This window comes from Cellulomonas sp. PhB143 (assembly GCF_003752595.1).
Classification (GTDB): domain Bacteria; phylum Actinomycetota; class Actinomycetes; order Actinomycetales; family Cellulomonadaceae; genus Paraoerskovia.
In genome coordinates this window covers 1-56,582 of sequence record NZ_RKIJ01000016.1, presented here as the reverse complement: position 1 = coordinate 56,582, position 56,582 = coordinate 1, and the positions used below count along the sequence as shown (strand labels likewise).

Genomic DNA, 56,582 nt, shown 5'->3' with positions numbered 1-56,582 from the left:
GTGTTCAGCCGCAAGCCCATCTTCGGCTACAAGACCCTCATCTACGCGACGATCGCGATCGCGGCGCTCTCGGTGACCGTGTGGGCCCACCACATGTACGTCACCGGCGCGGTCCTGCTGCCGTTCTTCGCGTTCATGACGATGCTGATCGCCATCCCGACCGGTGTGAAGTTCTTCAACTGGATCGGCACGATGTGGCGCGGGAAGCTGACGTTCGAGACCCCCATGCTGTGGAGCATCGGGTTCCTCGTGACGTTCCTCTTCGGTGGCCTGACCGGGGTCATCCTCTCCAGCCCGGCGCTGGACTTCCACCTCTCCGACTCGTACTTCGTGGTCGCCCACTTCCACTACGTCGTCTTCGGCACCGTGGTGTTCGCGATGTTCGCGGGCTTCTACTTCTGGTGGCCCAAGTTCACCGGGCGCATGCTCAACGAGCGCCTGGGCAAGATCCACTTCTGGATGCTCTTCGTCGGGTTCCACACGACGTTCCTGGTGCAGCACTGGCTGGGTGTCGAGGGCATGCCGCGGCGGTACGCCGACTACGGCGCGGACGAGGGCTTCACCTGGGAGAACCAGCTCTCGACGGTCGGGGCGTTCCTGCTCGCCGCGTCCACGCTGCCCTTCTTCTGGAACGTCTACACGACCTGGCGCAACGCGCCGAAGGTCACGGTCGACGACCCGTGGGGGTACGGCCGCTCGCTCGAGTGGGCCACGTCCTGCCCGCCGCCCCGGCACAACTTCGTCTCGCTGCCCCGGATCCGCTCCGAGTCGCCGGCGTTCGACCTGCACCACCCGGAGGTCGCCGCCATGGACCACGCGGTCACCGACCCGAACATCCTGGACCAGATCTACGGCGAGGCCGACCGGCGCGGGGAGAAGGACGTCGTCCTCGACCGTGTCATGGGCGAGTCGAGCCCGGAGTCGCGGTCCTCGAGCACGGTCGTGATCGAGGACCCGGCAGACCCGCCGCGCCGCGCCGGTGAGAGCGACGAGGAGGAGAGCAAGTGAAGACCGAGTACCGACTCTTCCTGGGCCTGGGACCGTTCTTCGTCCTGGTGGCCCTCGTCTACGGCTTCTGGACGGACTTCCACGAGCCGGTCGGGGCGATCGGCCTGGTGCTCACGGGTGCGCTGGTGGCCATGATCGGCTCCTACCTCGCCCTGACGGCGCGTCGCATCGACGACCGGCCCGAGGACGACCCGGAGGGGCTGATCGAGGAGGGCGCCGGCGACCAGGGCGTGTACGCCCCGTGGAGCTGGTGGCCGCTGGCGATCGGCTTCTCTGCCGCGATCAGCTTCGCCTCTCTCGCCATCGGCTGGTGGCTGCTGTACATCGGTGTGGCCGTCGGGGTCGTTGCCCTCGTCGGGTGGGTCTTCGAGTTCTCCCGCGGGCAGCACGCGCACTGAGGCACGACCCGCGTCATGACGCGGGGCACGACGAGCGGCTGAGGGCTGGCACCAGGACGACATCGGTGCCGGCCCTCAGCCGATCATGCAGCAGGCGGGCGGGCATGGTGTCCCGGGGGCGCCGCACCCGGGTGCTGCGCCCCCGGCCGGCGTCGGGACGCCAGAGGGCCCGGCACCGTACGGTGCCGGGCCCTCTGGCGTCGGCGCGTCCGGGAGGTGATCTCCACCCCCGGGGACGGGCTCAGGACGTCACGGGACGATGAGGCCCGCGGTCTGCGTCTGCGCGCGGGCGAGGCGAGCCTCGGCGTCCGCCCAGTTCACGACGTTCCACCACGCGGCGAAGTAGTCCGCCTTCACGTTCTGGTAGTCGAGGTAGTAGGCGTGCTCCCAGCAGTCGAGGAGCACGATCGGGACGAGCCCCAGGGAGATGTTGCCCTGCTGGTCGTAGAGCTGGACGATGATGAGCTTCTGGCCGATGGAGTCCCAGGCGAGGATGGCCCAGCCCGAGCCCTGCACGCCGGTGGCGACCGCGGTGAAGTGCTTCTTGAACGCGTCGAACGAGCCGAAGTGCTCGTCGATCGCCGTCCCGATCTGACCGGTCGGCTCGCCGCCGCTCTCGGGGGAGAGGTTGGTCCAGAACGCGGAGTGGTTCGTGTGCCCGCCGAGGTGGAACGCGAGGTTCTTCTCGTGCATGTTCACCGACGCGAGGTCACCGGACTCCCGCGCCTCCTCGAGCTTCTCCAGCGCAGTGTTCGCACCGGTCACGTAGGCCTGGTGGTGCTTGTCGTGGTGCAGCTCCATGATGCGGCCCGAGATGTGGGGCTCCAGGGCGCCGTAGTCGTAGCCCAGGTCGGGGAGAGTGTAGACAGCCATGCTGTTCCTCCTTTGTCCGGCCGGTGCGTGCACCGGCGTGTGCGTCACGCCGCGAGCGGGAGGCCCGCTGCGCCGTGCGGTATATGGCGATGGCCCGCGAGAGATGGACGCTCCCGGCCTGGGGCCGGGGCAACGTCTCTCTCGCGGGCCATCGTTCTACTGTGGGGGATGAGTCGCCGGCTCGCGCGCCGTCAGTGCGTGCTCCCGGAGCCGATCTCCTCGCGGCCCGCCGCGGCACCGATCTCGTCGTGCGCGCCGTGCGAGTGCGCCGCCTCGAGCTCGGCGGGGGTCACAGGCTCGACCCGGTCCTCGTAGAAGAAGCGCGAGAGGCGCGCCATGCGGCGGTCCTGCTTGTAGCCCTTGCGGCGCACACCGCGCGAGTCCGTGGCGGGCTCGACCTCGAGAGGACGGTGGGCGTCGTAGTTGACGCGCAGCCACCGCTCCTGGTCGTCGAGCGGTCGGTGGACCTCGATGTACTCGCCGTTGGCGAACCGGACGATGCGGCCGGTCTCGTGGCCGTGCAGGACGAGCTCACGGTCCTTGCGCTGCAGGCCGAGGCAGATCCGCTTGGTGACCCAGAACGCGAACCAGGGGCCCACGAAGATCAGGATGCGGAACGCCCAGGTGATCGCGTTGATGGACAGCGAGAAGTGCGTCGCGATGAGGTCGTTCGAGCCGGCGAGCGCCAGGATGATGAACGCGGTGAGGAACGCGACCCCGAGCGCGGTGCGCACCGGCACGTTGCGCGGACGGTCGAGCACGTGGTGCTCGCGCTTGTCCTTCGTCACCGCCGCCTCGACGAACGGGTAGACGAACAGGAACGTGAACAGGATGCCGGGCACGATGACTGCCGGGACCAGGATGTTCAGGCTCAACGTGTACCCACCGATGACCCACTCCGTGCCCTGGCCGGGCATGAGTCTCAGCGACCCCTCGAGGAACAGCATGTACCAGTCCGGCTGTGCGCCCGCCGAGACCGGGGACGGGTCGAACGGCCCGTAGTTCCACACGTTGTTGATCGCCATCGTGGCGCCCATGAGGGCGATGACGCCGAACACGATGAAGAAGAAGCCGCCGGCCTTCGCCGTGTACACCGGGAAGAGCGGGAAACCGACGACGTTGGTGTCCTTGCGGCCGCCGCCCGGGTACTGCGTGTGCTTGTGCAGCACCAGCATGAACAGGTGCACGCCGACGAGGGCGAGGATCAGCCCGGGGACGACGAAGATGTGCAGCGTGAAGAGCCTCGGGATGATGTCCTCGCCCGGGAACTCCCCGCCGAACACGAAGTACGACAGGTACGAGCCGATGATCGGGATCGACTTGATGACGCCGTCGGTGATGCGCAGGCCGTTGCCCGAGAGCACGTCGTCGGGGAGCGAGTAGCCCGTGAAGCCGGCGGCGAGGCCCAGGATCAGGAGCGTCGTGCCGACGAGCCAGTTGAGCTCGCGCGGCTTGCGGAAGGCGCCGGTGAAGAAGACGCGCATCATGTGCGTGACGATCGACGCCATGAACAGCAGCGCCGCCCAGTGGTGGATCTGGCGCATCAGCAGCCCGCCGCGCACCTCGAACGAGGTGCGCAGCGTCGAGCTGAACGCCTCGGACATGAGGACGCCGTCCATCGTGGCCGGCGGGCCGTCGTGCGTCACGAGCGTCATCGACGGGACGAAGAACATCGTGAGGAAGAAGCCCGAGAGGATCAGGACGATCAGCGAGTACAGCGCGATCTCACCGAGGAGGAACGACCAGTGGTCGGGGAAGGTCTTGCGCGCGAACTCCTTGACGGCCTTGCCCAGGCCGGTGCGCTGGTCGAGGTAGTCGGCGGTGCCTGCCGCGGCCCGCTCCGTCGTCGTGGTGCTCACTTGAGTCGCTCCCAGTAGCTCGGGCCGACGGGCTCGTGGAAGTCGCTCTGGGCGACCAGGTACCCGTCGTCGTCAACGGTGATGGGCAGCTGCGGGAGCGGCCGGTGCGCGGGGCCGAAGACGACCTTCGCGCCGTCAGCGACGTCGAACGTCGACTGGTGGCAGGGGCACAGGAGGTGGTGCGTCTGCTGCTCGTACAGGGCGACGGGGCAGCCGACGTGGGTGCAGATCTTCGAGTAGGCGACGATCCCGTCGTAGGACCAGCCCTTGCGGTCGTCGGCCTCGTGCAGGTCGCGCGGGTCCAACCGGATGAGGAGCACGACGGCCTTGGCCTTCTCGCTCAGCCACTCGCCCGAGGAACGCTCCTTCTCGGAGACGTCCGGGATGACGTGGAAGACCGATCCGATGGTCACGTCCGAGGCCTTGATCGGGCGCCCGGTCGGGTCCGTCGCGAGCCGCATGCCCTTCTCCCAGCGGGTGTGGCGCAGCTTGCTGACGTTCCAGTCCCCGCCGACGCTGCTGACGAGCGGCACGGCGATGGTCAGCGGGAAGAGCGCGAGCGCGGAGAGCGCGGCACCCTTGAGCATCCCGCGGCGAGCGATGCCCGAGTCGTCGACGCCCGCCTTGAGGCTCGCGACCGCGGCCTCGCGCACGTCGTCGGGGCTGCTCAGCTGGTGGCGCTCCTCGCTGACCTCGGTGTCGTTCATGATCGCCTTGGCCCAGTGCACGGCCGCGAGGCCGATGCCCAGCAGCGCGAACGCCATGCCGAGGCCCAGCGTCAGGGTCGACAGCCGCGTGCCGGAGGTGGTGCCGTCGGGGCGGAAGGCGAAGTAGGCGACGAGCGAGGCGATCGTCCCGATCACCGAGATCGCGAACAGGACGACGACCTGTCGCTCGGCCCGCTTGCTCGCGGCGGCGTCGACGTCGCCGCGACGGTGCTGGTGCTCGGGGATGCCGGGGTCGGCGAAGGTGTTCTGGTCCGCCGACGTCACGTCGGTCGAGTGCTGGTTCTCGCTCATGAGGACTTGGCTCCGATCCACACCGCGGCGCCGATGAGCAGGCCGAGACCGACGACCCAGGCCCACAGGCCCTCGCTCACCGGTCCGAGGGCACCGAGGGTCAGGCCTCCGGCGGATCCGTCGTGCTGCTCGGCGAGGTAGGCGATGATGTCGCGCTTCTCGTCGGGGGAGACGTTCGCGTCGTTGAACACGGGCATCGACTGCGGGCCGGTCAGCATGGCCTGGTAGATGTTGCGCGGGTCGACGTCGGTGAGAGCCGGGGCGAACTTGCCCTCGGACAGGGCACCGCCCGCTCCGACGGCGTTGTGGCACATCGCGCAGTTGGTCCGGAAGATCGCCGCGCCGGAGGCGGCGTCACCCTTGGCGGGGTCCACCTGGTCGGCAGTCGGGATCGCGGGGCCGGTGCCCAGCGAGGCGACGTACGCCGCGAGCTGGCTCGTCTGCTCGGCGTCGAACTGTGCCGGCTTCTCGATGGCCTGGGGGCCGTTCGCCGCCATGGGCATGCGCCCGGTCGAGACCTGGAAGTCGACTGCCGCCGCGCCGACACCGACGAGCGACGGGACCGTGTCGGAGCCCTCGGCGTTCGGCCCGTGGCAGGTTGCGCAGTTGGCCTGGAAGAGCTTCTTCCCGGTCTCGATGTCCTGCGTGCTGGCTGAGTCAGCACTGGCAGGGGAGGGAGCCAGGAGCGCGTACACGCCTCCGGTGACCAGCAGCGCCAGCAGGAGCAGCACGACCGGCGCGAACCGGTGGTGCCTGCGGGCGGCGAGTGCCTTCACGAATCGATCCTCGTCTCGCATCAGGGTTCGGTGGATGGGGGGACGACCTCGCGGTCGCGTGGCTGCGTCAGCGCAGGATGTAGATCACCATGAACAGCGCGATCCACACGACGTCGACGAAGTGCCAGTAGTAGGAGGTCACGATCCCGGTCGTGGCCTCGTGGTGGCCGAAGTTCTTCGCCGCGAAGGACCGGCCCAACAGGAAGAGGAAGGCGAGCAGACCGCCGATGACGTGCAGGCCGTGGAACCCGGTCGTCAGGAAGAACACGGAGCCGTAGGGGCTCGACGCGATCGTGAGGCCGTGCTCGACGAGGTCGGCGTACTCGAAGATCTGACCGCCGATGAAGAAGGCGCCCATGACGTACGTGAGGGAGATCCACTCGTTCATGCCCCAGCGCGCGAGGTTGAAGATCGACCCGGTACGCACCGGCTGGAAGCGCTCGGCCGCGGTGACGCCCGCCTGGCAGGTGAACGACGACGCCACGAGCACGAGGGTGTTGAGCGTCGCGTACGGGATGTTCAGGTGGTCGGCCTGGGCGGCCCACTCCTCCTGCGGCATCACCGAGCGGATCGTGAAGTACATGGCGAAGAGCCCGGCGAAGAACATGAGCTCGCTGGCGAGCCAGACGATGGTCCCGACCGATACGGGGTTCGGTCGGTTGACGCTCACGTTCTGATGGGCGTGGGGGGCAGCCGTTGCGGTCGTCACGAGAGTCAGTATGGCCGAAGTCCGACGGGTTTGGGACACCGAGCGTCGCGGTCAGGCGCGTCGAATCTCACAAAGTCTCCATATTCCCTCACTCGTCTCGTCACCTGCTGACGGATCAAAATCAACCGTCACCAAACGCGGCACTGCCGGTCGCGCCCCGCCTCGACGGGTGATCTCGGGGGCCGTCCGTGCCAAGATGCAGGCACGCGCGGGCGCCGGCAGCCGGCACGCGCGGACACGGTGGACCGACGGCGAACGAGAGCGATGGTGACGAGCACGATGGCCACGACTGATGCGGTCCCGGCACCCGGGCAGACATCGACCCGCTCCCTCGGGCCGCGCATCCTCCTCTACAGCGACGACGCGACGGTGCGTGCGCACGTGCGCACGTCCGTCGGCTCGCGGCTGCGGGCGCACGCGCCGGAGATCCGCTGGACGGAGGTCGCCACCGCCGACGAGGTCTACCGCCTCGCGGACGCGGGCGGCTGGGACCTGTTCGTGCTCGACGGGGAGGCCGACAAGGTCGGCGGCATGGGCGTCTCCCGGCAGCTGAAGAACGAGATCTACCGCTGCCCGCCGGTGCTGGTCCTGACCGGTCGCGCCCAGGACGGCTGGCTGGCGTCGTGGTCCCTCGCCGACGACGCGGTCCCGCGTCCGCTCGACCCGATCACCCTGCAGCGCGCTGTCGCCGCGCTCCTCGCCCGGTGAGCGCGGACGCGCGGGCCGTGGCGCGCCCGGTGCACCCGAGCGGCGCCCCGACGTGGCCGGAGGTCCTGACGACGCTCGTCGGGCGCCGGGACCTGCCCGGGGACGCGGCGCGGTGGGCGATGGACCAGGTCATGTCGGGGGACACGCCCACCGCCGTGATCGCCGGGTTCCTCGTCGCGCTCCGCGCGAAGGGCGAGAGCGTCGAGGAGCTCACCGCGCTCGCCGACAGCGTGCTCGCCCACGCGCGCCGGTTCTCCGTCGAGGGCCGCACGGTCGATCTCGTCGGGACCGGTGGCGACCGCGCCCACACGGTCAACATCTCGACCATGGCGGCGATCGTCGTCGCGGGGACCGGGCTGCGGGTGGTCAAGCACGGCAACCGGGCGGCGTCCTCCTCCTCGGGCTCCGCGGACGTGCTGGAGGCGCTCGGGATCCGCCTCGACCAGACGCCCGAGCGGGTGCGGCAGATCGTCGACGAGGCCGGGATCACCTTCTGCTTCGCCCAGGTGTTCCACCCGTCCTTCCGGCATGTCGGCGTGGCGCGCAAGGAGCTCGGCATCGCGACGGTCTTCAACTTCCTCGGGCCCCTGACGAACCCGGCCCAGCCGGGCGCGACCGCGGTGGGCTGCCCGGACCGGAGGATGGCGCCGCTCATGGCCGGGGTGTTCGCGGCCCGCGGGACGAACGCGCTGGTCTTCCGGGGCGACGACGGCCTCGACGAGCTCGCACCCACCGCGGCGAGCACGGTCTGGGAGGTGCGCGACGGGCACGTGAGCGAGCACCGGCTGGACGCCGTGGCCGACCTGGGCCTGGACCCCACCGACATCGGGAGCCTGCGCGGCGGCTCCGCGCTGGACAACGCGGCGGTCGCGCGCGCGGTCTTCGCGGGCGAGCCCGGCCCCGTCCGCCAGACGGTCGAGCTCAACGCCGCCGCGGCTCTCGTGGCCGACGGATCGCTCCCGGGGACCGCGCAGGGATCGTTGGTCGAGCGCCTGCGTGCGGGCATCGGCCACGCGGCCCGCAGCATCGACGGCGGCGCCGCCGCCGGGGCGCTGGCCGGATGGGCCGCCGTCTCCGGGTGAGCCGGCCGCCGCGTCAGGGCGGACCGTCCGTTCCCGTCCGCCGGGGAGGACCGTCAGTCGTCGAGCCCGAGGGCGAAGGCCTGCTCGAGGTCGACGTCCGAGTACTCGCGGAACGCGATGAGGGTCTCGGTGCGCACCACGCCCTCGACCTTGCTCAGGCGGTCGGCGATGACCTCCGCGAGCTGGTGGTGCTCCCGGACGCGGACCATCGCCACGAGATCCGCCTTGCCGGTCACCGAGTAGACCTCGCTCACGCCCTCGAGGTCGACGACCGCCGACGCGACCTCGGGGATGCGGTCCGGCACGGTGTCGATCAGGACGATGGCTGTGAGCACGGGTTCTCCTCGGTCGTGGCGCCGCGGTCCGGCGGGTCGCGGCCAATCTAACCGGCGATCGATTCCGTCGGCGACCAGGCCGCGGGGTGCGCCTCCGCGACGGTAACGCCGTCGGGGGCGGCAGCCGTGCCGGCAGCGCTGCCGACGACCGCAGGCAACGACGACCCCAGGTCGCGGTAGGCGCGCGCCGAGCGCACGGGGGAGGCCCACGTGCCGTCGATCTCGACGATGCGGGTACCCGGCGCCTCGAGCCAGCCGAGGACGAGGTCGGCCTCCTCGGGGTGGCAGGCCGGCGCGGGCGGGTGCGGCGCCGGGACGTCGTCGGCGGTCGCCCGCAGCGCGCGCACGAGCGGGAGCGGGTCGGCGCCCCGGGCGGCGACCGCCGTGGCCGCCAGCCGGGCGTGCTTGACGACGACGATCTCCCACCCGCCGTCCGCCGTCGGGCGGGCCGCGACGAGCTCGCGGCACCCGGCGAGGGGGCCGACGCCCTGGCTCCGGGACGCGCCGCGGAGCAGCGCGGTGAGCCGGCGCGTGGCGTCGCCGGCCTGCTCGAAGCGCTCCTCCGCGGAGAGCTGGGAGATGCGGCGGGCCAGGACACGGACGACGGCGGACGGGTCGCGCTCCATGGCCTCCCGGGCCGACGCGGCGGTCTGGGCGTACGGGTGAGGCTCCGGGCCGCCCGTCGTGCAGGGCGCCGAGCACCGACCCATCTCGGCGAGCGAGCAGGCTCGCGCCCCCTCGGGCGCCGTCGCCGGCAGGCGGCGCGTGCACTGCCGCAGCGGGACCGCCTCGCCGAGCGCGTCGACCGCGTCCTGCGCCGCCCGGCGTGACCCGTAGGGACCGATGTGGGACGTCCCGAGGTCCGGTCGCACGTCGCGGACGATCGACAGGCGCGGGAACGGCTCCCGCGTCAGGCGGACCCAGGTCATCCGTTCGGGGTTCTTCGAGCGCCGGTTGTACCGAGGCGCGTGCTGGGCGATCAGGCGCAGCTCGCGCACCTGGGCCTCCAGCGGGGTCGCGCACACGACGGCGGTCACGGAGCACGCGACGCCGACCATCTCCGTGATGCGCCGGCGGCGCTCGGCCGCGGTGAAGTAGCTGCGCACGCGCCGTCGGATCGACGTCGACGTGCCGACGTACAGGACCTCCTCGTCCGGGCCGACGAACAGGTAGACCCCGGGCGCGTCGGGCAGCCCGTCGGCCAGGTGCCGCTTGCGGCGGACCGCGGGCGGCACCGGGTCGGAGGCCGTGGCGAGGTCCTCGAGGTGAGTGATCCCCAGGGGGGCGAGCCGGTCGAGGAGCGCATGGAGGACGTCGACCGTGGCCCGGGCGTCCGACAGCGCGCGGTGGTCCGGGGTGACGGTCGCCCGGAACAGCGCGGCGAGGCTCGACAGCTTGTGGTTCGGCGCCTCGTCGCGCGTCACGACGCGGCGGGCGAGGCGCACGGTGTCGACGACGGGCGGTCGCGGCCACTCGTACCCGGCCCGCGCCGTGGCCGCCTTGAGGAAGCCGACGTCGAACGGGGCGTTGTGCGCGACGAGCACCGCTCCGCCGAGGAACTCGAGGAAGCTCGGCAGCACGGCCTCCACGCGCGGCGCCGTGGCGAGCATCGCGGTGCTGATGCCGGTGAGACGAGCGACGAACGCGGGGACGGTGACGCCCGGGTCCACGAGCGTCTGGAACTCGCCCAGGACCTCGCCGCCGCGGACCTTGACGGCGCCGATCTCCGTGATGCCGCACTCCGCGGCGGACGTCCCGGTGGTCTCGAGGTCCACGACGACGAAGGTGACGTCGCGCAGCGGGGTCCCCGTGTCGTCCAGGGTGGGCTGGACGTGCGCGGGGACCGCGGCGGTGGTGGTCGGCGTGGCACGCGGGAGCATGCCGCGCACGCTACGGACCGCTACCGACACACGGGCGTCAGCCGCGGTCCTCCCGCGGCGCGTAGAGCTTCTCGATCTCGGCGGCGTAGTCCTTGAGGACGACGTTGCGCTTGACCTTCAGCGAAGGGGTCAGGTAGTCGTTCTCGACCGTGAAGTCGGTGTCGAGCACGCTGTACTTGCGGATGGACTCGGCCCTCGAGACGGCCGCGTTGGCGCGCTCGACCGCCTCGTCGAGCGCGCGGCGCACGTCCGGGTCGTCGACGGCCTCGGCCACGCCGAGCGCCGGCTTGCCGTGCATCGAGCACCAGCCCGGCAGTCCCTCGGGGTCCAGCGTGACGAGCGCGGCGATGAAGGGCTTCTGGTCGCCGACGACGATGCACTGGCTGATGAGCGCGTGGGCGCGGAGCCGGTCCTCGAGGATCGCCGGGGCGACGTTCTTGCCGCCCGCCGTCACGATGATCTCCTTCTTGCGGCCCGTGATGGTGAGGTAGCCCTCGTCGTCGAGCGCGCCGAGGTCTCCGGAGCGGAACCACCCGTCCGAGAAGGCGTGCTCGGTCTCGGCGGGGTTGTTGTGATAGCCGGCGAAGACGTGGTGGCCCTTGACCAGGATCTCGCCGTCCGCGTCGATGCGGACCGCGCAGCCGGGCAGCTGCTTGCCCACGCTGCCGACGCGGATCGCCGTCGGGCGGTTCACCGACGTGGGCGCGGTGGTCTCCGTGAGGCCGTACCCCTCGAGGATCGTGACGCCGTTGCCGCGGTAGAAGTGGCCGAGGCGCTCGCCGAGCGGGCCGCCGCCCGAGACGGCCCAGCGGGTGTTGCCGCCCAGCGCGGCGCGGAGCTTGCGGTACACGAGCCGGTCGGCGAGCGCGTGCTGCAGCCGGAGCCAGGGTCCCGGACCGCGGGGTGTGTCGAGCGCTCGCGACCAGGCGATCGCGGTGGCGCTCGCCCAGTGGAAGATCTTCAGGTGGCCCTCGGCCGAGGCCTTCTGCTCCGACGAGTTGTAGACCTTCTCGAAGACCCGCGGCACGGACAGGATGTACGTCGGGCGGAAGGACGCCAGGTCGTCCAGGAGCTGCTTCGTGTCGGGGGAGTGGGCGAGCACGGTGCCGCCCGCGACGACGAGGACGCCGATGAACCGGGCGAAGACGTGGGCGAGGGGCATGAAGAGCAGGGTGCGGCCGCCGGGCTCGCTGAAGACCTCGGGCACCGCCTCGACGGCGTTGACCGCGAGCGAGTAGAAGTTCCGGTGCGTCATCCGGGCGCCCTTCGGCGTGCCGGTCGTGCCCGAGGTGTAGATGAGGGTGGCGACGTCGTCGAGGTCCGCGAGGCCGCGCCGCCGCCGGATCTCCTCGTCCGGCACGTCCGCGCCGGCGGAGACGAGCTCCTGGACGGCGCCGTCGTCCAGCGTGAGCACCTGCGTCAGGGCGGGCAGCTCGGCGCGCACCTCGTCCACCGTGGCGGCGTGCTGCGCGGTCTCGACGACCAGCAGGCCCACGCCCGAGTCCGACAGGATCCACCGGACCTGCTCGGCGCTGGAGGTCTCGTAGATCGGGACGGGCACGGCGCCGGCGGACCACGCGGCCCAGTCGAGGAGCGTCCACTCGTAGCGGGTGCGCGACATGATCCCGACCATCGTCCCGGGCTCCACGCCGTGGGCGACGAGGCCCTTGGCGACCGCCACGACGTCGTCCTCGAACTCCTGCGCGGTGACCGGCACCCAGCCCCCGCCGCCGGCGGGGCGGCGCTCGATCATCGTCGCGCCCGGGTCCGCGGCCACGCGTGCGGCGAGCAGGTCGGTGAGGTTGGTCGCGGGGTCGACGTCGATGACGCGCGGGGCGGACGACTCGTCCATTCTGGCTCCAGTGGCAGTGGTCGATGGTGAAACCCAGAGTACCGGCTATCGCGGGGTGCCCCGGAACCGCTGCGCCGACGGCTAGGCTCGTGGACGGTCCCCGCCCGCTCCGGTACGTGGACCCGTGCGCGCGGTAGTGCGTGCGCGGGGTATTTTTCTCCCCGACGACGTGGGACCGGCGCGTGACGGTGTTGCGCCGCGCGGGACGCAGGACGACGCGTGTCCCCGGGATGCGCCGGGGACCAGGACAGTGAGGACGGACATGCACGCCATCGGGGTCGACATCGGCGGTACGAAGATCGCCGCGGGTGTGGTCGACGAGGACGGCACGATCCTCGCCCAGGTCCGTCGCGACACGGCCCCGGACGACACGGCGGGCATCGACGCGGCCGTCGCCGACGCGTGCAAGGAGCTTGCCGCGAGCTACGACGTCGGCGCCGTGGGCCTCGCCGCGGCCGGCTTCGTCAGCCCCGACCGTCGCTCGGTCCTCTTCGCCCCGAACATCGCCTGGCGCGAGTACCCGCTGGCCGACAACGTCGCCGCGCTGCTCGACATGGACGTCGACATCGTCGTCGAGAACGACGCGAACGCCGCCGGGTGGGCCGAGTTCGCCTTCGGCGCGGGCAAGGACGCGACGGACATGCTCATGCTCACCGTCGGCACCGGCCTCGGCGGAGCGATCGTCATCGACCGCACGCTGGTGCGCGGCAAGTGGGGCGCCGCCGCCGAGATCGGGCACATGCGCGTCGTCCCCGGCGGCCACTACTGCGGCTGCGGGCACGAGGGCTGCTGGGAGCAGTACGCGTCCGGGAGCGCGCTCGTGCGTGACGGCCAGGCGGCCGCCGTGGCCTACCCCGACCGTGCCCGCCGCCTGCTCGAGCTCGCCGGCGGCTCGCCGGCGGCGCTCCGTGGCCCGCAGATCACCCAGGCCGCGGAGGAGGGCGACGAGCTCGCCCTCTCGCTGATCGAAGGCCTCGGCCGCTGGATCGGCGAGGGCTCGGCGTCCGTCGCCGCCCTCCTCGACCCGGAGCTGATCGTCGTCGGCGGCGGCGTGGCCGCGGCCGGCGACATCCTGCTGCGCCCCGCGCGCGCCGCGTTCGCGGAGCAGCTGTCCGCGCTGGGGCACCGCCCCGAGGCGCGGATCGCCGTGGCGCAGCACGGCAACGAGGCCGGCATCATCGGCGCGGCGGACCTCGCCAGGATCTGAGCGTCAGACGACGGCGCCCCGGTCGTGGTCGTCGGGGTCCTTGCGGTGCGGCATGCGCCAGACGAGGACGGCGACCGCGGCGAGGAACGCGAGCCCTGCCCCGGCGACCAGCGCCGAGGGCATCGGGCTGATCAGCACCGCGGCGACCAGGAGCGCCACCGGGGCGACGACGGCGACGGTCCAGGCGAGCGTGAGCAGGGGGTCGCGGCCCCCCAGGGGCGGCGGCTCCGGCGGGACGAAGTGGGACTGCTCGTCCTCGAGCGCCTCCACCTCGTCGCTCGTGGGCCAGTCGCGTGGCCCGGCAGGGCCCGGGACCGATGGGGCAGGGCCCGGGGCCGGTCCGGCGGGGTCCCGGACCCACGGTGCGCGCGGGAGGCCGGCGACGCCGCGGTGGGTCTGCCGGGTCCCGCTCGCGGGTCCGGCTCCCGGTACCCCGGGGTCGACGGGCGCCGGTGAGCCGTCCGGCTCGCCCCCGAGGTCGGCCACGATGTCGGCCCACCGCGCCTCCACGTCGAGAGGGTCGTCGCGGTCGCGACGGTGCTCCGGCTCCGCGGGGCCGGGGGCGCCCGCGCCGCCCGCACCCTCCGGGGTTCCGGGGTTCTCCGGCTGCGGGCGGTCCTCGCCCGGCGTGCCCGCGTTCGGTGGTGACATGGGTATCACTCTAGAGTCGAGGGGCACCCGTGCGCCGCGGGTCGTTCCGAGGAGTTGCAGGAGGCCCGGTGTTCTACTGGTGGATGAAGCACGTGCTCGTCGGGCCGGTGCTCCGTCTGATGTTCCGGCCGTGGGCCCGGGGAGCTGAGAAGGTGCCTTCCTCGGGCGGCGTCGTCCTCGCGAGCAACCACCTCGCCGTCATCGACTCGTTCGTCCTCCCGCTCGTGCTCGACCGCAAGGTCCAGTTCCTCGGAAAGTCCGACTACTTCACCGGCACGGGCGTCAAGGGTCGTGTCACGGCGGGCTTCATGCGCGGCGTGGGGACGATCCCCGTCGACCGGTCCGGCGGCCGCGCGAGCGAGGCGGCGCTGAGCACCGGGCTGAGGGTGCTCAGCGACGGCGACGTCTTCGGCATCTATCCCGAGGGGACGCGCAGCCCGGACGGACGCCTGCACCGGGGCAAGACCGGCGTCGCCCGGCTCGCGCTCGAGTCCGGGGCGCCCGTGGTTCCCGTCGCGATGATCGGCACCGGCGAGGCGCAGCCGATCGGCCGGCGCATCCCGAAGCTCATGCGGATCGGCGTCGTGTTCGGCGAGCCGCTCGACTTCAGCAGGTACCGGGGGATGGAGAACGACCGCTTCATCCTGCGCGCCGTCACCGACGAGATCATGTATGCGGTGATGAGCCTCTCGGGGCAGGAGTACGTGGACATCTACGCGGCCACGGCCAAGGCGCGGCTCGCGGCGGGCTCCGCGGCCGAGGGCGCCGACGGCACGCAGGCGCCCGGCGGCCGGCCCGCGCCCGACGTCCAGGTGCCGGAACCGCCGTCCGACCCCCAGGAGCCGTCGGTAGGATGAGGCGGTAGCAGCGCACGCCCGGCCCCGGGCGTCCCGGCCCGCGGCGCGTCCTCGAGCGGTCCGACCGCTGCGTCGCGTCCCTTCGACGAGAGGTACTTCTCATCATGTCCGTCCGTCGCGTCGCCCTCCTCACGGCCGGTGGCTTCGCTCCCTGCCTGTCCTCCGCCGTCGGGGGTCTCATCGAGCGCTACACCGAGATCGCGCCGGAGGTCGAGATCATCGCCTACCAGCACGGCTACTACGGCCTGCTGCGCGGGGACAAGATCGTGGTCGACGAGCAGGTGCGCGAGAACGCCGGCATCCTGCACCGCTTCGGCGGCTCGCCCATCGGCAACTCGCGCGTGAAGCTCACGAACGCCGCGGACTGCGTCAGGCGCGGGCTCGTCCAGGAGGGCGAGGACCCCCTGCAGGTCGCCGCCGAGCGACTGAAGGCCGACGGCGTGGACGTCCTGCACACGATCGGCGGGGACGACACGAACACGACCGCGGCCGACCTGGCGGCCTACCTCGCGGACAACGGCTACGGCCTGACCGTGGTCGGGCTGCCCAAGACCATCGACAACGACGTGGTGCCGATCCGCCAGTCGCTGGGCGCGTGGACCGCGGCCGAGGAGGCCGCCGGCTTCGCCGCGAACATCATCGGCGAGCACCGCAGCGGACCGCGCATGCTCATCGTGCACGAGGTCATGGGACGCCACTGCGGGTGGCTCACCGCCGCCGCGGCCGTCGAGTACCGCAAGTGGCTGGACCAGCAGGAGTGGGTCCCCGGCATCGGCCTGACGCGCGAGCGCTGGGACGTGCACGCCGTGTTCGTGCCCGAGCTCGCGCTGGACATCGACGCCGAGGCCGAGCGCCTCAAGGCCATCATGGACAGCCAGGGCAACGTCAACATCTTCCTCTCCGAGGGCGCCGGCATGCACGAGATCGTCGAGCAGCTCGAGGCCGCCGGCACCCCCGTCGAGCGCGACCCGTTCGGGCACGTCAAGCTCGACACCGTCAACCCCGGCCAGTGGTTCGCCAAGCAGTTCGGCGAGAAGCTGGGAGCCGAGAAGACGATGGTGCAGAAGTCCGGCTACTACTCGCGCGCGGCGGCAGCCAACGCGGAGGACCAGCGCCTGATCAAGTCGATGACGGACCTCGCGGTCGACTGCGCGCTGCGCGGCGAGCCCGGCGTCATCGGGCACGACGAGGAGCAGGGCGACCTGCTGCGTGCCATCGAGTTCCCCCGCATCGCAGGCGGCAAGGCGTTCGACGTGTCGCAGCCGTGGTTCGGCGAGCTGCTCGCGGACCTCGGCCAGCCCCTCGTGCCCGCCGAGCACTGACCGGTGTCCACCACCGCCGCGCCGGACGTGCTCGAGGGCCTCGAGCACTTCCGGCGCCTGGTCGCCCTCCAGCAGCCCACCTGGCCCGACCGGGCGGCGCTCGAGGACGTCACCGGGCGCCTCGCGCAGGCCGCGCCCCTCGTCGTCCCGCACGAGGCGGACCTGCTCCGTGACCGGCTCGCCGCCGCCGGTCGGGGAGAGGCGTTCCTGCTCCAGGGCGGCGACTGCGCCGAGACGTTCGCCGAGGCGAACGCCGACCGCATCCGCAACAAGGTGCGCACGATCCTGCAGATGGCGGTCATCCTGACGCACGGCGCGAGCACGCCCGTCGTCAAGATGGGCCGGATGGCGGGCCAGTACGCGAAGCCCCGCAGCTCGGACACCGAGACGCGGGACGGGGTCACGCTCCCCGTCTACCGCGGGGACATGGTCAACTCGTTCCCCTTCACCGAGGCAGACCGGCTCCCGGACCCGGAACGACTGTTCCAGGCCTACGGCATCTCGGCCGCGACGCTGAACGTGGTGCGCGCCTTCACGAGCGGCGGCTACGCGGACCTGCGGCGCGTGCACGAGTGGAACCGCGGTTTCATGGAGAACCCCGCCTACGCCGCCTACGAGCGCACGGCGGCGGAGATCGACCGCGCGATCCGGTTCATGGACGCCTGCGGCGCGGACTTCGACGCCCTGCGGACCGTCGAGTTCTACGTGAGCCACGAGGCGCTCGTCCTCGACTACGAGCGGGCGCTGACCCGCGTCGACTCGCGCACCGGGCGCGCGTACGGCACGTCCGGGCACTTCCTGTGGATCGGGGAACGCACCCGGCAGATCGACGGCGCGCACGTCGACCTGCTGGCGCGGCTGGCCAACCCGATCGGCGTCAAGCTCGGCCCGAGCACCACGCCCGCGGACGCGCTGGCACTGGTCGAGCGGCTCAACCCCGACGCGGTCCCCGGCCGGCTCACCTTCATCACGAGGATGGGCGCGTCCGCCGTCCGCAGCGCGCTGCCCCCGCTGGTCGAGGCGGTCGCCGCCACGGGGGTCCCCGTCACGTGGATCAGCGACGCGATGCACGGCAACACCATCACGTCCGAGAGCGGCTACAAGACGCGCCGGTTCGAGGACGTGCTGGACGAGGTCCGGGGGTTCTTCGAGGTGCACCGCGCGCTTGGCACCGTGCCCGGCGGCCTGCACTGCGAGCTCACGGGGGACGACGTCACCGAGGTGCTCGGCGGGAGCGAGGAGATCGACGATGCGGGGCTCGCCCTGCGCTACGAGACGCTCGTCGACCCGCGTCTGAACCACCAGCAGTCGCTCGAGATGGCGTTCCAGGTGGCGCAGATGCTCCGCACGCGCTGACCCGCGCGCACGGACCGCGCCCCCGGGTCAGGTGACCGTGAGCTTGATCGTGCTGCCCTTCGGCACGGAGTCCCCGGCCTTCTTGTCCTGGAACAGGACGCGGTCCAGGGGGCGGGAGCCGAACAGCTCCTTGATCTCGACGACGAATCCGGCCTTCTCCAGGGTCTTCTGCGCCGCCTCGACCTTCTGGTCGACGACGGACGGCACCTCGACGAGCGGGGGGCCCTGGGAGACGACGACCGACACGGTGTCGCCGCGGTGCGCGTCGGCGCCGGAGGCAGGGTCCTGCGAGACGACGCGTCCGGCGGGGACGTCCTCGGAGTAGTCCTCGGAGGTGTCCGTGGTCAGGCCGGCGTCGTCGAGCGCCCCCGTCGCGTCGTCCTTGGTCATCCCCGTCACCGACGGCACGTCCACGGGAGCGGGGCCGTCCGAGACGGTCAGGACCACGGTGGTGTCGTGCCGCTGCGTCGAGCCCTCCTCGACCGAGGACTCGAGGACGGTGCCGGCGGGCGCGGTGTCGTCGTAGGCATGGTTGGGGTCGCCCACCGTGAAGCCCCGGCCGGTGAGGGCGGCGCTCGCGTCGGCCTCGCTCTCGCCGACGAGCTTCTCCGGGACGGTGACCATGCGCACGCCCTGCGACACCACGAGCTCGACGGAGCCGTCCTTGCGGACCTTTCCGCCGGCGTCGGGCGCGGTCGAGACGATCTGCCCCGCGGGGACGTCGTCGCTGTACGCGGTGGTCGTCGTGTGGTCGATGCCGGCGGCGTCGAGGGTCGCCTCGGCGGCGCGCGCCGCCGACCCGTCCAGACCCTGGGGGACGCTCGCGTACGCGCCGGGACCCTCGGTGAACCACCACCAGGCGCCCGCACCCGAGGCCCCGAGGACGAGGACGAGGGCGAGCGCCCAGGCGACGGCCCGCCGCCACCGCCGGGGCCGGTGCGGGGCGAGCTCCCGCGTGCCGCCCGAGCGGGCGACGAGCGCGTCCCGCCGCTGCGGCCCGAGGCCGTCGAACGCGGTCGTCGGGATCTCGTCGAGGGAGGTGCCCGGCGCGGGCTCCGGCGCCGGCGCGGCGCCCTCCCCGGGGGGGTCCTCGCCCGCGGTCTCGTCCGCCGGTCCGGGCTCCCGCCGCAGCGCCAGGTCCGCCTCCGAGAGCGCGGAGAACGTGGCGCGCACCCGGGCCAGCGCATCGCCGGCGTCGGCCGGCCGCTCGTCCGGGTCCCGTGCGGCGAGGGACGCCACCAGCTCGTCCAGCTCGACCGGCAGCGCGCCGAAGACCGCGGAAGGGGCCGGGATGTCGGTGCTCACGTGCGCGAACGCGACCTGGATCGGGGTGTCGCCCGGATAGGGCAGCGACCCCGTGAGCATCTCGTAGGCGAGGATGCCGACCGAGTACACGTCGGCGCGCGCGTCGCAGGCGGCCGCGCGGATCAGCTCCGGCGCCATGTAGGCGACGGTGCCGAGGATCGTCCCCGCGGTCGTGGTGGTCACCTCGGTGACGGCGCGCGCGAGCCCGAAGTCGGTGAGCTTCAGCCGTGAGTCGGTGTCGATGAGGACGTTCTCGGGCTTCACGTCGCGGTGCACGAGGCCGGCGCGGTGCGCGGCGGCGAGCGCGTCGAGGATCTCGCAGAGGGCTTCGAGCGTGTCTCCGACCGAGAGGGTGCGCTCGGCGCGCAGCCGCCGGCGCAGGTTGCTGCCCTCCACGTACTCCATGGTCAGGTAGCTGGTGTCGCCGTCGAGACCCTGGTCGAACACCGCCACGAGGCCCGGGTGCGCGAGGCGGGCCGCGGCCCGCGCCTCACGCCGGAACCGGGAGACGAAGTCGACGCCGTCCACGCCGTCGGCGAGGTGGGCGTGCATGACCTTGAGGGCGACCTCGCGGTCCAGCCGGCGGTCGTGCGCGAGGTAGACCGTCGCCATCCCGCCGCGGGCGATCCGGGACACGACGTGGTAGCGGCCGTCGACCGTCCGGCCGACCAGCGAGTCCGACGTCACGGTGGTCACGACGGCATGCTAGAGCGCGGTGGCCCCGGCGTGGCGGAGGCCCGCCGTCGTGCGCCGTAGGCTGTCCCGGTGAGCATCGACGACCTCGTGGACCAGTGGATCACCGTGCCGGACCTGGCGGAGGCGCTGGGCACCACGCCCAGCCGCGCCCGCAGCGTCGTCAGCGACCGGCGCGTCGTCGGTGTGCGTCGCGGCGAGCGCAGCACCTTCCAGATCCCGGCACGGTTCGTCGTCACGCGCCACGAGGACTCGGTGGCGGCCGGGCAGGCGCGGGCGGACACCGAGGGCGACCCCCGCCCCGTGGTCCTCTCGTCGCTCGCCGGGACCATCGCGGTCCTGACGGACCTGCGCTTCACGGACGAGGAGATCCTCCTCTGGCTGTTCACGCCCGACGACGCCCTCGGCACCTCCCCCGTCGACGCGCTGCTGGCGGGGCGCAAGTCCGAGGTGCGCCGGGTCGCCCAGACGCTCGGCTGACCTGTCACGAACGCCTCCGGCACCGGTGCCGGCTCATGAGAGGCGCCGGACCGCGGCGAGCCCGAGCGCCTCGATGGCGCGCTCGCCGGCGGGCTCCAGCCCGGCCGAGCGCAGCGCCGCGAGCGCGGTCGAGACACGCTCCTCGATGAGCTCCTCGACGGCGGCGGCAGCACCTGTCGCGACCAGGACCTCGCGCAGGTCGCCGACCTCCTCCTCCGTGAGGTCCGGCGACCCGAGCCGGTCGAGGAGCAGACGCCGCTGGGACACGTCCGCGCCGCGCACCGCGCGGCACACGAGCACGGTGCGCTTGCCCTCGCGCAGGTCGTCGCCCGCGGGCTTGCCGGTGAGCGCCGGGTCGCCGAAGACGCCGAGGACGTCGTCCCGCAGCTGGAACGCCTCGCCCAACGGCAGTCCGTACTCCGTGACCGAGGCGATCCGCCCGGCGTCGGCTCCCGCGATCGCGGCCCCGAGCGCGATCGGGTGCTCCACCGAGTAGCGGGCCGACTTCGCGCGGATCACCGTGCGCGCCCGCGCCTCGTCGGCCCGGGGGTCGTCACCCCACGGCACGGCCTGGGCGCGCACGTCCAGGAACTGGCCGAGCGTGACCTCGGTCTGCATGTGCTCGAACAGGGCGAGGGTGCGTCGTCGGGCGTCCACGGGCAACGGGTCGGTCGCGGCACGCACCGCGGCGTTGCACTCGGTGAGCAGCACGTCGCCGAGCAGGATCGCGGCGCTCTCCCCGAAGCCGGGCGCGCTGCCGAGCCAGCCGTTGCGCTCGTGGAGGCCGGCGAACGCGCGGTGCGCGGCGGGGCGCCCCCGGCGGGTGTCCGAGCGGTCCATCACGTCGTCGTGGACCAGGGCGGCGGCCTGGAAGAGCTCCAGCGCGAGCCCGGTGCCGAGGGCGACCGTGCGCTCCACCTCGCGCGTCCCGCCGTGGGCACGCCACGACCAGTAGCAGAACGCGGCCCGCAGGCGCTTGCCTCCGGCCAGGAGCGCGGTGGCCTCGTCGAGGACGGGGGCGGTCGCGCCGTCCAGCGCCGACATCGTGGCGCCGAGGCGGGCGAGATAGGCGTCGATCGCGTCGTCGACCGCGGTGCGCACGTCCTCGTCGCCGAGGGGGTCGACGGCGTCGGGCACCGGAGCCTGCACCGGGAAGGAGGACGCGGGCGTGGGGGACGGGTGCACGGGTCCAGCGTAGGCGCTGGCGGGAGGGAGCCGTCCGTGGGTCTCCACCGCTCTCGGCCGCGGGGGCGCCGTCCACAGCTCGGGAGACGGGCCTTCGGAACGGGGCGCGGACGGCGTTCGATGTGACCATGACGACGACGATCCGGGTGCGCAGCCCGCGGGACCTCATCTCCTACGTGCCCTACCACTTCGGCTTCGTGCCGCAGGACTCGCTGGTGCTCGTGTGCATCCGGGGAAAGGGCTCGGAGGTGGGCCTCCTGGTCCGGGCCGACCTCGACGACGTCCTCGGTCCTGGAGGGGGCCAGCTCGCCCGCACGCTCGTGTCCCACGCCTGCGCCGACGGCGCCGATCGCGTCGTGCTGGTCGGCTACGCCGAGGAGGAGCACCGGATCAGGAGCGCCGTCGCGGTCCTCGCCACCGCGGCCGAGGGGCTCGTGGAGCCGGCGGGGAGCTGGGTCGTCGGACCGACGGGGTACCGCGAGCTCGACTGCCCGGACCCGGACTGCTGCCCCGACGGCGGCCGGCCGCTGGCCGAGCTGCAGTCGACGACCGTCTCCGCGGACATGGTGGCCGGTGGTGTCGCCCTCGCCGCGACCCGCGCGGACTCCTACCGGTTGCCGGTCGTGCCCGCCGGGCGCCGTCGGCTGGCGCAGCAGTCGGCGCGACGCTGGGCGGCGCGGGCAGACGCGGCACGCGGTGACCACGAGTCGGGCCTCGCCGCCTGGCGCACCGCCGGTCTCGAGCTGTGGCTCGAGGAGCTCGCGGCCGCGTACGGGCATGAGCCCGACGGCGGAGACCGGGGCCCCCGCCCGGGCGCCGCGCGGGACGTGGGCGCCGCGACGGCCGGGCGCCTCGCGGCCGCGCTGGAGAGCGTGCCGGTCCGCGACGCGGTGCTCATCAGCCTCGTCCCGGGAGAGGTCGAGCTCGCGCGAGGCACGGCGCACGGCGCGGCGTCCGGTGCGCTGGACGCGGGGACCGCCCGAGCGATCGGCGCGATCGTCGATCCCCGTCAGGCGGTGGCGCCCGACGAGAGCCTGACGCGCGCCGCCACGGAGGTCCTCGGCAGCGTCGCGGCCCACGTGGCCGGGACCCTGCGCGCCGCGCCGCTCACGCTCCTCGCGCTGGTCGCCTGGTGGCGCGGCGACGCCGGCCGCGCGGGCGAACGGCTCCGTGACGCGCTGGCCGTGGACCCTGCCTATCGGCTCGCGCTGCTGGTCGAGGGAGCCCTCGCGGCAGGGCTCCCGCCCGGGTGGGTCCGCGCCGCGCGGTGACGACACGGGCTCGTGACGCCACGAGGTCCGGTAACGTCGCGCGGGGGAGGCCGGACGGGTCGTCCCGGGCGCCCCGCCGACGTGCGGGCACACAACGATCGACGGAGGGCTCATGACGATCGTCGTCGGCTACCTGGCCACTGCCGAGGGACGCGAGGCGCTCGACGCCGCCATCGAGGAGAGCCGCAGGGGTCGCGGCCGGGTCGTGGTCGTCGTGAGCCGCAAGGCGAGCAGCACCCCGCCGCCGCCCGAGGACGACCCCGAGCTGGCGGCCGTGTCGCAGCGGTTCACGGAGGCCGGAGTCGACCACGAGCTCCGGGTCGTGACGGACAGCGACGGCGTCGCGGAGGACCTCGTGCTCTCCGCCGAGGAGACGGACGCCGACGTCATCGTGATCGGGCTGCGGCGGCGCAGCCCTGTGGGCAAGCTCATCCTCGGGTCGAACGCGCAGCGGATCCTGCTCGACGCGCCGTGCCCGGTGCTCGCGGTCAAGCCGGTCCGTCCCTGACCAGGCGGGCCGGCGGGGCGGCCCGCCCGCCTCGCCGCGGAATCTTCACGCCCGCGCGGGCGTTGTTCACCCTGTCGAGGCGCGCAGGCTCCTGCGGTCCTCGTCGGCCGGTCGGCCCGGCCGCTATAATGGTAGGAGTCAACCTCGCCCGGTAGCTCTCGAGACGTCGTCCCGGCCGCACACCCGATGCCGCCGAACGTTCCGGGCCCGGCAACCTCCGCCATCCGTCGATCATTGCCGAAAGGTCATTCGTGGCGTCCTCCTCCCTGCAGAATCCTTCCCTCCCGCGCGAGTTCGAGCACCCGGCCCTCAGCGCGCTGCTGGTCCGTGGCGCCGAGAGCGGGCGCATCGACGCCGAGTCGTTCCGTTCGGCGTGCGAGGCGGCAGACGTGCGCGACGCGAAGCGCCTGAAGTCGGTCTTCCGCGCCCTTGCCGGTGCCGGCGTCGAGGTCGACCTGCCCACGGCGGGCGCCGTCGCCGCAGCCGCGGAGACCCCGACGAAGACCGCCGCGACCGTGCGGACGTCGGCGGACGCGGACGAGGCTCGGGCCAAGCGCAGCGCCGCGGCCAAGAAGGCCGCCGCGACCCGTGCCCGCAAGAAGTCGGCGGACGTCCCCGCGAGCGCCCCTGCGGACGACGCGCCGGTCGTCGAGCCCGACGACGTCGACGTGAGCGACGCGGCCGACGACGACGCCGCGGGCGCCACGAAGAAGCCCGCGGCCAAGAAGCCCGCGGCGAAGCGGCCCGCGCGCAAGGCGGCCTCGGCCCGGGTGATCGAGCCCGACGGCGTGCCGGAGGAGGAGCCCGCGGAGAAGCCGAAGGCTGCGAACGCGCCGCAGGACGAGAGCAAGGGCTTCGTCGTCTCCGACGCGGACGAGGACGACGCCCCGGTCCAGCAGGTCGTCACCGCCGGCGCGACCGCCGACCCGGTCAAGGACTACCTCAAGCAGATCGGCAAGGTCGCGCTGCTGAACGCCGAGCAGGAGGTCGACCTCGCCAAGCGGATCGAGGCCGGTCTGTTCGCCGAGGAGCGCCTGGGCCAGCGCGAGGGCGCGGTCAAGCTCTCTCCCGAGGAGAAGGCCGCGGCCGACCGCAAGCTCTCGCGCGAGGAGCGCAAGGAGATGCGCGACCTCGAGTGGATCGCCCACGACGGGCGCCGCGCGAAGAACCACCTGCTCGAGGCCAACCTGCGCCTCGTCGTCTCGCTCGCCAAGCGGTACACGGGGCGCGGCATGCTCTTCCTGGACCTCATCCAGGAGGGCAACCTCGGCCTGATCCGCGCGGTCGAGAAGTTCGACTACACCAAGGGCTACAAGTTCTCGACGTACGCCACCTGGTGGATCCGTCAGGCGATCACGCGCGCCATGGCGGACCAGGCCCGCACCATCCGCATCCCGGTGCACATGGTCGAGGTCATCAACAAGCTCGCCCGCGTGCAGCGGCAGATGCTCCAGGACCTGGGTCGCGAGCCCACGCCGGAGGAGCTCGCCAAGGAGCTCGACATGACGCCCGAGAAGGTCGTCGAGGTGCAGAAGTACGGCCGCGAGCCGATCTCCCTGCACACGCCGCTCGGGGAGGACGGCGACAGCGAGTTCGGCGACCTCATCGAGGACTCCGAGGCTGTCGTCCCGGCCGACGCGGTGAGCTTCACGCTCCTGCAGGAGCAGCTGCACCAGGTGCTCGACACGCTGTCCGAGCGGGAGGCCGGCGTCGTCTCGATGCGGTTCGGCCTGCAGGACGGCCAGCCGAAGACGCTGGACGAGATCGGCAAGGTCTACGGGGTCACGCGCGAGCGGATCCGCCAGATCGAGTCCAAGACGATGTCGAAGCTGCGCCACCCGAGCCGTTCGCAGGTGCTGCGCGACTACCTCGACTGATCCGGCACGACGACCGGGCCGGACGTCGGCACCCGGCCGTCGACCACCGGGACGAGGCCCCGGACCGCACCAGCGGTCCGGGGCCTCGTCCGTCTCACGGCTGCTCACACGGCGTCGGCGGCGACCTCCCAGCGTGCGGACGCGGAGAGCACGCCCTGGGGGTCGTTCGCCCGGCGCAGCGCGACGAGCCGCTGGTACTGGGGCTCGCCGTGCGCGGTGCGCACGAGCGAGGCCGACGTCTCGTCGCGCGGCCCGGCGAAGTTGAGCATCGCCCCTCCGCTGCTCCACGGCGCCAGCGCGCCCAGGACCGACCGGACCGCGAGCGGCCCGCCGGGCGGCATGCCCGGCCCGACCAGGCCGACCACGAGGACCGAGAACTCCGCAGCACGGCCGGCGACGGCGCTCGGCACCGCGGCCGGCCGGGCCACCGCGCCGCCCAGGAGGCGGATCTCCGCCGTGACGACCGGTGTCTGCGGGGAGACCGCGCCACAGAACGCGTCGATGGTCTCGTCCGTCAGCTCGTCCAGCGCGCCGCCTCGCTCGACCGTCGGGAGCGGGTCCTGGGGGTCGGAGTGGATCGCCCCCAGCCGCGCGTACGGCAGGTCGGCGACGGTGTCGACGATCGGGCGGGCGGGCGCCGCGCGCAGGGCCGCCAGCAGGACGTCCGCCTCGGCGGGGTCCCCGGCGTGCGCGAACCGCACGGCCAGCACCGCACGGCCGCGCAGCGGCTCGGGCACGGACGGCGCGGGCGGCAGGTTCAGCCGGGCGACCGACGTCGAGGCGCCTCGGGCAGCGTGGCCGTCCACGTGCGCCAGTGCCGCAGCACGGCCGGGGCGTCGGCCGCGTCGTAGACGATCGCGCCCCCGCGGACCGTGCTGAGCGCGAAGAGGTCGAAGGTCATCGACGTGACGACGCCGAAGGCCCCGCCGCCGCCGCGCAGCGCCCAGAAGAGGTCGCTGCGGCGGTCGGCCGTGACCGTGACGCGCTCGCCGGTCGGGGTGACGACGTCGAGCGAGCGCACGTGGTCGGCGGCGAGCCCGAACGCGCGCGCGAGCGGGCCGAGCCCGCCGCCGAGCGTGTACCCGACGACCCCGACGCCCGGCGACGAGCCGCACAGCCCGCCGAGGCCGTGCGGCGCACCGGCGTCGAGCACCTGCTGCCAGCGCGCGCCGGGGCCGACCGTCGCGGTCCGCGCCTCCGGGTCGACGGCCACGCAGGACAGCTGTGAGACGTCCAGCAGGACGTCGTCGGGACCGGCCGTCGCGAGACCGTGGCCGGTCGAGCGCACGGCGACGGAGAGCCCGTGGCGGGCCGCGGCGCGAACCGTCCCGGCGACGTCGTCGGCGTCGGCGGCGCGGACGACGAGCGCGGGGGCGTGCACGACGGCGAGGTTGTGGCCCGGCAGGGACGCGGCGTACCCGGGCTCGCCGGGCAGGAGCAGGGTGCCGCGCAGGCGCGGCGCCAGGTCGCGGGCGAGCCGCGCGGCAGGGGTGGTGGCGGTTCCGGGCGCGGGAGGCACGGTGGTGGAGCGGGACATGCGGTGTCCTTCCTCGGGGCTGCGGGTGCATTCCCGAGGAGGGAGCGGCGCGGCGCCGGATCGTGACACCGACGACGAGACCCACCCGTCGCGGTGGGCGGCGGATGGGTCTCGGTGGTCGGGGAACCGTGCGGTGCACGGCGCAGGGTCAGTGCGCGGCGGCGCTCCCGTGCTCGGCGAGGAGCTTGTCGGTCTCGTCCTGCACGTGCGTGGCGAGGTCCTCGTACGCGGCGGCGTGCGCGCGGGCGTGGTGGCCGCAGAAGAGCAGCTCCCCGTGCTCCAGGACGACGCGGACGTAGGCCTGGGCACCGCAGCGGTCACAACGGTCGGCGGCGGTCAGCGGTTCGGTGGTCGTAGCAGTCACAAGACCATGAAACCATCTCCGGCGCGGCGATCGGGCCAGGTTCGCTCCGCGCGTAGCCGGGGTGGCTCCGGAGCATGTCGGGGCGCTCCACTAGGCTGGGCCACCGTGACGACCACCTCCGCCGACTCGAGCTACAACGCCCGCCACCTCTCCGTCCTCGAGGGGCTCGAGGCGGTGCGCAAGCGCCCCGGCATGTACATCGGGTCCACGGACTCCCGCGGCCTGATGCACTGCCTGTGGGAGATCATCGACAACTCGGTCGACGAGGCGCTCGGCGGCAGCTGCGGCGAGATCCGCGTCGTCCTGCACCCCGACTCGTCGGTGACGGTGGAGGACGACGGTCGCGGCATCCCCGTCGACGTCGAGCCCAAGACCGGGCTGACCGGCGTCGAGGTCGTCTTCACCAAGCTGCACGCCGGCGGAAAGTTCGGCGGCGGCTCCTACACCGCCTCGGGCGGGCTGCACGGCGTGGGCGCGTCGGTCGTCAACGCGCTCTCGGAGCGCCTCGACGTCGAGGTCGACCGCAACGGCAAGACGTACCGCATGTGCTTCCACCGCGGCGAGCCGGGGGAGTTCGACGACCCGCGCGCGGGCGCGGACCCTCAGGCTCCGTTCGCGCCGTTCGTCACGGGCTCCGAGCTCGCCGTGGTCGGCAAGGTCCGCCGCGGCGCCACCGGGACCCGGGTGCGCTACTGGGCGGACCGGCAGATCTTCCCGAAGAACGCGGTCTTCTCCTACGACGAGCTCGTCACCCGCGCGCGGCAGACGACGTTCCTCGTCCCCGGCCTGCGCATCACGGTCCGCGACGAGCGGGGTCTGCCGGGCACGCCGGGCGAGGACGGCCCGCACGAGGAGTCGTTCGTGCACTCCGGTGGCACGGTCGACTTCGTCGACTTCCTCGCCCCGGACGCCCCCGTCACCGGGACCTGGCACCTGACGGGCGACGGGACGTTCACCGAGACCGTGCCCGTGCTGGACGCGAAGGGCCACATGAGCCCGCAGCCCGTCGAGCGGCACTGCGAGGTCGACGTCGCGCTGCGCTGGGGCTCCGGCTACGGCACCGAGCTGCGCACGTTCGTCAACATCATCTCCACCCCCAAGGGCGGTTCCCACCTCGCGGGCTTCGAGGCGGGGCTGCTCAAGGTGGTGCGCAAGGCGGTGGAGGCCAACGCCCGCCGGCTCAAGGTGTCCACGAAGGACGGTTCGACGCGCATCGAGAAGGACGACGTGCTCGCCGGCCTCACCGCCGTGCTCACCGTGCGCCTCGCCGAGCCGCAGTTCGAGGGGCAGACGAAGGAGGTCCTCGGCACGGCGCCCGTGCGCGCGATCGTGGCACGGGTGCTCGAGAAGGAGCTCACCGCCCGGCTGAACGGCACGACGCGCGACGCCAAGACGCAGTCCGCGCTGCTGCTGGACAAGGTCGTCGCGGAGATGAACGCCCGGGTGACCGCCCGCAAGCAGAAGGAGATCTCGCGCCGCAAGAACGCGCTCGAGTCCTCCTCGCTGCCCGCGAAGCTGGCCGACTGCCGCAGCAACGACGTCGGCCGCAGCGAGCTGTTCATCGTCGAGGGCGACAGCGCGCTCGGCACCGCGAAGCTCGCGCGGAGCTCGGACTTCCAGGCGCTGCTGCCGATCCGCGGCAAGATCCTCAACGTCCAGAAGGCCTCGCTCAGCGACATGCTGCGCAACGCCGAGTGCGCGGCGATCATCCAGGTCATCGGCGCCGGCTCGGGCCGCTCGTTCGACCTCGAGGCGGCGCGCTACGGCAAGATCGTCCTCATGACGGACGCCGACGTCGACGGCGCCCACATCCGCACGCTGCTGCTCACCCTGTTCTTCCGGTACATGCGGCCGATGGTCGACGCCGGGCGCGTGTACGCCGCCGTCCCGCCGCTGCACCGGGTGGAGGTCAGCGCGACGGGCCGCAAGAAGGCCGAGTACGTCTACACCTACTCGGAGGCGGAGCTGGCGGCCACGCTCAAGCGGCTCGACCGGGCCGGGCGCCGCTACAAGGAGGACATCCAGCGGTACAAGGGTCTGGGGGAGATGGACGCTGACCAGCTGGCCGAGACCACCATGGACCCGCGCCACCGCACGCTGCGCCGCGTCACGGCCGAGCACGCCGAGGCGGCGGAGGCCGTGTTCGAGCTGCTCATGGGCAGCGACGTCGCCCCGCGCAAGGAGTTCATCGTCGCCGGCGCCCAGGACCTGGACCGCAACCGCATCGACGTCTGAGGCCCGTCCGCCCGGCGGACCTCGGCCGACGGCCTCGTCCCGCTCCCGTAGGATCGGGGCGTGACCCACAGACCCCTCTCCGCGCCTCGTCGTGCCCTGGCACTGACCGCCGCGGCGCTGCTCTCGGGCGCGCTGCTCGCCGGCTGCGCGGACGACACCGCGGACGACGCGGCGGGCACGACCGCGGCGACGTCGTCGGCCGCCCCGGACCCGTCGACGAGCGCGCCCGCCGGCTCCGCCGTGACGACGCAGGACGCGGACGGCCAGACCGCCACGCTGTCCTACCCGGGCGAGGACGGGCGCACCGCGCTCGAGCTGCTGCTCGCCGCCGACCCGACGGCCGAGTCGACCGGCGAGGGCGCGAACGCCTACGTGACGACCGTCGGCGGTCGTGCCGCGGACGACTCGGCGAAGGAGTTCTGGGCGCTGTACGTGGACGGTGAGCAGGCCCAGGTCGGCGCCGGCACCCTCGAGACGAAGGACGGGGAGCAGATCGAATGGAAGCTCGAGACCTACTGACCCGCTGGTGGCGTCCGGCGCTCGTCGTCGTGCTCGTCGCCCTGGCGATCGCGTTCCGGATGGCCCGCGAGGACCTCGGCGCGCCGCCGAACCTGGAACTGGTCACGGCGGCGACGTTCGCCTCCGCCCTGCTGCTGCGCCACCCGGCGGCGTTCGTCGTCCCGCTGGTCGTGACGATGGCCTCCGACATCGCGCTCGGCAACACCGCGGTCGCGGCGTTCACCTGGTCCGCATGGGCCGTGGTCGGGCTCGGCGCGCTGTGGTCGCGCCGGTTCGCCGACCGCCACCGCACGCTGACGGCGCTCGGGTTCGGCGTCGGGGCGTCGCTGTGGTTCTACCTCTGGACGAACGCGGGGGTCTGGTGGCTGGGCCGCGGGACGTACTACCCGCCCGGGCTCGACGGCCTCGTCGACAGCTACGTCGCCGGCCTGCCGTTCCTGCGCACGATGCTGCTGGGCAACCTCGTGCTCGTCCCCGCCGCGGCCGCGCTCGTCACGCTCGTCGAACGGCTCGAACGGCTCGAACGGCTCGAGCGGGGCGCGGGGCTCGCGCCGGTGCGCTCGGGGGTCGTCGCGGCACGCTGACGCGCCGGCGCCCGGAGGCTCGCCCGGGCCTCCGGGCGATACCGTCGAGCGTCGTCCCGGGCCCTGCCGCGCCCGGGGGCCCGACCCGACCAGGAGGCTCGTCATGCAGAAGGTCCAGGCCGTCATCGCCCGCTCGAAGGGGGCGCCGGTCGAGATCGTGACCGTCGTCGTCCCCGACCCCGGACCGGGGGAGGCTGTGGTCAGGGTGCTGACCTGCGGCGTGTGCCACACGGACCTGCACTACCGCGAGGGCGGCATCAACGACGAGTTCCCGTTCCTGCTCGGCCATGAGGCGTCGGGCGTGGTGGAGGCGGTCGGGCCGGACGTCACGGCCGTCGTGCCCGGGGACTTCGTGGTGCTCAACTGGCGCGCCGTGTGCGGCGAGTGCCGCGCGTGCCGGCGCGGCGAGCCGCAGTACTGCTTCGCCACGCTCAACGCGACCCACCGGATGACGCTGGAGGACGGGACCGAGCTCACGCCCGCGCTGGGGATCGGGGCGTTCGCGGAGAAGACGCTGGTCGCGGCGGGGCAGTGCACCAAGGTCGATGCCGACGCGCGGCCGGCCGCCGTCGGTCTGCTGGGCTGCGGGGTGATGGCGGGGATCGGCGCGGCGATCAACACCGGCGGAGCCACCCGCGGCCGGTCCGTCGCGGTGTTCGGCTGCGGCGGCGTGGGCGCGGCGGCCGTGGCAGGTGCGGCGCTGGCCGGCGCCTCGCCGATCGTCGCGGTCGACGTCGACGCCAAGAAGCTCGCCGCCGCGAAGGCGCTGGGCGCGACGCACACGGTCGACTCCTCCGTGACGGACCCGGTCGAGGCGATCAAGGAGATCTGCGCGCAGACGTACGAGGGCGCGGAGGGTGCGGACGTCGTGATCGACGCCGTCGGGCGGCCCGAGACGTGGAAGCAGGCCTTCTACGCCCGAGACCTCGCGGGGCGCCTCGTGCTCGTCGGGGTCCCGACCCCGGACATGACCATCCCCGAGCTGCCGCTGATCGACGTCTTCGGCCGCGGGGGCGCGCTCATGTCCAGCTGGTACGGCGACTGCCTGCCGAGCCGGGACCTGCCCATGCTCGTCGACCTCTACCGGCAGGGCCGGCTCGACCTCGACGCGTTCGTCACCGAGGAGATCGGCCTCGGCGACGTCGACGCCGCGTTCGAGCGCATGCGTGGCGGCGACGTGCTGCGCTCGGTCGTGGTCCTGTGACCGCGCCGAAGGGCGCCGTGCGGGTCGACCACGCCACCTCCAGCGGGACCTTCTCGCTCGACGGCGAGACGTTCGACGTCGAGAACAACATCTGGGTCGTGGGCGACGACGCCGAGTGCGTCGTCGTCGACGCCCCGCACTCGGTGGACGACGTCCTCGCCGTCGTGGGGGAGCGGACGGTCACGGCGATCGTCTGCACCCACGCGCACGACGACCACGTCCGGGTCGCGCCGGCGCTCGCGGAGCGGACCGGTGCGCCCGTCCTGCTGCACCCGGACGACCGGCCGCTGTGGGAGCTGACCCACCCCGGCGCGGCCTGGGACGGCGACCTGTCCGACGGCCAGGTGCTCGAGGTCGCGGGGACGACGCTGCGGGTGCTGCACACGCCCGGTCACGCGCCGGGCGCCGTGTGCCTCTACGCGCCCGACCTGGGCTGCGTCTTCACCGGCGACACCCTGTTCGACGGTGGCCCCGGCGCGACCGGGCGGTCGTACTCCGACCGGCCGACGCTCGAGGCGTCGGTCCGGGCGCGGCTCCTCGAGCTGCCGGGCGGGACGGTCGTGCACACCGGGCACGGCGGCGACACGACGATCGCCGCCGAGAGCGCGCGGGACTGGGTCGAGGCGGGCTGACGACCGCACCGCCGAGAAGTCGAACTCGGCCCCTGATTCTTCGAATCCACGGGCCGAAATCGACTTCTCGGCGGGAACGGACGGGCCGGCGGGCGGTGCCGGGGTCAGACGGAGAAGTACTTGGCCTCCGGGTGGTGCAGCACGAACGCGTCCGTCGACTGCTCCGGGTGCAGCTGCAGCTCGTCGCTCAGCTCGACGCCCACCCGCTCCGGCCGCAGCAGCTCGACGACCTTGCGGCGGTCCTCCATGTCGGGGCACGCCGGGTAGCCCAGCGAGAACCGCGCGCCGCGGTACTCGAGCTTGAAGTAGCCCTCCACCGTGCTGGGCTCCTCGCCCGCGAAGCCCAGTTCGTCGCGCACCCGGCCGTGCCAGAGCTCGGCGAGCGCCTCGGTGAGCTGCACCGTCAGCCCGTGCAGCTCCATGTAGTCGCGGTACTGGTTCGCGGCGAACATCGCGGCGGTGTGCGCGTCGACGGCGTCGCCCATGGTCACGAGCTGCACGGGCAGGACGTCGTGCCGGCCCGTCTCCTCGACCCACGAGCGGGGGCGGACGAAGTCGGCCAGGCACAGGTGCCGGTCGCGGCGCTGGCGCGGGAAGGTGAAGCGCAGGCGCTCGGTGCCGGGCTCGCCGCCCGAGCCGCCGTCGGGCCCGTCGTGGTGGGCGACGACGACGTCGTCCACCTCCGACCATGCCGGGAAGTAGCCGTAGACGACGGACGGATCCATCATCGACTCGGCGTGGATGCGGCTGAGCCAGTCGCGCAGGCGCGGGCGGCCCTCGGTCTCGACGAGGTCCTCGTAGGAGCGTCCGTCGGACCCGCGGCCGGGCTTGAGCCCCCACTGGCCCATGAACGTCGCGCGCTCGTCCAGCAGGGCGGCGTACTCGGCGAGCTGGATGCCCTTGACGATGCGCGTGCCCCAGAACGGCGGCTCGGGGACGGGGTTGTCGCTCGCGACGTCCGAGCGTGCGGGCAGGTCCTCGGGCGCCGTCTCGGTCACCGTCACGGTGGCATGGCGGCGTTTCTTGAGCGGGGGGAGCCCGACGGCGTCCGGCGCCTCGCCGCGCGCGATCCGCACCAAGGGCTCCATCAGCCGCAGCCCCTCGAAGGCGTCGCGGGCGTAGCGGACCTGGCCGTCGTAGACGGCGTCGAGGTCGTCCTCCACGTAGGTGCGGGTCAGGGCGGCGCCGCCGAGCAGTACCGGGTAGGTTCCCGCCAGGCCGCGGGCGTTGAGCTCCTGGAGGTTCTCCTTCATCACGACCGTCGACTTCACGAGCAGCCCGGACATGCCGATGACGTCCGCCCGGTGCTCCTGCGCCGCCTCGATGAACGCGGCGACGGGCTGCTTGATGCCGATGTTGACCACGTCGTACCCGTTGTTGGTCAGGATGATGTCGACGAGGTTCTTGCCGATGTCGTGGACGTCGCCGCGCACCGTGCCGAGCACGATCGTGCCCTTGCCGGCCGCCTCGGTCTTCTCCATGTGTGGCTCGAGCAGGGCGACCGCGGCCTTCATGACCTCGGCCGACTGCAGCACGAAGGGCAGCTGCATCTCACCCTTGCCGAACAGCTCGCCGACGACCTTCATGCCCTCGAGCAGGTGGTCGTTGACGATCGCGAGCGCGGACGTGCCACCCGCGCGCGCCTCGTCGAGGTCGGCCTCGAGGCCCTTGCCCTCGCCGTCGATGATGCGGCGCGCGAGGCGCTCGCCCACGGGCAGCGCGGCCATCTCGGCGGCGCGCTGGTCCTTGAGCGCGGCCGAGTCGACGCCCGAGAAGAGGTCGAGCAGGTGCGAGAGCGGGTCGTGCGTGAGGTTCCCCGCGTCGTCGTACACCCGCCTGTCCCAGACGAGGTCGAGCGCGGCCTGGCGCTGCTCCTCGGGGATCTTGTTCAGGGGCAGGATCTTCGCGGCGTGCACGATCGCGGAGTCGAGGCCCGCCTGGACGCACTCGTGCAGGAACACCGAGTTGAGCACCGTGCGGGCGGCCGGGTTGAGGCCGAACGAGACGTTGGAGACACCGAGCGTCGTGTGCACCCCGGGATACTTCGCGACCAGGGCGCGGATCGCCTCGATGGTCTCGATCGCGTCGCGCCGCGTCTCCTCCTGACCGGTCGCGATGGGGAACGTGAGGGTGTCGACGATGATGTCGTCGCGCGCCATGCCCCAGTCGTCCACGAGGGTGTCGATCAGCCGCGAGGCGATCGCGAGCTTGGTCTCGGTCGTGCGCGCCTGCCCCTCCTCGTCGATGGTCAGGGCGATCACGGCCGCGCCGTGCTCCTTGACGAGCGGCATGACGCGCTGGAACCGGGACGTCGGGGTGTTGCCATCCTCGAAGTTCACCGAGTTCACGACGGCGCGCCCGCCCACGAGCTCGAGCCCGGCCTTGATGACCTCGGGCTCGGTCGAGTCGATCACGAGGGGGAGCGTCGAGGCACTCGCGAACCGCGACACGATCTCGCGCACGTCGTCGACGCCGTCGCGCCCCACGTAGTCCACGCACACGTCGAGCAGGTGCGCGCCCTCGCGGGTCTGGGTCCGCGCGATCTGCACGCACTCGTCCCACTCGCCCGCGAGCATCGCCTCGCGGAAGGCCTTGGACCCGTTCGCGTTGGTGCGCTCGCCGATCGCCAGGAACGACGCGTCCTGCGTGAAGTCGACGTGCGAGTACAGGCTCGCGACACCGTTCTCGCGCTCCGGCTCGCGCGGGGCGACGGGGGCGCCGCCCACGGCCTCGACGACCTGGCGCAGGTGCTCCGGCGTCGTCCCGCAGCAGCCGCCGACGAGCCCGAGCCCGAACTCGCGGGCGAACTGGGCGTGCGCGGCGGCGAGCTCCGCGGGCGTCAACGGGTAGGAGGCCCCGTCCTTGCCGAGCACGGGCAGCCCCGCGTTCGGCATGCACGTCACCGGCATCGTCGCGTGCTTGGCGAGATGGCGCAGGTGCTCGCTCATCTCCGCCGGACCCGTCGCGCAGTTCAGGCCGACCGCGTCGACGTCGAGCGCCTGGAGCGTGGTCAGCGCCGCGCCGATCTCCGAGCCCATGAGCATCGTGCCGGTGGTCTCGACGGTCACGGAGACGAACACCGGCACGCGGGTCCCCAGCTCGGCCATCGCGGCGCGCGAGCCGTTGACCGCGGCCTTGGCCTGCAGCAGGTCCTGGCTCGTCTCCACGAGGATCGCGTCCGCGCCGCCCTGCACGAGCCCCCGTGCCTGGAGGGCGAACGTGTCCTTCAGGTGCGCGTACGTCGTGTGCCCGAGGCTCGGCAGCTTGGTGCCCGGGCCCATCGAGCCGAGCACCCAGCGCGGCCTGTCCGGGGTAGACCAGTGGTCGGCCCGCTCGCGCGCGATCCGCGCGCCCGCCTCGGCGAGCTCCGTGATGCGGTCGTCGATGTCGTAGTCCGACAGGTTCGACCAGTTGGCGCCGAAGGTGTTGGTCTCGACGCAGTCGGAGCCGACCTCGAAGTAGGCGTCGTGCACCGCCGCGATCGCGTCGGGGCGTGTGACGTTGAGGATCTCGTTGCAGCCCTCGAGCCCCTGGAAGTCCTCGAGCACGAGGTCCTGCGCCTGGAGCATGGTGCCCATCGCGCCGTCGGCGACGACCACGCGCGTGCGCAGCGCGTCGAGGAGGGCGGCGGACCGGGGGGCGAGGACGGCGTCGGGCGGGCCGTCGGGCAGGTCGTCGGGCATGGCCTCGAGTCTAGGGGCGAGAATCGACGCGACGGCGCGTCCGGGCCGCCGCTACCGTGACGCCCATGAACCCCGCCCCGCTCGCCCCGCTCGCCGACCGCGCCCAGGCCCCGGCGCAGCTCGACGTCCCCCGTGCCGGGGGCCTGACCTGGCGCCCCGTCCGCCCGGAGCAGGACCTCGACGGCCTGCACGCCCTGGTCGCGACCATCGAGGCGGCGGACGACGTCCCGTCGCGCACCAGCCGCGCCGAGGTCGCCGACGAGCTCGGCGCGCCCTGGCTCGACCTCGCGCGGGACACCCTCGTGGGGCTCGACGCCGACGGCGTCCTCCGCGCCTGGGGCATCGTGGACCACCGCCCCGGCGGCGAGCGCACGGTCCGGGCGTACCTCGCGGGCGGCGTGCACCCGGACCTGCGCGGCCGGGGGACCGGGCGCGAGCTGCTCGCGTGGCAGACGGGCCGGGCGCGCCAGGTCCTGGGCGCCTCGGACGCCCGCCTGCCGGGCCGGATCATGGCCGCCGTCGACGAGGCGGAGCCCCCGGGCCACGCCCGCCTGCTCGAGGCCGCCGGCTACGCGGTCGTCCGGTACTTCGCGGTGCTGCGGCGCGACCTCACGGCGCCCGTGCCGCAGGTCGAGCTGGGCGAGGGGCTGCGGATGGTGCCGTTCGGCCCCGAGCGCGACGAGGCGACGCGCCAGGCGCACAACGCGGCGTTCCGCGACCACTGGGCAGCGAGCCGCACACGGAGGAGACCTGGGCGCGGGGCCGGGAGAACCTCGTGCCCGAGTGGTCGTTCCTGGTCGTCGCGGGGGAGGGCGCGGACGAGCGGGTCGTGGGCTACCAGCTCGCGGAGCGCTTCGAGGAGGACTGGCCCGTGGTGGGGTACACCTTCGGGTACACGGGGATCCTCGGCGTGGTGCGCGAGCACCGGGGCCGCGGGATCGCCGTGGCGCTGCTCGCCCGGGCCATGCAGGCGTTCAAGGACGCGGGGCTCGAGTACGCGGCCCTCGACGTCGACACGGCCAACCCCTCGGGCGCCGACCGGCTGTACGCGCGCCTCGGGTACGAGACCCGGCACACGTCGGCCACCTACGCCATCGAGCTCTGACGCGGCGGCCGGCACGGTCTCAGCCGACCGCCGCCACCGGCGAGGCGAGCGGCGTGCCGGACCCGTCGCGGCGGTCGTCCTCCGGCGGCAGGTCCACCGGCTGGCCGCCCGCGCCGACGGCGCGCGGCGGCCCCTGGCCGACCCAGGCGGCGATCAGCGTGTCCTCGCCGCGGACGAAGCGCTGGGCGCGCACGCCCCCGGTCGCCCGGCCCTTGGCAGGGTAGAGCTCGTACGGCGTGACCTTCGCGGCCCCGGTCTGGGTGCCGGGCAGCGCGGAGGACGTGCCCGCGACCGTGACCACCCGCGCCAGGTCGCGCACCGAGGCCTCGACCACCGCGAACGCGACGACGCGCGCGCCGGGGGCGAGCTTGATGCCGGCCATGCCCGCCGCGGGGCGGCCCTGCGGGCGCACCAGCGACGCCGAGAAGTGCAGGAGGCTCGCCTCCGAGGTCACGAACACGACCTCGTCCTCGTCGCGCGCCGGTGCCGCGCCGACGACGGCGTCGCCCTCGCGCAGCGCGATGACGTCCCACGCGTCCCGGCTCGGGACGTCGCCCGGCGCCACGCGCTTGACGACGCCGTCGCGGGTGCCGACCGCGAGCGGCGGCGCGTCGTCGGACACGCCGACGAGCGTGACGGCGGACTCCCCGGGCTCGAGCGTGGCGAGCTCGGCGAGGGGCACGCCGCCGGACAGGCTCGGCGGTCCGTCCGTCGGCGGCAGCGCCGGCAGGTCCAGGACCGAGACCCGCAGCACGCGCCCGGCGCTGGTCAGCAGCCCGACGTCGCCGCGCGTCGTGGCGGGCACGGCGCCGTGGATCGCGTCGTGCGACGAGCGCCGCCCGTGCCGGGCGATCTCGGAGGCGTCCGCCGTGCGGGCGAGGAGCCCCGTCGCGGAGAGCAGCGCGACGCACGGCGTGTCGGCGATCTCGAGCGGCACGGCGGAGGACGCCGCGCGGGCGGCGCCCGGCGTGGCCCCGACGGACCCGCCCGCCGAGTCCAGCAGGATCGTGCGGCGCGGCGTGCCGTACGTGCGGGCGACCTCGTCCATCTCGTCGGCCACGACGGCGTGCAGCACCCGCTCGTCCCCGAGGATCTCCTCGAGGCGCGCGATCTCCTCGGCCAGCTCCGTCTGCTCCTTCTCGAGCTCGATGCGGCTGAACTTCGTCAGGCGGCGCAGCTGGAGGTCGAGGATGTAGCCGGCCTGGGCCTCCGACAGGTCGAACACCGTCTGCAGGCGGGTGCGGGCGATCGTCGCGTCGTCGCTCGAGCGGATCACCTGGATGACCTCGTCGATGTCGACGATCGCGAGCAGCAGGCCCTCGACCAGGTGCAGCCGGTCCTTGCGCTTCGCGAGCCGGAAGGCCGAGCGGCGCCGGACGACGTCGACCCGGTGCTCCACCCACACGCGCAGCAGCTCGACGAGGCCGAGCGTGCGTGGCTGCCCGTCGACGAGGGCGACGTTGTTGATGCCGAAGGAGTCCTCCAGCGGCGTGTACCGGTAGAGCTGCTCGAGCACGGCCTCCGGGTTGAACCCGTTCTTGATCTCGACGACGAGGTGCAGTCCGTGGGTGCGGTCGGTCAGGTCAGTGAAGTCGGCGATGCCCGCGAGCTTCTTGGCCTGGACGCCCTCCTTGATCTTCTCCTTGATCTTCTCGGGCCCGACGAGGTACGGCAGCTCCGTGACGACGATCCCCTTGCGGCGGGGCGTGATGCTCTCGATGCGCACCGTGGCGCGGGTGCGGAACGAGCCGCGCCCGGTGCGGTAGGCGTCGCGCACCCCGTCGAGTCCGACGATCTTGCCGCCGCTCGGCAGGTCGGGGCCGGGGACGAAGCGCATGACGTCGTCGAGCGTCGCGTCGGGGTGGGCGAGCAGGTGGCGCGCGGCGGCCACGACCTCCACGAGGTTGTGCGGGGCCATGTTCGTCGCCATGCCCACGGCGATCCCGGACGCGCCGTTGACCAGCAGGTTGGGGATCGCGGCCGGCAGGACCTCGGGCTGGGTGAGCTTGTTGTCGTAGTTCGGGACGAAGTCCACGACGTCCTCGTCGAGCCCCGTGGTCATCGCCAGGGACGACGTCGCGAGGCGCGCCTCGGTGTACCGGGGCGCCGCCGGTCCGTCGTCCAGGGACCCGAAGTTGCCGTGCCCGTCCACCAGCGGCAGGCGCAGCGAGAACGGCTGCGCGAGGCGCACCAGCGCGTCGTAGATCGCGGTGTCGCCGTGCGGGTGGAGCTTGCCCATCACCTCGCCGACGACGCGCGCCGACTTCACGTGCGCGCGGTCGGGGCGCAGGCCCATGTCGGCCATCTGGAACAGGATGCGGCGCTGGACGGGCTTGAGCCCGTCACGCGCGTCGGGGAGAGCGCGCGAGTAGATGACGGAGTAGGCGTACTCCAGGAAGGAGGTCTCCATCTCCTTCGCGACGTCGATGTCGACGATCGTCTCGTCGACCTCGCTCGGGTCGATCGGTGAGGACGAGGGCTTGCGCGCCATGGACGGTGGCTCTCCTGCGGGTGCGGCGGTGCTCGACGGTGACCGGCACACGCTACCGCGCGCCCCCGACGTCCGGCCCGCGCCGCTCGCCTAACCTGGACGGGTGGAGGCTGAGGTGCGGTACCCGGTGGAGTGGGAGGCCGACGTCGTCCTGCGGGACGGGACGACGGCGCACGTGCGGCCCATCCGGCCCTCGGACTCCGACGCGCTGCAGAGGTTCCACGGCGGGCAGTCCGAACGCTCGGTGTACCTGCGCTTCTTCGTCTCGATGTCTCGGCTCTCCGCCCGCGACCTGCGCCGGTTCACCGAGGTGGACCACCGCGACCGGGTGGCCCTGGTGGCGGTGCGCACGGGTCCCGACGGCGAGGAGATCATCGGGGTCGGCCGCTTCGACCGCGTCGAGCCCACGCAGGCCGAGGTCGCGTTCAACATCGCCGACGCCGTGCAGGGCCGCGGCGTGGGGTCGGTGCTCCTGGAGCACCTGGCCGCCGCGGCGCGCGAGGTCGGGGTGCGCCGGTTCACCGCCGAGGTCCTGCCGCAGAACGGCCGCATGATCGCCGTGTTCCGCGAGGCCGGGTACCAGCTCGAGCAGCGCATGGACGACGGCGTCGTCCAGGTCGGCGTCGACCTCGACCCGACCGACCGCTCGCGCGAGGTCATGGCCGACCGCGAGCACCGCGCCGAGGCGCGCAGCGTCGAGCGCCTCCTCGCCGCGGAGGAGGTGCTCGTCCTCGGGCCGGGGGAGGGCGACACCACGAGCGCCCAGGCCGTGGCCGCCGCACGCGTCGCGCAGGGCGTCGTGACGAACGGGCTCGCGTGCCACACCACCGGCGTCGCGCCGGCGCTCGCGGGCGAGGGACTAGGGGACGAGGCCGCCGGCCTGCTGCACGCCTGGCCCTCGGTCGCGGACGTGCCGCGCACGGTGGGGCTCGCGGTGCTCGCGCTGTCCCCGCCCGCCGCCATCCGTGCCGTGCCCGAGCTCGAGGCCGCCGGGGTGCCGGGCGCCGTCGTCGTCTCCAGCGGGTTCGGCGAGACCGGCGAGGCCGGTCTCGCGGCCCAGCGCGAGCTGCTGCGCGCGGCGCACGCCGCCGGGATGCGCATCGTCGGGCCCGCGAGCTACGGCCTGATCGCCTCGGCGCAGGGCCGCACGCTCGACGCGAGCCTGACCGGCGACGTGCCGCCGGCGGGGGACGTGGGGTTCTTCTGCCAGTCGGCGCCCACCGCGGTCACCCTCCTGGCCACGGTCCGCCGGCGCGGGATCGGGGTCTCGGCGTTCGTCTCCGCGGGGCACCGCGCGGACGTGTCCGGCAACGACCTCATGCAGTACTGGGTCGACGACCCGGCGACCCAGGTGGTGTGCCTCAACCTCGAGTCGATCGGCAACCCGCGCAAGTTCTCGCGCATCGCCCGGCGGCTCGCGCGCGTGAAGCCCGTCGTCGTCGTCACGGCGGGCCGGTCCGGGCAGGTCGTGCCGCCCGGGCACACCGTGCGCCCGACGCGGGCCCCGCGGCGTGCGCTGGAGGAGATGTTCCGCCAGTCGGGGGTCATCCACGCGGCGAACACCCACCAGCTCGTCGACGTCGCCCAGCTCCTGTCCCACCAGCCGTTGCCGACCGGGCGGCGCGTCGGGATCCTCACCAGCGCCGCGGCGCTCACCGCGGCGGTCGCCGAGGCGATCGTGTCCGCCGGGCTCGAGGTCGCCGAGGCGTCCGCCTACCTGCCGGAGGACGCCGACGCCGCGGCGGTCGACGCGGCGCTCGACGCGCTCTACGCGCCCGACGCGTGCGACGCCGTGATGGTCGTCAACATCCCGACGCTGCGCCCCCGCACCCGGGCCGCGTCCCGCTCCGTCGCGCGCGCCGCGGCCCGCTCCGGGCGCACCACGGTGGTGACGATGCTGGGCCTGCACGGCCTCGAGGACGAGCTCGCCGCGCCCGACGCCGACGGGGTGCGCCGCCACGTGCCGGCCTACTCGACGGCGGACGACGCGGTGCAGGCGCTGGGCGCCGTGGCACGCTACGCCCGCTGGCGCGCCGAGGGCCACAGCGAGCCGGTGCGCCCGTCGGGGATCGACCGGGCGCGGGCGCGCGCGGTGGTCGAGGCCGAGCTGCTGCGCGGGGCGCGCGCCGCCGCCGACGGCCCCGCTCCCGTCCCGCCGCTGCTGGACGAGGAGAGCGCCGGCGCGCTGCTCGCCGCCTACGGGATCCACCTGTGGCCGTCGGTGCGGGTCCCCGACGCCGACGAGGCGGTCGCCGCCGCCGAGCGCCTCGGCTGGCCGGTGGTCCTCAAGCACACCGCCGGGGCCCTGCGCCACCGCGCCGATCTCGGCGCCGTGCGGCTCGACATCGGCGACGCCGCCGAGCTGCGCGCCGCGGTCCAGCAGGTGCGCGCCGCGGTGGCGGGGCTCGTGCCCGCCGTGGCCCCCGGCCCGCTGCCCTTCGAGGTCCAGCGGATGGCCGGCGTCGGCGTGGCGTGCGTGGTGCGCAGCACCGAGGACCCGCTCTACGGCCCCGTCGTCTCCTTCGGCCTGGCGGGCGACGCCGTCGACCTGCTCGAGGACATGACCTTCGGGATCCCGCCGCTGACGGTGGCCGACGTGGGCACCATGGTGCGCTCGATCGGCGCCGCGCCGCGGCTCTTCGGCTACGGCGGCGCCCCCGTCGTGGACCTCGCCGCGCTCGAGGACCTCCTCGGGCGCGTGTCCGTCATGGCGGACGACCTCCCCGAGCTGCGCAGCCTCGAGCTCTACCCCGTGCTCGCCTCGGACGCGGGCTGCAGCGTCCTGACCGCGAGGATCAGGCTGGAGAGCGCTCAGCGGACCGACGCGCTGCGCCGCGCGCTGCCGAGCTGAGCGCGGCGCTGTGGACGGCTGCCGCGGTCCCCGGAGGCACCGGGAGGCGGCCCGGAGGTTCGCACGGGCGCGGCGTCGGGTGGAAGAATGCGTCGATGCCCTCGAGAACTGCTGACGACCGCCGAGCACTGACCGCAGACCTGCGCCGGGCCGGGTACTACCCGGAGCTCGTGCGCGACGTCCTCGAGGTCGCGCTCGGCGACGAGCGCGTCGTCACCCACCTCGTGCACGCGGAGACGACCTTCGACGTGGAGGAGGTGCGGCGCCACCTCACGGTCCTGGTGCTCACCCCGACCCGCCTCGTCTCCGCCCACGTCGACGACCACCCCGCGGACAGCGAGCACCCCTCCGCCTCGGCGGCCGCGACGACCGAGTCGGTCCCGCTGTCCGAGCTGCGCTCCGTGACGCTGACCCACGTGCTCGCCGACCCCGAGCGCTACCGCGCGGGCGACCAGGCCGTCGAGATGACGCTGGCGGTCGGGTGGGGCAGCGTCTCGCGGGTCGACCTCGAGCCGGCGCAGTGCCCGGACCCCACCTGCGACGCCGACCACGGCCTCACCGGCCAGATCACGCCCGACGACGTCGTCGTCCGGGTCAGCGCGGACGCGGAGGGGCGCGACGCGGTGCGGGCGGCCACCGACTTCGCGCACCGGCTCTCGTCGCTGAGCAGCGTCTCGGCACGCCGGTGAGCGGGGACGCCGAGCTCCCGGCCGACCTCCCTGCCGACCTCGTGGCGCCGTCGTACACCGGGCGCTCGCTGGCCCGGGTGCTGCCCGCCGCGGCAGGCGCCCTCGGCGTGGACCTCGAGGTGTGCGACGCGCAGGCCGCACAGGCGGAACTCGGGCTGCCGTCCGCCCCGCGGTGCTGCGTCGTCCTCGTCGACGGGCTCGGGCACGTCAACCTCGCCGAGCGCGCGGGCCACGCCCCCTTCCTGCGCTCGCTGCTGGCCGGCTCCGAGCCGCTGACCTCCAGCTTCCCGAGCACGACGGCGGCCGCGCTCGGGACGTTCGGCACGGGCACCGGTCCCGGCCGGACGGGGATGGTCGGGTACACCCAGCGCGACCCGGTGCACGGTTCGCTGGCGAACATGGTCTCGTGGGAGGGCGCGGCCGCACCGGAGGAGATCCAGCGCGAGCGGACCGTGCTCGAGAGCCTCGTCGCCGCCGGGACCGCCGTGACGAGCGTCGGACCCCGGCGCTTCGAGGGCTCGGGCATGACGCGCGCCGCGCTGCGCGGGAGCCGCTACCGACCGGCCGAGGCGCTCTCGACGCGGGTCGACGTGACGGTCGACGCGCTGCGCGCCCCCGGGCTCGCCTACCTCTACTGGGGCGACGTCGACAAGACCGGCCACCACCACGGCTGGGGCTCCTGGCAGTGGGGCGACGCGCTCGAGGCGCTCGACCGGGAGCTCGGGGACCTGGCGCGCCGCCTGCCGCGGGGGACCGCCCTCGTGGTCACCGCGGACCACGGCATGGTCGACGTCGACCGCGCCCTGCGCTGGGACGTCGCGCACGAGCCGGAGCTGGCCCGTGGCGTCGAGATGGTCGCCGGCGAGCCGCGCGCCACGCACCTGTACGTCGCCCCGGAGGCGCGGGACGGCGTCGTCGAGCGGTGGTCCCGGACGCTCGGGGACCACGCCCTCGTCGCCACGCGCGAGGAGGCCGTGGCCGCCGGCTGGTTCGGGACCGTGGCGCCGCACGTGCGGGAGGTCCTGGGCGACGTCGTCGTCGCCCTGCGCGGGCGCGCGACCGTCGTCGACTCCGCGAGCCAGTCGGCGGCCTCGCTCGACCTCGTCGGGGTGCACGGGTCGCTCACGCCCCACGAGATGCTCGTGCCCTGCCTGGTCACGTCGCTCTGAGCCCCACCCGCCCACCACCCTCGAACGACCGGGAGACCACCGATGGCCGAGCTCGTCTTCTTCTCCGGGACCATGGACTGCGGCAAGTCGACCCTCGCGCTCCAGATGGACCACAACCACGCGGCGCGGGGGCGCTCGGGGCGCGTGTTCAGCCGGGACGACCGCGCGGGCGTCGACCGGATCTCCTCGCGCCTCGGGCTCGAGGCCCGGGCCGACGAGGTCCGTGACGACACCGACTTCTGGCGGGTCGTGACGGACGAGCGCGCCCGGGGCCGCGCCGTCGACTACCTCGTCTGCGACGAGGCGCAGTTCTACTCGCCCGCCCAGGTCGAGCAGCTCGCCCGGCTCGTCGACGAGATGGGCATCGACGTCTTCGCGTTCGGCATCACGGCGGACTTTCGGACCCGGCTCTTCCCCGGTGCGGCGCGGCTCATCGAGCTCGCCGACCGGGTCGAGGTGCTGCAGGTGCGGTCGCTGTGCTGGTGCGGGGCGCGGGCCACGCACAACGCCCGCACGGTCGACGGCCGCATGGTCGTGGAGGGCGAGCAGGTCGTGGTCGGGGACACGGCGGGGGAGGCCGCCGGTCCGGGCGCGGGCGGCGCGCCGCGGGTCGCGTACGAGGTGCTGTGCCGCCGCCACCACATGCGCCGGATGACCGCCGACACGGCGCGAGCCACGACCTCCGGGGACGCCGTCCTGCTCTAGCCGTGAGCGGACCGAGCCGCGGCACCCGCGCGGCCCAACGGCCGACGGTCAGTCGTGCTTGGCGCCGAAGACGATCTCGTCCCAGCTCGGGACCTTCGAGCGCCCCTTGCGGCCCTGGCGCCGCTCTGCGGGGCGAGCGCCCGAGGACGGGTCGGCCCCGGCGGTCGCGCCCTGCGCGGGCGCGTCGCGGGAGGCGCCCGCGGCTGCGGAGGCCTCGGCAGCGTCGTCGGTCGGGCCGGTGGCCGGTGCGGCGCCCTTCGGCGCGTCCGGCCCGGCCGGCGCGTCGACCTTGGCGGCGCCGCCCGGGCGGGCGAGCCGGAGCACCCGTCCGCGCGAGGCCGTCCTCGCCGCGTCGGGCTCCGTGCCCGCGTCGCGTCCGGACTGCGTGCCGGGCTCGCTGCTCGACCCGCTCCCGGGCGCGTCGTCCGGGCCGGCGTCGCCGAAGCCGTCGAACACCTCGGTCATCGACGAGGGGCGCTCCTGGCGCGTGCCCCGCCTGCGCCGCAGGTCGTCGAGCATCCCGACGGTCGCGTCGGTCTCCGCGTCGGTGCGCCTCGCGGCGGCGTCCTCGTCCTCGTCCGCATGGTCCGCGCCCGGCCACGCGGGCGCGCCGTCGCCGTCGCGGGTCGCGTCCATGAGGTCCGTCGTGTCGTCGTCGGCGTCCGGCTGGCCGAGCCAGCGCGCCTCGTCGTCGAGCGGGTGGTGCTCGCGGGTCTGGGGGTCGAACGTCCACCGCGCCGCGCGCTCCTGGCCGCCGACCGGGAAGGACAGGCGGACCGTCCAGGGCTCGGACCCGGACCGGGTGGCCGTCCAGGTGCGGTCGTCGTCGTCGATGCCGCGCACCTCGAGCCGGGCGTCGATGCGCTCCCCGAGGGTGACGGGCTCGCCCTGCTCGTCGGAGCCGCGCTCGTCGCGGTCCCCGGCGCGGTCGTTCGGCTCCGTGGCGCGCAGCCGGGCGACGACGTAGTCCTGCTCGGCGACCACGGGACCCTCGTACCGGCGCACGTGCTCCACCGGCACGCCCGCGGACTCCGCGACGTCCCTCGCCGACTCGCCGGCGCGCAGGCGCGCCTGGATCTCGCGCGGCGCCAGCCCCGTCGTCTCCGACGCGCGCCAGTGCTCCAGCCGCGCCCGGTCACGCCGCACGGCCGCGCGCAGCGACTCGGTGATGGGCAACAGGTACCGCTGGCCGCCGGGCGCGGACAGCACGAGGTGCTCCCCGTCGTCGTGCAGCTTGACGAGCTCGAGCTCTTGGTCTGGCATGTGATCCTCCGACACGTCCGCGGGCGGACCCGCCCGTCCGTCGCTCACCCTCGAGGGTGCCATCCGTGCCGGGGTACGCACGGCAGGCGGTCCGGTGTGCCGTCCACTTCTTGCGGGCGCCCGCGGGCGATGATGGCGGGCGTGACCCCTGCGCTGCCGCTGGAACAGACGATCGAGCTCCTCGCGGTGTTCTGCGCCGCCCTCTCCGGAGGGCTGTCCGGGGTGCGCAAGAACTTCGACCTGTTCGGCGTCCTCGTGCTCTCCTGGGCGACCGGCCTGGGCGGAGGGATGCTGCGCGACGTGCTCATCGGCGTGACGCCGCCGGTCGGGATCGCCGACTGGCGGCTGATGGTCGCGGCGCTGGGCGCCGGCGTGCTGATCTCGTTCGCTCACCCTCGGCTCGGTCGGATGCGGCGTGTGGTGATCGTCCTCGACGCGGGCGCGCTGGCCCTGTTCGTGCTCGTCGGGACGACGAAGGCGCTCGACCTCGGCGTCGGGATGCTCGCCGCCGTGGTGGTCGGCCTGCTGACGGGCATCGGCGGAGGGGTGCTGCGCGACGTGCTCACCGGCGAGGTGCCCCTGATCCTCCAGGACCGCCAGCTCTACGCGATCCCCGCGCTGCTCGGCGCGGTCGCGACGGCCGGGGTCTGGTACGCGGACGCGCTCGGTGCGGCCGCTCAGGTGGTGATCGTCGCGCTCGTGTTCGGCTTCCGGCTCCTGTCTTTGCGGCTCGGGTGGACCGCGCCCGGCCCGCGGTCGGGGACCATGGGGGGATGACGCACGCACCGGCACCGGCACCGGCACCCGAACCCGATCCCGCCCTCGATCTCGCCGGGCTGCGCGACCTCGCCGTCCGGATGGCCACGGAGGCGGGAGCGCTCGTGCGCGACGGGCGGCCGGAGCGGGTGGAGGTCGCCGCGACCAAGTCCTCCGCGGTCGACGTCGTCACGCGGATGGACGCCGCCAGCGAGGAGCTCCTGCGCCGGATCCTCGCGACGGAGCGGCCCGACGACGCCGTGCTCGGCGAGGAGGGCGGCAGCACGGCCGGCACCTCCGGGCTGACCTGGGTGCTGGACCCGATCGACGGGACGGTCAACTACCTCTACGGCGTCGGGCCCTACGCGGTCTCGGTCGCGGTCGTGACCGGCGCGCCCGACCCCGCGCGCTGGACCGTGCTCGCGGGGGCCGTGCACGACGTCCCGGGCGCGCGCACGTGGAGCGCGGCCCGCGGGGCGGGCGCCACGCTGGACGGGGCGCCCCTCGCCCCGCGCCCCGCGGCGGAGCTCGCGACCAGCCTGGTCGGCACCGGCTTCGGGTACGTCGCCGAGCGCCGGGCCGCGCAGGCCCGGGTCCTCGCGCAGGTGCTGCCCCGCGTGCGCGACGTGCGCCGGCTCGGGTCGGCGGCCGTGGACCTGTGCCTCGTCGCGTCGGGCGCCCTCGACCTCTACTACGAGCGCGGCCTGAACCCCTGGGACATGGCCGCCGGCGCGCTCGTGGCCCAGGAGGCCGGGCTCGTCGTCACCGGGTTGCGCGGGGCGTCCGCGACCGCGCAGATGACGGTGGCTGGCCGTCCGGGGACGGTCGAGGAGCTCGTGCGCATCCTCGAGGAGGCGGACGCCGACCAGGGCGCGTGACGGGCCCCTGACCGGGCGCCCGAGCACGCGCGGCCCCGTCCGCCGGGCCCGCCGTCGGGCGCCGTGACGCACGACACCGCCGCTGAGCGTGCACCAGCGCCGGATCTGGTGCATGATCCGTTCGCCTGCGGGAATGAAACCACCCCGCGGAGCATTGCACCACGAGTCTCCTGCGAGGCCCGCCGACCGCGCGAGCGCCCGGGTCGGCACCCGCACCGGGAGCGCAGCGCCCCCAGATCTCAGCAGCACGCACGAGCACTTATCAGCACCGAACGACCGGAGTGTGACGCCCGACATGGCAACTGACTACGACGCACCGCGCAAGACCGAGGAGGATCTCTCCGAGGACTCCATCCAGGAGCTGCAGACGCGACGCTCCGACAAGTCGTCGGGCGTCGTCGACGAGGACGAGACGGAGGCGGCGGAAGGCTTCGAGCTCCCCGGCGCGGACCTCTCGGGCGAGGAGCTCTCCGTCCGCGTCCTGCCTCGGCAGGACGACGAGTTCACCTGCTCGAGCTGTTTCCTCGTGCACCACCGCAGCCAGCTGGCGTCCGAGAAGGGCGGCCGGCTGATCTGCACCGAGTGCGCCGCCTGACCCCAGGCGACCAGCAGGACGAGAGCCCCCACCGCCGTCGCCGGCGGTGGGGGCTCTCGTGCGTCGGGCGCAGGTCAGGCGGAGGTCGAGTCCCGCAGCGCACGCGCGAGCTCGGCGGGGCGGCGGGTCGAGACGATCCAGTAGGGCGTCGGGTCCTGGGGGTCGCGCAGGTCGACGCGCACCGCCGCGTGGGTCCACGCGCGGTGGCACAGGTAGGCGCGGGCGTCGAGCTCCGTGCCGATCGCCCGCCGCAGGTCCTCGCCCCGCAGCTCGACGACGTCGCCGAGGACCGCGGTGGGGATGCGGGCGCCACCGGCGCGCAGCGTGCCCGAGCGGACCTCGACCACGGGGGAGGTGACGCGCGCCGCGACGAGCGCGATCGCCACCACGACGACCGCGGCCCCGAACGCGATGCCCTGACCGACCGGGAGGAGCGCGAGGACGACGAACAGGCCCAGCCCTAGCGCCGCGGCGACCAGGCCGACGCCGGGGGTGAGGGTCTCGACGTACGGGTCGGTCGGGGGCTGCGCGGGGCTCGGCATGGGCACCATCATCCCAGCCCGACGCCGCGGCCCGGACCGCCGCCGAGCCGTTACCCTCGTGGCGTGCCAGGTACCGACGCGAACGAGCCCGAGATCCTCCTGCAGCTGCTGGACGACGTCCCGGAGCCCGCCTACGCCCATCCCGGCGACGCCGGGGCCGACCTGGTGACGCGGGTCGACGTCGTGATCGCGCCGGGGGAGCGGGTCACCGTGCCGACGGGCGTCGCGATCGCGCTGCCCGACGGCTACGCGGCGTTCGTGCACCCCCGCTCGGGCCTCGCGGCGCGGCACGGTCTGACGATCGTCAACGCGCCGGGCACGGTCGACGCCGGCTACCGCGGCGAGATCAGCGTGACGCTGCTGAACACCGACGCGACGGAGCCGGTGTCCCTGACGCGCGGCGACCGGGTCGCGCAGCTCGTCGTCCAGCGCGTCGCCCGCGCCCGCTTCGTGCGGGCGCAGACGCTCCCCGGCTCGCACCGCGGGTCGGGCGGCTTCGGTTCCAGCGGCGGCTGGACCGCGGCCGGCGCCTGATCGCCGCGGGGCGGACGGCGGACCGGGAGCGGCCCGCACTCGGACTACCCTGGACGGTGGCGCACGTCGGTGCGCCGGATCGCCGGGCAGCGCCCGGTCGAGCGACACGGAGGAGAGCGGCAGTGCCATTGTTCCGGCGCGGTGCGGCGCAGAACGCCGCCAAGCAGGACGAGAACGTCCCCGACCAGGGCACGGCCGGCCCGGCTCCCGAGACCGGTGGCGCGAGCGACGGGGCCGTCTCGGCCCCGGCGTCGGCCTCCTCGGGTGGCGTCCCCGAGCGCGGCCCGTACGACGTCGCGCAGGTCGAGGACCGGGGGAGCAGGCTCGACCTCGGAGCGGTCTGGCTGCCCGCGGTGCCCGGGATGGAGCTGCGGATGGAGGCCGACCGCAAGACGCAGCGCATCACCGGTGCGGCCTGCACCATCCAGGGCTCCGGGCTGCAGGTGCAGGCGTTCGCGGCGCCCCGCACCGCCGGGATCTGGGACGAGGTCCGGGCCGAGATCGCCCAGTCGGTCGCCCGGCAGGGCGGCGCGGTGGACGACATCCCCGGCCCGTTCGGCCGCGAGCTCCTCGCGCGCCTGCCGGCGAAGGGACCCGACGGCCAGTCCGGGTTCCGCCCGGCGCGGTTCGTGGGCGTCGACGGGCCGCGGTGGTTCCTGCGCGGCGTGATCACCGGCCGCGCCGCCGTCGACCAGGCGCAGGCGAAGATCGTCGAGGCGGTGTTCGCGAACATCGTCGTGGTGCGCGACGAGGCGGCCCGCCCGCCGCGGGACCTCCTCGCGATGCACGTGCCCGGCCAGCCGTCCGCGACGCCCCTCGCCCCCGAGGGCGCGACGCCGCAGGAGCAGACGTTCGACCCGCTCACCCGCGGGCCCGAGATCACGGAGATCCGGTGAGCGCCACGCACGCACCCCAGGTGGGGCGCGCGCCCGGTGCCGGCTGGCGCGGCCTGCTCGCCTCGCAGGAGACGGTCGCCGCCGGCGAGGAGCGCGACGAGGCCCGGCGCCAGTCCGGCTGCGTCCCCGTCGACGAGGTCGGGGACCGCACTCGGGTCTCGGTGTCGGGGGTCCTGCGCTCCGTCGTCCTGCGCCCGTCCGAGGGCGTGCCGACGGTCGAGGCCGAGCTGTACGACGGGACCGGTGCCGTCGACCTGGTGTGGCTGGGTCGTCGCCGGATCACGGGCATCGACCCCGGCCGCCGCGTGCGCGTCGAGGGCCTGGCCTGCACGATCAAGGGCCGGCGCACCATGTTCAACCCCCGGTACGAGCTGCGGGCGCGGCCCGGTGAGTGAGCCGGAGGGCGCTCCCGAGGGCCGGGGCGTCCGCGTCCTGGCCTCCGACAGCTTCTCGGTGACCGACGCCGTCGGCGGGGTCCGCGGGCTGGTCGAGTCGGCGGCCCCCGGCCTCGTGTTCGTCGTGGTCTTCGTCGCGACCGGCCAGTCCCTGACGCCGGCCCTCGTGTCCTCCGCCGCGGTGGCGCTCGTCGCGGTCGTGGCCCGCCTGGTGCAGCGCACCCCCGTGACCCAGGCGCTGGGCGGGCTGCTCGGGGTCGGGATCGGCATCGTCTGGGCGTGGCGCTCGGGGGCGGCCCAGAACTACTACGCGTGGGGTCTGTGGACCAACGCCGCCTACCTGGTCGCCCTCGTGGTGTCGGTGCTGGTGCGCTGGCCGGCCGTCGGCGTCGTCGTGGAGGCGCTGCGCGGTGGCCTCGGGTCGGGACCCGGGCGCGCGACCACGGCCGCGGACGCGGGCCGCCCGCGGGTCCCCGCGGGATGGTCCGCCTGGCGCTCGGACGCCGGCCTGGTGCGCCGGTACACGAGCGCCACGTGGGTGATGGTGGCGATGTTCGCCCTGCGCCTGGCCGTCCAGGTGCCCCTGTTCTACTCAGCGCAGGTCGGCTGGCTCGGCACCGCGCGGCTCGTCATGGGGCTGCCGCTCTTCGCCCTGAGCCTGTGGATCGTCTGGCTGCTCGTCAGGCCTCGTCCGGCGGCGACGGAGCCGGACCCCCGCTGAGAACCTCCGCGGCACCGGGGCCCGGGGCCTCCGCCGGGTCGTCGACGAGGAGCGTCTGCAGGGCCTCCTCGTCGACCTCCCTGCCCGCGACGATCAGCAGCTCGTCGCCGGCCTCGAGGGTGTCGTCCGCCGACGGCGCGAACGGCAGCGCGCCGCGCACGATCGCCGCGAGGACCGTGTCGAGCGGCCACTCGACGGAACCCACCCGCGAGCCGACGAGCGGCGAGCCCGGAGGGAGCGTGAGCTCCAGGATGTCCGCGCCGGACTGGTGGAAGGTGAAGATCCGCACCAGGTCACCGACGGCGACGGCCTCCTCGACCATCGCGGTCATGATCCGCGGCGTCGAGACGGCGACGTCGACGCCCCACGACTCGTCGAACATCCACTCGTTGGCCGGGTTGTTGACCCGCGCGACGGTGCGCGGCACGCCGAACTCCGTCTTCGCGAGCAGCGACACGACGAGGTTGACCTTGTCGTCGCCGGTGGCGGCGACGATCACGTCGCAGTCGTCGACGTGTGCGTCCCCCAGCGACGAGAGCTCGCAGGCGTCGGCGAGGATCCACTCGGCCTCGGCCACCTGCGCGACGCGCATCGCGGCGGGCTGCTTGTCGACGATCACGACCTCGTGGTCGTGGGCGAGGAGCTCCCGGGCGATGGACCGTCCGACGGACCCTGCCCCGGCGATGACGACGCGCATCAGTCGGCCTCCTGCCTCGGTGCCCGGGTGAGGGCCCGCTCGATGGTCGCGGCCTCGTCGGCCGCCATCAGGACGTGCAGGATGTCGCCCTCCTGGAGGACGGTCTTCGAGGTCGGCACCATGCCCTCGCCGAACCGGGTCAGGAACGCGACGCGCGTGCGCGCGGCCTCCTCGATCGCCGCGACGCTGCGACCGATCCAGCCCTCGTGCACGTCGATCTGGGTCAGGCGTACCTTGCCCGACGGGTCGCGGTACTCGTCCGTGGCGCCGAGCGGGAGCATCCGCCGCAGCACCTGGTCGGCGGTCCAGCGCACGGTCGCGACGGTCGGGATGCCGAGCCGCTCGTAGATCTCCGCGCGGCGCGGGTCGTAGATGCGGGCGACGACCTGGTCGACCCCGTACGTCTCGCGCACGACGCGTGCCGCGAGGATGTTGGAGTTGTCGCCGTCGGAGACCGCGGCGAACGCGTAGGCGTCCTCGATGCCGGCCTGCTGCAGCGTGTCCCGGTCGAACCCGATGCCCTTGACCTTCTTGCCGCCGAAGTCCGACGGGAGGCGCCGGAACGCGTCCGGGTTCTGGTCGATGACGGCGACGGAGTGGCCGTGCCGCTCGAGCGACGTCGAGAGGGTGGCACCCACTCGTCCGCATCCCATGATCACGAAGTGCACGGTGGGAACGCTACACGCGTTCGGGCCCGCCAGGACGCGGATCGCGGGCCGGGGCGCGGGTGCGCCGCACGCCGTGTCGCGGGCATAGCATGGGGCCTCGTGTCGGACATCGCGGACTCAGCCAAGCGGCTCCTGCTCGGGCGCCCGATGCGCAGCGACACGCTCGGTCACACCCTGCTGCCCAAGCGCACGGCGCTGCCCGTGTTCGCGTCCGACGCCCTCTCCTCCGTCGCGTACGCCCCCGACGAGATACTCCTGACGCTCTCGCTCGCCGGGATGAGCGCCGTCGCGATCTCCCCGTGGGTCGGCCTCGTCGTCGTCGTGGTGCTCCTGACCGTCGTCACCTCCTACCGGCAGAACGTCAAGGCCTACCCGTCCGGCGGCGGAGACTACGAGGTCGCCACCGTCAACCTCGGCCCGCGGGCGGGTGTGGGCGTCGCCTCGGCGCTCCTCGTCGACTACGTGCTGACGGTCGCCGTCTCGATCTCCTCGGGAGCGCAGTACGCGGCGTCGGCCATCCCGGCCCTGCGCGACCACGAGGCGCTGTTCGCCGTGCTCGTGGTCATCGTCCTGACGGTCGCCAACCTGCGCGGGGCGAAGGAGTCCGGACGCATCTTCGCGGTGCCCGTGTACCTGTTCATGTTCGCGATCGGCACCACGGCCGTCGTCGGGCTCGTCCGCTACCTGACGGGGACGCTCGGCCAGGCCGAGAGCGCGCAGTTCCAGCTCGTCAACGAGTCCGGGTTCGACCAGGGACTGACCGGCATCGCCGGCGCGTTCCTCATCGCCCGCGCGTTCGCCTCCGGGTGTGCGGCGCTCACCGGCGTCGAGGCCATCAGCAACGGCGTGCCCGCGTTCAAGAAGCCGAAGTCGCGCAACGCGGCGACGACGCTCGGCATGCTCGGCCTGATCTCCGCGACGATGCTCATGTCGATCCTCCTGCTGGCCCGCGCGAGCGGGGTGCAGTACGCGGAGGACCCGACGTCGCAGCTCACGGACAACGGCGCGCCGGTGTCCGCCGACTACGTGCAGCACCCCGTGATCAGCCAGCTCGCCCAGACCGTGTTCGACGGGTTCGCCCCCGCCTACCTGCTGGTCGCCGCGATCACCGGCGTCATCCTCGTGCTCGCGGCGAACACCGCCTTCAACGGCTTCCCCGTCCTCGGCTCGATCCTCGCCAAGGACGGCTACCTGCCGCGCCAGCTGCACAACCGCGGCGACCGGCTCGCGTTCTCCAACGGGATCGTCACCCTGGCGGTCGGCGCGATCGTGCTGATCGTCGCGTTCGACGCGCAGGTGACCCGGCTCATCCAGCTGTACATCGTCGGCGTGTTCGTCTCCTTCACGCTGTCCCAGCTCGGCATGGTCAAGCACTGGAACCGCGGGCTGCGCACCGCCGTGGACCCGGCGGAACGCGCCCGGATGAAGCGGTCGCGGGTGGTCAACGGCTTCGGCTTCGCGATGACCGCGACCGTCCTGCTCATCGTCCTGCTCACCAAGTTCACGCACGGCGCGTGGATCGCGATCCTCGCGATGATCGTCGTGTTCGTGATCATGCAGGCGATCCACCGGCACTACGACACGGTGCGCGACGAGCTCGCGCTCGGCGACGACGACGCCGGCGCGGCGCGCGCGCTGCCGAGCCGGGTGCACGCCATCGTGCTCGTCTCGCGCCTGCACAAGCCGACCATGCGGGCGCTCGCCTACGCCCGCGCGTCACGACCGTCGGTGCTCGAGGCCGTCACCGTCGGGATCGAGCGTGACGAGATCGAGGACCTGCGCACCCGCTGGGAGGCGCTCGAGATACCGGTGCCTCTGCGGGTGCTCGACTCGCCGTTCCGGGAGATCTCTCGCCCGACGCTCGCCTACGTGCGCTCGATCCGGCGCGAGAGCCCCCGCGACCTCGTCGTCGTCTACATCCCCGAGTACGTCGTCGGGCACTGGTGGGAGCAGATCCTGCACAACCAGAGCGCGCTGCGGCTCAAGGGCCGTCTGCTGTTCACGCCGGGCGTCGTCGTGGCGTCGGTGCCGTGGCAGCTGCGCTCGTCCGTCTCCGGCCAGGTGGACCCGGACGGGCTCGGGGCACGCGGCCCGCAGACCGGGCGCGAGCACGGCGCCGGGCCGGGCCCGGAGCACACTCCGGCGCCCTGATCGCGCCCTGATCGCACGCGGGCCGGGCAGCGCGGCCTCGGCGACCAGCGATACTTGGCTCATGCCCCGCACCCCTGAGCACCGTCCCGCGCCCGCGACCGACACCACCGGGGCGGCGGGAACCGTCGTCGAGGTCACGGCCGAGCGCGTCGCGCACGGCGGCCACTGCGTCGCCCGGCACGAGGGCCGCGTCGTCTTCGTCCGCCACACCCTGCCGGGGGAGCGGGTCGCCGCGCGCCTGACCGAGGCGGAGCCGGACGCGACGTTCTGGCGCGCCGACGCGGTGGAGGTGCTCGAGGCGTCCCCGGACCGCGTGCCGAGCGCCTGGCCGGCGGCCGGGCCCGGCGGGGTCGGCGGCGGCGAGCTCGCCCACGTCGCGCTGCCGGCCCAGCGCCGCTGGAAGGGCGGCGTCGTGCGCGAGCAGCTCGCGCGGCTCGCCGGCCTGACGGGCGGCGTCGCGGACGTCGTCGTCGAGGCCGCGCCCGGCGACGACGCGCGCGGGGGCCTCGGGTACCGGACGCGCATCGAGCTGGTGGCCGACGCCGCGGGGCGGGCCGGCATGCGCCGGCACCGCTCGCACGACGTCGTCGCGCTCGACGACATGCCGCTGGCGAGCGAGCAGGTCGCGGCGCTCGCGGAGCGCGAGGGCGTCTTCACCCGCGGCTGGCGCGCCGGGTCGACGCTCGACCTCGTCGCGCCCGCGCCGGCCGAGGGCCAGGAGGCGGCGCCGGCGATGCTCGTGGTCGACGGGGCGCCGTGGCACGGGCGCCCGGACACGCGGCCCAACGCCCGGCGCACCGTGACCGAGACGGTCTCGGCGGGCGGGCGCACCTACTCCTACCGTGTGGCGGCCCAGGGCTTCTGGCAGGTGCACCGCGCGGCACCGTGGCTGCTCGCCCAGGCGGTGCTGGACGCCGTCGGGCACGTGGACGGCGGGCGCGTGCTGGACCTGTACTCCGGTGCCGGGCTCTTCACGTCGCCGCTCGCCGACGCCGTCGGCGCGTCCGGGCGGGTCGTCGCCGTGGAGGGCGACGAGGACGCGGTGCGCAACGCGCGCCGCAACGCCCACGGGCTCGACCAGGTCGAGCTGCACCGGGGCTCGGTGTCGACGGTCCTGGCGGCGGGGGCGCACGGGGCCGCGGGGGGCGCCGACGTCGTCGTCCTCGACCCGCCGCGCGCCGGGGCGGGCAAGAAGGTCGTGGCCTCGGTCGCGGCGCTCGCGCCCCGCCGGGTGGTCTACGTGGCGTGCGACCCGGCGGCGCTCGCGCGCGACGTCGCCTACCTCGCCGGGCACGGGTACGGGCTGACGGGGCTGCGGTCGTTCGACCTGTTCCCGATGACGCACCACGTGGAGTGCGTGGCGGTCCTCGACCGCTGACCGCCGAGACGTCACATTCGGCCCCTGATCCTGCCGGCGGTTTCTAGTGGTCAGTGCAACACCGGGTTCTGACTCGGAGGTGTGCTGTGGGGCAACATGTGTCGCTTAAAGATCGTGTTCGAGCGTTGA

At 73.9% G+C, this 56,582-nt stretch carries 51 protein-coding genes (1 of these 51 running past the window's edge); 31 read left to right on the top strand and 20 right to left on the bottom strand.

The window, feature by feature from the left end; all coding sequences use genetic code 11:
- Both ctaD and EDF32_RS13570 read left to right on the top strand, forming a co-directional pair.
- On the top strand, window positions 1-1,008 hold the 3' portion of the coding sequence (gene ctaD / locus EDF32_RS13575; protein WP_123309086.1) for a cytochrome c oxidase subunit I. The gene continues 834 nt to the left of window position 1, outside the view; the window shows 1,008 of its 1,842 coding nt (coding positions 835-1,842); the start codon falls outside the window, past its left edge; it ends in the stop codon at window positions 1,006-1,008.
- Window positions 1,005-1,406: a cytochrome c oxidase subunit 4 gene (locus EDF32_RS13570; protein WP_123309085.1), complete on the top strand. Its 402-nt coding sequence runs from the start codon at window positions 1,005-1,007 to the stop codon at window positions 1,404-1,406. The genes ctaD and EDF32_RS13570 overlap by 4 nt, the downstream gene beginning before the upstream one ends.
- Before the next feature lie 249 nt (window positions 1,407-1,655).
- Here EDF32_RS13570 and EDF32_RS13565 read toward each other — a convergent pair whose 3' ends face one another.
- The 5 genes from EDF32_RS13565 to EDF32_RS13545 all read right to left on the bottom strand — a co-directional run bounded on the left by EDF32_RS13565 (window position 1,656) and on the right by EDF32_RS13545 (window position 6,603).
- Window positions 1,656-2,279 (bottom strand): superoxide dismutase, encoded by a 624-nt coding sequence (locus EDF32_RS13565; protein WP_123309084.1) that lies wholly within the window; start codon window positions 2,277-2,279, stop codon window positions 1,656-1,658.
- A gap of 191 nt (window positions 2,280-2,470) precedes the next feature.
- On the bottom strand, window positions 2,471-4,138 hold the full coding sequence (locus tag EDF32_RS13560) for a cytochrome bc complex cytochrome b subunit (protein ID WP_123309083.1): 1,668 nt from the start codon (window positions 4,136-4,138) through the stop codon (window positions 2,471-2,473).
- Window positions 4,135-5,157, bottom strand: a complete 1,023-nt coding sequence (locus tag EDF32_RS13555) for a ubiquinol-cytochrome c reductase iron-sulfur subunit (protein WP_123309082.1) — start codon at window positions 5,155-5,157, stop codon at window positions 4,135-4,137. Before EDF32_RS13555 ends, EDF32_RS13560 begins: the two co-directional genes overlap by 4 nt.
- Window positions 5,154-5,933, bottom strand: coding sequence for a c-type cytochrome (locus EDF32_RS13550; protein WP_123309081.1), 780 nt, complete (start codon window positions 5,931-5,933; stop codon window positions 5,154-5,156). Before EDF32_RS13550 ends, EDF32_RS13555 begins: the two co-directional genes overlap by 4 nt.
- Before the next feature lie 67 nt (window positions 5,934-6,000).
- Window positions 6,001-6,603, bottom strand: a complete 603-nt coding sequence (locus EDF32_RS13545; protein ID WP_233565926.1) for a heme-copper oxidase subunit III — start codon at window positions 6,601-6,603, stop codon at window positions 6,001-6,003.
- Window positions 6,604-6,906: 303 nt separating this feature from the next.
- On the opposite strand from EDF32_RS13545, the gene EDF32_RS13540 reads away from it, so the two are divergent.
- Together EDF32_RS13540 and trpD are read left to right on the top strand one after the other, a co-directional pair.
- Window positions 6,907-7,350: a hypothetical protein gene (locus EDF32_RS13540; protein WP_370449994.1), complete on the top strand. Its 444-nt coding sequence runs from the start codon at window positions 6,907-6,909 to the stop codon at window positions 7,348-7,350.
- Entirely contained in the window at window positions 7,347-8,432 is a 1,086-nt protein-coding gene (gene trpD / locus EDF32_RS13535; RefSeq protein ID WP_233565925.1) for an anthranilate phosphoribosyltransferase, read from the top strand. The genes EDF32_RS13540 and trpD overlap by 4 nt, the downstream gene beginning before the upstream one ends.
- 53 nt (window positions 8,433-8,485) lie before the next feature.
- Here trpD and EDF32_RS13530 read toward each other — a convergent pair whose 3' ends face one another.
- The 3 genes from EDF32_RS13530 to EDF32_RS13520 are packed head-to-tail and all read right to left on the bottom strand — an operon-like array spanning window position 8,486 to window position 12,499.
- On the bottom strand, window positions 8,486-8,767 hold the full coding sequence (locus tag EDF32_RS13530; protein WP_123309080.1) for an Lrp/AsnC family transcriptional regulator: 282 nt from the start codon (window positions 8,765-8,767) through the stop codon (window positions 8,486-8,488).
- 47 nt (window positions 8,768-8,814) lie between these two features.
- Complete coding sequence (locus EDF32_RS13525; RefSeq protein ID WP_123309150.1) at window positions 8,815-10,647, bottom strand: DEDD exonuclease domain-containing protein; 1,833 nt, start codon at window positions 10,645-10,647, stop codon at window positions 8,815-8,817.
- Between the two features lie 37 nt (window positions 10,648-10,684).
- Complete coding sequence (locus EDF32_RS13520) at window positions 10,685-12,499, bottom strand: long-chain fatty acid--CoA ligase (protein ID WP_123309079.1); 1,815 nt, start codon at window positions 12,497-12,499, stop codon at window positions 10,685-10,687.
- Window positions 12,500-12,761: 262 nt separating this feature from the next.
- On the opposite strand from EDF32_RS13520, the gene EDF32_RS13515 reads away from it, so the two are divergent.
- Window positions 12,762-13,706 (top strand): ROK family glucokinase, encoded by a 945-nt coding sequence (locus EDF32_RS13515; RefSeq protein WP_123309078.1) that lies wholly within the window; start codon window positions 12,762-12,764, stop codon window positions 13,704-13,706.
- Window positions 13,707-13,709: 3 nt separating this feature from the next.
- Here EDF32_RS13515 and EDF32_RS13510 read toward each other — a convergent pair whose 3' ends face one another.
- Window positions 13,710-14,357, bottom strand: a complete 648-nt coding sequence (locus EDF32_RS13510) for a hypothetical protein (protein ID WP_123309077.1) — start codon at window positions 14,355-14,357, stop codon at window positions 13,710-13,712.
- 68 nt (window positions 14,358-14,425) lie between these two features.
- Between EDF32_RS13510 and EDF32_RS13505 the strand changes: the two genes are divergently transcribed.
- The 3 genes from EDF32_RS13505 (at window position 14,426) to EDF32_RS13495 (ending at window position 17,892) form a co-directional block, all read left to right on the top strand.
- Window positions 14,426-15,214, top strand: coding sequence for a 1-acyl-sn-glycerol-3-phosphate acyltransferase (locus EDF32_RS13505; protein ID WP_233565924.1), 789 nt, complete (start codon window positions 14,426-14,428; stop codon window positions 15,212-15,214).
- A 104-nt stretch (window positions 15,215-15,318) separates the two neighbouring features.
- On the top strand, window positions 15,319-16,536 hold the full coding sequence (locus tag EDF32_RS13500) for a pyrophosphate--fructose-6-phosphate 1-phosphotransferase (protein WP_123309076.1): 1,218 nt from the start codon (window positions 15,319-15,321) through the stop codon (window positions 16,534-16,536).
- 3 nt (window positions 16,537-16,539) lie between these two features.
- A complete protein-coding gene (locus tag EDF32_RS13495) occupies window positions 16,540-17,892 on the top strand; it encodes a class II 3-deoxy-7-phosphoheptulonate synthase (protein ID WP_123309075.1) in 1,353 nt (450 codons plus the stop codon).
- A 27-nt stretch (window positions 17,893-17,919) separates the two neighbouring features.
- Here EDF32_RS13495 and pknB read toward each other — a convergent pair whose 3' ends face one another.
- Entirely contained in the window at window positions 17,920-19,893 is a 1,974-nt protein-coding gene (gene pknB / locus EDF32_RS13490; RefSeq protein ID WP_123309074.1) for a Stk1 family PASTA domain-containing Ser/Thr kinase, read from the bottom strand.
- 69 nt (window positions 19,894-19,962) lie between these two features.
- Here pknB and EDF32_RS13485 point away from each other — a divergent pair, with 69 nt between their 5' ends.
- Window positions 19,963-20,370: an Rv2175c family DNA-binding protein gene (locus tag EDF32_RS13485; protein ID WP_233565923.1), complete on the top strand. Its 408-nt coding sequence runs from the start codon at window positions 19,963-19,965 to the stop codon at window positions 20,368-20,370.
- Between the two features lie 33 nt (window positions 20,371-20,403).
- Here the strand turns inward: EDF32_RS13485 and EDF32_RS13480 are convergent, their stop codons facing one another.
- Window positions 20,404-21,555 carry a polyprenyl synthetase family protein gene (locus EDF32_RS13480; RefSeq protein ID WP_233565922.1) on the bottom strand — a complete coding sequence of 384 codons (1,152 nt, stop codon included), beginning with the start codon at window positions 21,553-21,555 and terminating at the stop codon, window positions 20,404-20,406.
- A 128-nt stretch (window positions 21,556-21,683) separates the two neighbouring features.
- On the opposite strand from EDF32_RS13480, the gene EDF32_RS13475 reads away from it, so the two are divergent.
- The 3 genes from EDF32_RS13475 (at window position 21,684) to EDF32_RS13465 (ending at window position 25,211) form a co-directional block, all read left to right on the top strand.
- The gene (locus EDF32_RS13475) at window positions 21,684-22,826 is read left to right on the top strand and encodes a DUF4192 domain-containing protein (RefSeq protein WP_123309073.1); all 1,143 of its coding nucleotides are present in this window, start codon (window positions 21,684-21,686) and stop codon (window positions 22,824-22,826) included.
- 112 nt (window positions 22,827-22,938) lie between these two features.
- Window positions 22,939-23,334, top strand: coding sequence for a universal stress protein (locus EDF32_RS13470; RefSeq protein ID WP_123309072.1), 396 nt, complete (start codon window positions 22,939-22,941; stop codon window positions 23,332-23,334).
- Window positions 23,335-23,585: 251 nt separating this feature from the next.
- The gene (locus EDF32_RS13465; protein ID WP_233565921.1) at window positions 23,586-25,211 is read left to right on the top strand and encodes an RNA polymerase sigma factor; all 1,626 of its coding nucleotides are present in this window, start codon (window positions 23,586-23,588) and stop codon (window positions 25,209-25,211) included.
- A gap of 104 nt (window positions 25,212-25,315) precedes the next feature.
- Here EDF32_RS13465 and EDF32_RS13460 read toward each other — a convergent pair whose 3' ends face one another.
- From EDF32_RS13460 to EDF32_RS13450, 3 genes are all read right to left on the bottom strand, one after another.
- Window positions 25,316-26,017 carry a hypothetical protein gene (locus EDF32_RS13460; protein WP_123309070.1) on the bottom strand — a complete coding sequence of 234 codons (702 nt, stop codon included), beginning with the start codon at window positions 26,015-26,017 and terminating at the stop codon, window positions 25,316-25,318.
- Window positions 25,969-26,748, bottom strand: coding sequence for an FAD-binding oxidoreductase (locus EDF32_RS13455; protein ID WP_123309069.1), 780 nt, complete (start codon window positions 26,746-26,748; stop codon window positions 25,969-25,971). The genes EDF32_RS13460 and EDF32_RS13455 overlap by 49 nt, the downstream gene beginning before the upstream one ends.
- 148 nt (window positions 26,749-26,896) lie before the next feature.
- Window positions 26,897-27,112, bottom strand: a complete 216-nt coding sequence (locus EDF32_RS13450; protein ID WP_123309068.1) for a hypothetical protein — start codon at window positions 27,110-27,112, stop codon at window positions 26,897-26,899.
- Window positions 27,113-27,217: 105 nt separating this feature from the next.
- Between EDF32_RS13450 and EDF32_RS13445 the strand changes: the two genes are divergently transcribed.
- The 5 genes from EDF32_RS13445 (at window position 27,218) to EDF32_RS13425 (ending at window position 32,286) form a co-directional block, all read left to right on the top strand.
- Window positions 27,218-29,347: a type IIA DNA topoisomerase subunit B gene (locus EDF32_RS13445; RefSeq protein ID WP_233565920.1), complete on the top strand. Its 2,130-nt coding sequence runs from the start codon at window positions 27,218-27,220 to the stop codon at window positions 29,345-29,347.
- 60 nt (window positions 29,348-29,407) lie between these two features.
- Window positions 29,408-29,866 carry a DUF4430 domain-containing protein gene (locus tag EDF32_RS13440; RefSeq protein WP_123309066.1) on the top strand — a complete coding sequence of 153 codons (459 nt, stop codon included), beginning with the start codon at window positions 29,408-29,410 and terminating at the stop codon, window positions 29,864-29,866.
- Complete coding sequence (locus tag EDF32_RS13435) at window positions 29,845-30,450, top strand: DUF6580 family putative transport protein (protein ID WP_199734944.1); 606 nt, start codon at window positions 29,845-29,847, stop codon at window positions 30,448-30,450. Before EDF32_RS13440 ends, EDF32_RS13435 begins: the two co-directional genes overlap by 22 nt.
- Window positions 30,451-30,553: 103 nt before the next feature.
- The gene (locus EDF32_RS13430) at window positions 30,554-31,654 is read left to right on the top strand and encodes an S-(hydroxymethyl)mycothiol dehydrogenase (protein WP_123309065.1); all 1,101 of its coding nucleotides are present in this window, start codon (window positions 30,554-30,556) and stop codon (window positions 31,652-31,654) included.
- Window positions 31,651-32,286 (top strand): MBL fold metallo-hydrolase, encoded by a 636-nt coding sequence (locus tag EDF32_RS13425; RefSeq protein ID WP_199734943.1) that lies wholly within the window; start codon window positions 31,651-31,653, stop codon window positions 32,284-32,286. Before EDF32_RS13430 ends, EDF32_RS13425 begins: the two co-directional genes overlap by 4 nt.
- 104 nt (window positions 32,287-32,390) lie before the next feature.
- On the opposite strand, the gene metH is transcribed toward EDF32_RS13425, so the two are convergent.
- Window positions 32,391-35,969, bottom strand: coding sequence for a methionine synthase (gene metH, locus EDF32_RS13420; RefSeq protein WP_123309064.1), 3,579 nt, complete (start codon window positions 35,967-35,969; stop codon window positions 32,391-32,393).
- A 775-nt stretch (window positions 35,970-36,744) separates the two neighbouring features.
- Here metH and EDF32_RS14935 point away from each other — a divergent pair.
- The gene (locus EDF32_RS14935; protein ID WP_233565919.1) at window positions 36,745-37,074 is read left to right on the top strand and encodes an N-acetyltransferase; all 330 of its coding nucleotides are present in this window, start codon (window positions 36,745-36,747) and stop codon (window positions 37,072-37,074) included.
- Between the two features lie 19 nt (window positions 37,075-37,093).
- On the opposite strand, the gene EDF32_RS13410 is transcribed toward EDF32_RS14935, so the two are convergent.
- Window positions 37,094-39,565, bottom strand: coding sequence for a DNA topoisomerase (ATP-hydrolyzing) subunit A (locus tag EDF32_RS13410; RefSeq protein WP_123309063.1), 2,472 nt, complete (start codon window positions 39,563-39,565; stop codon window positions 37,094-37,096).
- Between the two features lie 103 nt (window positions 39,566-39,668).
- Between EDF32_RS13410 and EDF32_RS13405 the strand changes: the two genes are divergently transcribed.
- From EDF32_RS13405 to EDF32_RS13390, 4 genes are all read left to right on the top strand, one after another.
- On the top strand, window positions 39,669-42,416 hold the full coding sequence (locus EDF32_RS13405; protein WP_123309062.1) for a GNAT family N-acetyltransferase: 2,748 nt from the start codon (window positions 39,669-39,671) through the stop codon (window positions 42,414-42,416).
- 95 nt (window positions 42,417-42,511) lie between these two features.
- Window positions 42,512-43,105, top strand: coding sequence for a DUF5998 family protein (locus tag EDF32_RS13400; protein WP_123309061.1), 594 nt, complete (start codon window positions 42,512-42,514; stop codon window positions 43,103-43,105).
- Window positions 43,102-44,274 carry an alkaline phosphatase family protein gene (locus EDF32_RS13395; RefSeq protein ID WP_123309060.1) on the top strand — a complete coding sequence of 391 codons (1,173 nt, stop codon included), beginning with the start codon at window positions 43,102-43,104 and terminating at the stop codon, window positions 44,272-44,274. Before EDF32_RS13400 ends, EDF32_RS13395 begins: the two co-directional genes overlap by 4 nt.
- 42 nt (window positions 44,275-44,316) lie before the next feature.
- The gene (locus EDF32_RS13390) at window positions 44,317-44,979 is read left to right on the top strand and encodes a thymidine kinase (protein ID WP_123309059.1); all 663 of its coding nucleotides are present in this window, start codon (window positions 44,317-44,319) and stop codon (window positions 44,977-44,979) included.
- Between the two features lie 48 nt (window positions 44,980-45,027).
- Here the strand turns inward: EDF32_RS13390 and sepH are convergent, their stop codons facing one another.
- On the bottom strand, window positions 45,028-46,242 hold the full coding sequence (sepH, locus tag EDF32_RS13385; RefSeq protein ID WP_158614105.1) for a septation protein SepH: 1,215 nt from the start codon (window positions 46,240-46,242) through the stop codon (window positions 45,028-45,030).
- 132 nt (window positions 46,243-46,374) lie between these two features.
- On the opposite strand from sepH, the gene EDF32_RS13380 reads away from it, so the two are divergent.
- From EDF32_RS13380 to EDF32_RS13370, 3 genes are all read left to right on the top strand, one after another.
- Window positions 46,375-47,019 carry a TRIC cation channel family protein gene (locus EDF32_RS13380; protein ID WP_123309145.1) on the top strand — a complete coding sequence of 215 codons (645 nt, stop codon included), beginning with the start codon at window positions 46,375-46,377 and terminating at the stop codon, window positions 47,017-47,019.
- Window positions 47,016-47,876, top strand: a complete 861-nt coding sequence (locus tag EDF32_RS13375; protein WP_123309144.1) for an inositol monophosphatase family protein — start codon at window positions 47,016-47,018, stop codon at window positions 47,874-47,876. The genes EDF32_RS13380 and EDF32_RS13375 overlap by 4 nt, the downstream gene beginning before the upstream one ends.
- A 295-nt stretch (window positions 47,877-48,171) precedes the next feature.
- On the top strand, window positions 48,172-48,471 hold the full coding sequence (locus EDF32_RS13370; protein WP_123309143.1) for a DUF4193 domain-containing protein: 300 nt from the start codon (window positions 48,172-48,174) through the stop codon (window positions 48,469-48,471).
- A 74-nt stretch (window positions 48,472-48,545) separates the two neighbouring features.
- Here EDF32_RS13370 and EDF32_RS13365 read toward each other — a convergent pair whose 3' ends face one another.
- Window positions 48,546-49,013 (bottom strand): DUF3093 domain-containing protein, encoded by a 468-nt coding sequence (locus EDF32_RS13365; protein ID WP_233565917.1) that lies wholly within the window; start codon window positions 49,011-49,013, stop codon window positions 48,546-48,548.
- 63 nt (window positions 49,014-49,076) lie between these two features.
- On the opposite strand from EDF32_RS13365, the gene dut reads away from it, so the two are divergent.
- From dut to EDF32_RS13345, 4 genes are all read left to right on the top strand, one after another.
- Complete coding sequence (gene dut, locus EDF32_RS13360) at window positions 49,077-49,547, top strand: dUTP diphosphatase (RefSeq protein WP_233565916.1); 471 nt, start codon at window positions 49,077-49,079, stop codon at window positions 49,545-49,547.
- A 122-nt stretch (window positions 49,548-49,669) separates the two neighbouring features.
- Entirely contained in the window at window positions 49,670-50,443 is a 774-nt protein-coding gene (locus tag EDF32_RS13355) for a DUF3710 domain-containing protein (RefSeq protein WP_123309056.1), read from the top strand.
- Entirely contained in the window at window positions 50,440-50,838 is a 399-nt protein-coding gene (locus EDF32_RS13350; protein ID WP_233565915.1) for an OB-fold nucleic acid binding domain-containing protein, read from the top strand. The genes EDF32_RS13355 and EDF32_RS13350 overlap by 4 nt, the downstream gene beginning before the upstream one ends.
- Complete coding sequence (locus tag EDF32_RS13345) at window positions 50,831-51,559, top strand: DUF3159 domain-containing protein (protein ID WP_199734942.1); 729 nt, start codon at window positions 50,831-50,833, stop codon at window positions 51,557-51,559. The genes EDF32_RS13350 and EDF32_RS13345 overlap by 8 nt, the downstream gene beginning before the upstream one ends.
- On the opposite strand, the gene EDF32_RS13340 is transcribed toward EDF32_RS13345, so the two are convergent.
- Window positions 51,519-52,256: a TrkA family potassium uptake protein gene (locus tag EDF32_RS13340; RefSeq protein WP_123309055.1), complete on the bottom strand. Its 738-nt coding sequence runs from the start codon at window positions 52,254-52,256 to the stop codon at window positions 51,519-51,521. The genes EDF32_RS13345 and EDF32_RS13340 overlap by 41 nt on opposite strands.
- Window positions 52,256-52,909, bottom strand: a complete 654-nt coding sequence (locus EDF32_RS13335; RefSeq protein WP_123309139.1) for a TrkA family potassium uptake protein — start codon at window positions 52,907-52,909, stop codon at window positions 52,256-52,258. Before EDF32_RS13335 ends, EDF32_RS13340 begins: the two co-directional genes overlap by 1 nt.
- A 114-nt stretch (window positions 52,910-53,023) precedes the next feature.
- On the opposite strand from EDF32_RS13335, the gene EDF32_RS13330 reads away from it, so the two are divergent.
- Window positions 53,024-55,075: an APC family permease gene (locus tag EDF32_RS13330; protein WP_123309054.1), complete on the top strand. Its 2,052-nt coding sequence runs from the start codon at window positions 53,024-53,026 to the stop codon at window positions 55,073-55,075.
- A gap of 61 nt (window positions 55,076-55,136) precedes the next feature.
- Window positions 55,137-56,453, top strand: coding sequence for a class I SAM-dependent RNA methyltransferase (locus EDF32_RS13325; RefSeq protein WP_123309053.1), 1,317 nt, complete (start codon window positions 55,137-55,139; stop codon window positions 56,451-56,453).
- Window positions 56,454-56,582 lie beyond the last annotated feature (129 nt).

What these genes read in the sequence shown, in the direction of transcription:
- EDF32_RS13335 (WP_123309139.1), bottom strand. Translation starts at nt 52,909, where the DNA reads ATGGGATGCGGACGAGTGGGTGCCACCCTCTCGACGTCGCTCGAGCGG.
- EDF32_RS13375 (WP_123309144.1), top strand. Translation starts at nt 47,016, where the DNA reads ATGACGCACGCACCGGCACCGGCACCGGCACCCGAACCCGATCCCGCC.
- EDF32_RS13370 (WP_123309143.1), top strand. Translation starts at nt 48,172, where the DNA reads ATGGCAACTGACTACGACGCACCGCGCAAGACCGAGGAGGATCTCTCC.
- EDF32_RS13555 (WP_123309082.1), bottom strand. Translation starts at nt 5,157, where the DNA reads ATGAGCGAGAACCAGCACTCGACCGACGTGACGTCGGCGGACCAGAAC.
- EDF32_RS13430 (WP_123309065.1), top strand. Translation starts at nt 30,554, where the DNA reads ATGCAGAAGGTCCAGGCCGTCATCGCCCGCTCGAAGGGGGCGCCGGTC.
- EDF32_RS13435 (WP_199734944.1), top strand. Translation starts at nt 29,845, where the DNA reads ATGGAAGCTCGAGACCTACTGACCCGCTGGTGGCGTCCGGCGCTCGTC.
- EDF32_RS13325 (WP_123309053.1), top strand. Translation starts at nt 55,137, where the DNA reads ATGCCCCGCACCCCTGAGCACCGTCCCGCGCCCGCGACCGACACCACC.
- EDF32_RS13390 (WP_123309059.1), top strand. Translation starts at nt 44,317, where the DNA reads ATGGCCGAGCTCGTCTTCTTCTCCGGGACCATGGACTGCGGCAAGTCG.
- EDF32_RS13515 (WP_123309078.1), top strand. Translation starts at nt 12,762, where the DNA reads ATGCACGCCATCGGGGTCGACATCGGCGGTACGAAGATCGCCGCGGGT.
- EDF32_RS13340 (WP_123309055.1), bottom strand. Translation starts at nt 52,256, where the DNA reads ATGCGCGTCGTCATCGCCGGGGCAGGGTCCGTCGGACGGTCCATCGCC.
- EDF32_RS13510 (WP_123309077.1), bottom strand. Translation starts at nt 14,357, where the DNA reads ATGTCACCACCGAACGCGGGCACGCCGGGCGAGGACCGCCCGCAGCCG.
- metH (WP_123309064.1), bottom strand. Translation starts at nt 35,969, where the DNA reads ATGCCCGACGACCTGCCCGACGGCCCGCCCGACGCCGTCCTCGCCCCC.
- EDF32_RS13470 (WP_123309072.1), top strand. Translation starts at nt 22,939, where the DNA reads ATGACGATCGTCGTCGGCTACCTGGCCACTGCCGAGGGACGCGAGGCG.
- EDF32_RS13400 (WP_123309061.1), top strand. Translation starts at nt 42,512, where the DNA reads ATGCCCTCGAGAACTGCTGACGACCGCCGAGCACTGACCGCAGACCTG.
- sepH (WP_158614105.1), bottom strand. Translation starts at nt 46,242, where the DNA reads ATGCCAGACCAAGAGCTCGAGCTCGTCAAGCTGCACGACGACGGGGAG.
- EDF32_RS13500 (WP_123309076.1), top strand. Translation starts at nt 15,319, where the DNA reads ATGTCCGTCCGTCGCGTCGCCCTCCTCACGGCCGGTGGCTTCGCTCCC.
- EDF32_RS13520 (WP_123309079.1), bottom strand. Translation starts at nt 12,499, where the DNA reads ATGGACGAGTCGTCCGCCCCGCGCGTCATCGACGTCGACCCCGCGACC.
- EDF32_RS13525 (WP_123309150.1), bottom strand. Translation starts at nt 10,647, where the DNA reads ATGCTCCCGCGTGCCACGCCGACCACCACCGCCGCGGTCCCCGCGCAC.
- EDF32_RS13565 (WP_123309084.1), bottom strand. Translation starts at nt 2,279, where the DNA reads ATGGCTGTCTACACTCTCCCCGACCTGGGCTACGACTACGGCGCCCTG.
- EDF32_RS13475 (WP_123309073.1), top strand. Translation starts at nt 21,684, where the DNA reads ATGACGACGACGATCCGGGTGCGCAGCCCGCGGGACCTCATCTCCTAC.
- EDF32_RS13380 (WP_123309145.1), top strand. Translation starts at nt 46,375, where the DNA reads ATGGCGGGCGTGACCCCTGCGCTGCCGCTGGAACAGACGATCGAGCTC.
- EDF32_RS13540 (WP_370449994.1), top strand. Translation starts at nt 6,907, where the DNA reads ATGGTGACGAGCACGATGGCCACGACTGATGCGGTCCCGGCACCCGGG.
- EDF32_RS13365 (WP_233565917.1), bottom strand. Translation starts at nt 49,013, where the DNA reads ATGCCGAGCCCCGCGCAGCCCCCGACCGACCCGTACGTCGAGACCCTC.
- EDF32_RS13410 (WP_123309063.1), bottom strand. Translation starts at nt 39,565, where the DNA reads ATGGCGCGCAAGCCCTCGTCCTCACCGATCGACCCGAGCGAGGTCGAC.
- EDF32_RS13455 (WP_123309069.1), bottom strand. Translation starts at nt 26,748, where the DNA reads ATGTCCCGCTCCACCACCGTGCCTCCCGCGCCCGGAACCGCCACCACC.